This window comes from Vibrio paracholerae, from assembly GCF_037672085.1.
GTDB classification, from domain to species: Bacteria; Pseudomonadota; Gammaproteobacteria; order Enterobacterales; family Vibrionaceae; genus Vibrio; species Vibrio cholerae.
The window spans coordinates 761714-819384 of the sequence record NZ_JBBHLM010000002.1; the positions used below are offsets into that span (position 1 = coordinate 761714).

45 protein-coding genes and 17 tRNA genes (2 of these 62 running past the window's edge) are annotated in these 57671 nt (G+C 47.3%); 29 read left to right on the plus strand and 33 right to left on the minus strand.

Features of this window, described 5'->3' with window-relative positions; translation table 11 throughout:
- A protein-coding gene (gene purM, locus R4537_RS08800) for a phosphoribosylformylglycinamidine cyclo-ligase (RefSeq protein ID WP_000016423.1) crosses the window boundary here: on the minus strand, positions 1–525 show its 5' portion. 516 nt of this gene lie to the left of the window's left edge; only the first 525 of its 1041 coding nucleotides appear in the window; the start codon lies at positions 523–525; its stop codon lies beyond the left edge, outside the window.
- Between the two features lie 166 nt (positions 526–691).
- On the opposite strand from purM, the gene upp reads away from it, so the two are divergent.
- Positions 692–1318, plus strand: a complete 627-nt coding sequence (upp, locus tag R4537_RS08805; RefSeq protein WP_001887652.1) for a uracil phosphoribosyltransferase — start codon at positions 692–694, stop codon at positions 1316–1318.
- 347 nt (positions 1319–1665) lie between these two features.
- On the plus strand, positions 1666–3087 hold the full coding sequence (locus R4537_RS08810) for a sensor domain-containing diguanylate cyclase (protein ID WP_071179239.1): 1422 nt from the start codon (positions 1666–1668) through the stop codon (positions 3085–3087).
- Between the two features lie 95 nt (positions 3088–3182).
- Here the strand turns inward: R4537_RS08810 and rluF are convergent, their stop codons facing one another.
- The 3 genes from rluF to R4537_RS08825 form a co-directional block, all read right to left on the minus strand.
- Positions 3183–4169, minus strand: coding sequence for a 23S rRNA pseudouridine(2604) synthase RluF (gene rluF / locus R4537_RS08815; protein ID WP_071179141.1), 987 nt, complete (start codon positions 4167–4169; stop codon positions 3183–3185).
- A gap of 65 nt (positions 4170–4234) precedes the next feature.
- Positions 4235–4813, minus strand: coding sequence for a DNA endonuclease SmrA (smrA, locus tag R4537_RS08820; protein WP_071179140.1), 579 nt, complete (start codon positions 4811–4813; stop codon positions 4235–4237).
- A gap of 180 nt (positions 4814–4993) precedes the next feature.
- The gene (locus tag R4537_RS08825) at positions 4994–5134 is read right to left on the minus strand and encodes a DUF3149 domain-containing protein (protein WP_000348345.1); all 141 of its coding nucleotides are present in this window, start codon (positions 5132–5134) and stop codon (positions 4994–4996) included.
- 229 nt (positions 5135–5363) lie between these two features.
- Here R4537_RS08825 and R4537_RS08830 point away from each other — a divergent pair.
- Positions 5364–5440: transfer RNA gene (locus R4537_RS08830), tRNA-Pro, on the plus strand.
- A 68-nt stretch (positions 5441–5508) separates the two neighbouring features.
- Here R4537_RS08830 and R4537_RS08835 read toward each other — a convergent pair.
- The gene (locus R4537_RS08835) at positions 5509–6375 is read right to left on the minus strand and encodes a TraB/GumN family protein (protein ID WP_071179139.1); all 867 of its coding nucleotides are present in this window, start codon (positions 6373–6375) and stop codon (positions 5509–5511) included.
- A 446-nt stretch (positions 6376–6821) separates the two neighbouring features.
- Here R4537_RS08835 and R4537_RS08840 point away from each other — a divergent pair, with 446 nt between their 5' ends.
- A complete protein-coding gene (locus R4537_RS08840) occupies positions 6822–9473 on the plus strand; it encodes a beta-N-acetylhexosaminidase (protein WP_071179138.1) in 2652 nt (883 codons plus the stop codon).
- A 126-nt stretch (positions 9474–9599) separates the two neighbouring features.
- Here the strand turns inward: R4537_RS08840 and R4537_RS08845 are convergent, their stop codons facing one another.
- Together R4537_RS08845 and copA are read right to left on the minus strand one after the other, a co-directional pair.
- Complete coding sequence (locus tag R4537_RS08845) at positions 9600–10040, minus strand: DUF411 domain-containing protein (RefSeq protein WP_071179137.1); 441 nt, start codon at positions 10038–10040, stop codon at positions 9600–9602.
- Between the two features lie 8 nt (positions 10041–10048).
- On the minus strand, positions 10049–12769 hold the full coding sequence (copA, locus tag R4537_RS08850) for a copper-translocating P-type ATPase CopA (protein ID WP_071179136.1): 2721 nt from the start codon (positions 12767–12769) through the stop codon (positions 10049–10051).
- A 200-nt stretch (positions 12770–12969) separates the two neighbouring features.
- Between copA and gltX the strand changes: the two genes are divergently transcribed.
- Positions 12970–14394, plus strand: coding sequence for a glutamate--tRNA ligase (gltX, locus tag R4537_RS08855; RefSeq protein WP_042988545.1), 1425 nt, complete (start codon positions 12970–12972; stop codon positions 14392–14394).
- Between the two features lie 295 nt (positions 14395–14689).
- Positions 14690–15655: an OmpA family protein gene (locus tag R4537_RS08860; RefSeq protein ID WP_071179135.1), complete on the plus strand. Its 966-nt coding sequence runs from the start codon at positions 14690–14692 to the stop codon at positions 15653–15655.
- Between the two features lie 88 nt (positions 15656–15743).
- On the opposite strand, the gene R4537_RS08865 is transcribed toward R4537_RS08860, so the two are convergent.
- Entirely contained in the window at positions 15744–16250 is a 507-nt protein-coding gene (locus R4537_RS08865) for a hypothetical protein (protein WP_000045926.1), read from the minus strand.
- A gap of 602 nt (positions 16251–16852) precedes the next feature.
- Between R4537_RS08865 and R4537_RS08870 the strand changes: the two genes are divergently transcribed.
- From R4537_RS08870 to R4537_RS08880, 3 genes are all read left to right on the plus strand, one after another.
- Positions 16853–18916 carry a TonB-dependent siderophore receptor gene (locus R4537_RS08870; RefSeq protein ID WP_071179134.1) on the plus strand — a complete coding sequence of 688 codons (2064 nt, stop codon included), beginning with the start codon at positions 16853–16855 and terminating at the stop codon, positions 18914–18916.
- Between the two features lie 304 nt (positions 18917–19220).
- Positions 19221–20036 carry a siderophore-interacting protein gene (locus tag R4537_RS08875; RefSeq protein WP_071179133.1) on the plus strand — a complete coding sequence of 272 codons (816 nt, stop codon included), beginning with the start codon at positions 19221–19223 and terminating at the stop codon, positions 20034–20036.
- Positions 20037–20281: 245 nt separating this feature from the next.
- Positions 20282–27535: a non-ribosomal peptide synthetase gene (locus R4537_RS08880; protein WP_071179132.1), complete on the plus strand. Its 7254-nt coding sequence runs from the start codon at positions 20282–20284 to the stop codon at positions 27533–27535.
- Positions 27536–27664: 129 nt separating this feature from the next.
- On the opposite strand, the gene R4537_RS08885 is transcribed toward R4537_RS08880, so the two are convergent.
- The gene (locus tag R4537_RS08885; RefSeq protein WP_000739501.1) at positions 27665–28798 is read right to left on the minus strand and encodes a flagellar assembly protein FlgT; all 1134 of its coding nucleotides are present in this window, start codon (positions 28796–28798) and stop codon (positions 27665–27667) included.
- A 160-nt stretch (positions 28799–28958) separates the two neighbouring features.
- Here R4537_RS08885 and R4537_RS08890 point away from each other — a divergent pair, with 160 nt between their 5' ends.
- Together R4537_RS08890 and flgP are read left to right on the plus strand one after the other, a co-directional pair.
- Positions 28959–29594, plus strand: a complete 636-nt coding sequence (locus R4537_RS08890; RefSeq protein WP_000759071.1) for a FlgO family outer membrane protein — start codon at positions 28959–28961, stop codon at positions 29592–29594.
- Between the two features lie 10 nt (positions 29595–29604).
- The gene (flgP, locus tag R4537_RS08895) at positions 29605–30039 is read left to right on the plus strand and encodes a flagellar assembly lipoprotein FlgP (RefSeq protein WP_071179131.1); all 435 of its coding nucleotides are present in this window, start codon (positions 29605–29607) and stop codon (positions 30037–30039) included.
- A 109-nt stretch (positions 30040–30148) separates the two neighbouring features.
- Here the strand turns inward: flgP and R4537_RS08900 are convergent, their stop codons facing one another.
- From R4537_RS08900 to flgA, 3 genes are all read right to left on the minus strand, one after another.
- Positions 30149–30574, minus strand: a complete 426-nt coding sequence (locus tag R4537_RS08900; protein WP_000729363.1) for a flagella synthesis protein FlgN — start codon at positions 30572–30574, stop codon at positions 30149–30151.
- Between the two features lie 83 nt (positions 30575–30657).
- Positions 30658–30981 carry a flagellar biosynthesis anti-sigma factor FlgM gene (flgM, locus tag R4537_RS08905; protein WP_000907262.1) on the minus strand — a complete coding sequence of 108 codons (324 nt, stop codon included), beginning with the start codon at positions 30979–30981 and terminating at the stop codon, positions 30658–30660.
- Between the two features lie 130 nt (positions 30982–31111).
- Positions 31112–31879, minus strand: coding sequence for a flagellar basal body P-ring formation chaperone FlgA (gene flgA / locus R4537_RS08910; protein WP_080483493.1), 768 nt, complete (start codon positions 31877–31879; stop codon positions 31112–31114).
- 56 nt (positions 31880–31935) lie between these two features.
- On the opposite strand from flgA, the gene R4537_RS08915 reads away from it, so the two are divergent.
- The 15 genes from R4537_RS08915 (at position 31936) to flaC (ending at position 48025) form a co-directional block, all read left to right on the plus strand.
- Complete coding sequence (locus R4537_RS08915) at positions 31936–32862, plus strand: chemotaxis protein CheV (RefSeq protein WP_071179129.1); 927 nt, start codon at positions 31936–31938, stop codon at positions 32860–32862.
- Between the two features lie 10 nt (positions 32863–32872).
- Positions 32873–33700, plus strand: coding sequence for a protein-glutamate O-methyltransferase (locus R4537_RS08920; RefSeq protein ID WP_071179128.1), 828 nt, complete (start codon positions 32873–32875; stop codon positions 33698–33700).
- 288 nt (positions 33701–33988) lie between these two features.
- Positions 33989–34384, plus strand: a complete 396-nt coding sequence (gene flgB / locus R4537_RS08925; RefSeq protein ID WP_001007975.1) for a flagellar basal body rod protein FlgB — start codon at positions 33989–33991, stop codon at positions 34382–34384.
- 4 nt (positions 34385–34388) lie between these two features.
- The gene (gene flgC / locus R4537_RS08930) at positions 34389–34805 is read left to right on the plus strand and encodes a flagellar basal body rod protein FlgC (protein ID WP_071179127.1); all 417 of its coding nucleotides are present in this window, start codon (positions 34389–34391) and stop codon (positions 34803–34805) included.
- A 17-nt stretch (positions 34806–34822) separates the two neighbouring features.
- Positions 34823–35530 (plus strand): flagellar hook assembly protein FlgD, encoded by a 708-nt coding sequence (gene flgD, locus R4537_RS08935; RefSeq protein WP_071179126.1) that lies wholly within the window; start codon positions 34823–34825, stop codon positions 35528–35530.
- A 28-nt stretch (positions 35531–35558) separates the two neighbouring features.
- Entirely contained in the window at positions 35559–36863 is a 1305-nt protein-coding gene (gene flgE, locus R4537_RS08940; protein ID WP_071179125.1) for a flagellar hook protein FlgE, read from the plus strand.
- 182 nt (positions 36864–37045) lie between these two features.
- Complete coding sequence (locus R4537_RS08945; RefSeq protein ID WP_071179124.1) at positions 37046–37795, plus strand: flagellar basal body rod protein FlgF; 750 nt, start codon at positions 37046–37048, stop codon at positions 37793–37795.
- Positions 37796–37814: 19 nt separating this feature from the next.
- Entirely contained in the window at positions 37815–38603 is a 789-nt protein-coding gene (gene flgG, locus R4537_RS08950; RefSeq protein ID WP_001182095.1) for a flagellar basal-body rod protein FlgG, read from the plus strand.
- 23 nt (positions 38604–38626) lie between these two features.
- Positions 38627–39403 carry a flagellar basal body L-ring protein FlgH gene (flgH, locus tag R4537_RS08955; RefSeq protein WP_071179123.1) on the plus strand — a complete coding sequence of 259 codons (777 nt, stop codon included), beginning with the start codon at positions 38627–38629 and terminating at the stop codon, positions 39401–39403.
- Between the two features lie 90 nt (positions 39404–39493).
- Positions 39494–40579 carry a flagellar basal body P-ring protein FlgI gene (locus tag R4537_RS08960; protein ID WP_001225053.1) on the plus strand — a complete coding sequence of 362 codons (1086 nt, stop codon included), beginning with the start codon at positions 39494–39496 and terminating at the stop codon, positions 40577–40579.
- 10 nt (positions 40580–40589) lie between these two features.
- Positions 40590–41528 carry a flagellar assembly peptidoglycan hydrolase FlgJ gene (gene flgJ, locus R4537_RS08965; protein WP_071179122.1) on the plus strand — a complete coding sequence of 313 codons (939 nt, stop codon included), beginning with the start codon at positions 40590–40592 and terminating at the stop codon, positions 41526–41528.
- Between the two features lie 178 nt (positions 41529–41706).
- Positions 41707–43581 (plus strand): flagellar hook-associated protein FlgK, encoded by a 1875-nt coding sequence (flgK, locus tag R4537_RS08970; protein ID WP_071179121.1) that lies wholly within the window; start codon positions 41707–41709, stop codon positions 43579–43581.
- Positions 43582–43593: 12 nt separating this feature from the next.
- Positions 43594–44787, plus strand: a complete 1194-nt coding sequence (flgL, locus tag R4537_RS08975; RefSeq protein WP_071179120.1) for a flagellar hook-associated protein FlgL — start codon at positions 43594–43596, stop codon at positions 44785–44787.
- 407 nt (positions 44788–45194) lie between these two features.
- Positions 45195–46334 (plus strand): flagellin A, encoded by a 1140-nt coding sequence (gene flaA / locus R4537_RS08980; protein WP_000154824.1) that lies wholly within the window; start codon positions 45195–45197, stop codon positions 46332–46334.
- A gap of 557 nt (positions 46335–46891) precedes the next feature.
- Positions 46892–48025: a flagellin C gene (gene flaC, locus R4537_RS08985; RefSeq protein ID WP_000290377.1), complete on the plus strand. Its 1134-nt coding sequence runs from the start codon at positions 46892–46894 to the stop codon at positions 48023–48025.
- A gap of 253 nt (positions 48026–48278) precedes the next feature.
- On the opposite strand, the gene R4537_RS08990 is transcribed toward flaC, so the two are convergent.
- The 21 genes from R4537_RS08990 to lolB form a co-directional block, all read right to left on the minus strand.
- Positions 48279–48363 (minus strand) — tRNA-Leu (locus R4537_RS08990).
- A 41-nt stretch (positions 48364–48404) separates the two neighbouring features.
- Positions 48405–48479, minus strand: a tRNA-Gln gene (locus tag R4537_RS08995).
- 38 nt (positions 48480–48517) lie between these two features.
- Positions 48518–48602, minus strand: a tRNA-Leu gene (locus R4537_RS09000).
- A gap of 43 nt (positions 48603–48645) precedes the next feature.
- A tRNA-Gln gene (locus R4537_RS09005) sits at positions 48646–48720 on the minus strand.
- A gap of 17 nt (positions 48721–48737) precedes the next feature.
- Positions 48738–48823: transfer RNA gene (locus R4537_RS09010), tRNA-Leu, on the minus strand.
- 22 nt (positions 48824–48845) lie between these two features.
- A tRNA-Met gene (locus R4537_RS09015) sits at positions 48846–48922 on the minus strand.
- Between the two features lie 25 nt (positions 48923–48947).
- Positions 48948–49032, minus strand: a tRNA-Leu gene (locus R4537_RS09020).
- 41 nt (positions 49033–49073) lie between these two features.
- A tRNA-Gln gene (locus R4537_RS09025) sits at positions 49074–49148 on the minus strand.
- A gap of 26 nt (positions 49149–49174) precedes the next feature.
- Positions 49175–49259, minus strand: a tRNA-Leu gene (locus R4537_RS09030).
- Between the two features lie 41 nt (positions 49260–49300).
- Positions 49301–49375: transfer RNA gene (locus tag R4537_RS09035), tRNA-Gln, on the minus strand.
- Positions 49376–49392: 17 nt separating this feature from the next.
- A tRNA-Leu gene (locus R4537_RS09040) sits at positions 49393–49478 on the minus strand.
- 23 nt (positions 49479–49501) lie between these two features.
- Positions 49502–49578: transfer RNA gene (locus R4537_RS09045), tRNA-Met, on the minus strand.
- A 77-nt stretch (positions 49579–49655) separates the two neighbouring features.
- Positions 49656–49730: transfer RNA gene (locus R4537_RS09050), tRNA-Gln, on the minus strand.
- A 27-nt stretch (positions 49731–49757) separates the two neighbouring features.
- Positions 49758–49842 (minus strand) — tRNA-Leu (locus R4537_RS09055).
- Positions 49843–49866: 24 nt separating this feature from the next.
- Positions 49867–49952 (minus strand) — tRNA-Leu (locus tag R4537_RS09060).
- A gap of 28 nt (positions 49953–49980) precedes the next feature.
- Positions 49981–50057 (minus strand) — tRNA-Met (locus R4537_RS09065).
- A 277-nt stretch (positions 50058–50334) separates the two neighbouring features.
- Positions 50335–51426: a redox-regulated ATPase YchF gene (gene ychF / locus R4537_RS09070; protein WP_071178738.1), complete on the minus strand. Its 1092-nt coding sequence runs from the start codon at positions 51424–51426 to the stop codon at positions 50335–50337.
- Between the two features lie 10 nt (positions 51427–51436).
- Positions 51437–52027: an aminoacyl-tRNA hydrolase gene (gene pth / locus R4537_RS09075; RefSeq protein ID WP_000081943.1), complete on the minus strand. Its 591-nt coding sequence runs from the start codon at positions 52025–52027 to the stop codon at positions 51437–51439.
- A gap of 169 nt (positions 52028–52196) precedes the next feature.
- On the minus strand, positions 52197–53141 hold the full coding sequence (locus tag R4537_RS09080) for a ribose-phosphate pyrophosphokinase (RefSeq protein ID WP_001113134.1): 945 nt from the start codon (positions 53139–53141) through the stop codon (positions 52197–52199).
- A 30-nt stretch (positions 53142–53171) separates the two neighbouring features.
- Positions 53172–54044 carry a 4-(cytidine 5'-diphospho)-2-C-methyl-D-erythritol kinase gene (ispE, locus tag R4537_RS09085; protein WP_071178737.1) on the minus strand — a complete coding sequence of 291 codons (873 nt, stop codon included), beginning with the start codon at positions 54042–54044 and terminating at the stop codon, positions 53172–53174.
- Positions 54041–54658 carry a lipoprotein insertase outer membrane protein LolB gene (lolB, locus tag R4537_RS09090; RefSeq protein ID WP_071178736.1) on the minus strand — a complete coding sequence of 206 codons (618 nt, stop codon included), beginning with the start codon at positions 54656–54658 and terminating at the stop codon, positions 54041–54043. Before lolB ends, ispE begins: the two co-directional genes overlap by 4 nt.
- A 158-nt stretch (positions 54659–54816) precedes the next feature.
- Between lolB and hemA the strand changes: the two genes are divergently transcribed.
- The 3 genes in view from hemA to prmC are tightly spaced (at most 29 nt apart) and all read left to right on the plus strand, a layout consistent with a single transcriptional unit that may run on beyond the window.
- A complete protein-coding gene (gene hemA / locus R4537_RS09095; protein ID WP_000054219.1) occupies positions 54817–56076 on the plus strand; it encodes a glutamyl-tRNA reductase in 1260 nt (419 codons plus the stop codon).
- A 29-nt stretch (positions 56077–56105) separates the two neighbouring features.
- Positions 56106–57194, plus strand: a complete 1089-nt coding sequence (gene prfA / locus R4537_RS09100) for a peptide chain release factor 1 (protein WP_000647701.1) — start codon at positions 56106–56108, stop codon at positions 57192–57194.
- 3 nt (positions 57195–57197) lie between these two features.
- On the plus strand, positions 57198–57671 hold the 5' portion of the coding sequence (gene prmC, locus R4537_RS09105; protein WP_071178735.1) for a peptide chain release factor N(5)-glutamine methyltransferase. The gene runs 387 nt beyond the window's last position; only the first 474 of its 861 coding nucleotides appear in the window; the start codon lies at positions 57198–57200; the stop codon falls past the right edge of the window.

Consider the following 57671-nt stretch of genomic DNA (forward strand, 5'->3'; position numbering starts at 1 on the left):
CTTACTGCCGTCGATGATCTCTTCTTTTTCGACGACACCGACACAAAAACCTGCCACGTCGTAGTCTTCACCTTCGTACATGCCTGGCATTTCCGCGGTTTCGCCGCCAATCAGCGCGCAGCCCGCTTGCAAACAGCCATCGGCAATACCAGAAATCACTTCAGCAGCCGTATCCACATCCAGTTTGCCTGTCGCGTAATAATCGAGGAAAAACAGCGGCTCAGCGCCTTGAACAATCAGATCATTGACGCACATCGCCACCAGATCGATACCTATGGTGTCGTGTTTTTTCATATCCAGAGCGAGACGCAGTTTGGTACCTACGCCGTCAGTGCCAGAGACTAAAACAGGGTGCTTGTATTTGGTTGGCAGTTCACACAGTGCGCCAAAACCACCTAGGCCACCCATAACTTCAGGGCGACGGGTGCGCTTCACTGCGCCTTTAATTCGTTCAACGAGTGCATTACCTGCATCAATATCGACACCTGCATCTTTGTAGCTGAGAGATGGATTATTACCGCTCACGGGGAAGTTCCTCGGTCTAGTTGGATATGAAAACGGCGCTATTCTACAGGGCTTAAAACAAAAAGGAAAACGTTTGCGTAAGATTTTTATCCGGTTTTACAGTCGGAAATATCCACAAAATGAGTGTATAATCCGCAGGTTTAAATTAATGAAGCCGGAGTTGGACATGAAAATTGTTGAAGTTAAGCACCCTCTTGTAAAACACAAACTTGGCCTGATGCGTGAAGGCGATATCAGCACTAAGCGTTTTCGTGAGCTTGCAACTGAAGTGGCGAGTCTACTGACTTATGAAGCGACTTCTGACTTTGAAACCGAAAAAGTCACGATCGAAGGCTGGAATGGTCCTGTGCAAGTGGATCAAATTAAAGGTAAGAAAGTGACGGTTGTGCCTATCTTGCGTGCAGGTCTTGGCATGATGGATGGTGTACTTGAGCATATCCCAAGTGCGCGTATCAGCGTGGTCGGGATTTACCGTGATGAAGAAACTCTTGAACCAGTTCCTTACTTCAATAAGTTAGCCACTAATATTGAAGAGCGTATTGCCATGGTGGTTGACCCAATGCTGGCAACTGGCGGCTCGATGATTGCGACAATTGACTTGTTGAAAGAGAAAGGCTGTAACCAGATTAAAGTGCTGGTGTTGGTGGCTGCTCCGGAAGGGATTGCCGCTTTAGAAAAAGCGCACCCAGATGTTGAGCTTTACACGGCGGCGATTGATGAGAAGTTGAACGACAAAGGCTACATCGTACCGGGTCTTGGTGATGCCGGTGATAAGATTTTTGGTACTAAGTAATTTTGAATGAGGAAGCCACATGGCTTCCTCATTATCTTTCACCGTTCATAGCCCATACCCCACAGCCAACAGCGACACTCCCTGTCTATTTTTGCGATCTATTCCTACTTTTATTGCAATGGATTGCCAAAAAGTCGCGGATAAATGAATAGCCCTCACAGCACTGATGCATCTATCAGTTCTTTCTAACGCATCACCGAGAGTTAATGGCAACATAGCCAGTACTCGGTATGGTATATGGATTACTTTTCACTCATTACACCCGCTTATTAGAACAAAGGATGCGCTTCTGTTTTCCATTGATGGAGCAGAAGATTGAAGTAAGCAGTACTAGCAGGATGCTCATTATGACGCGAAAGAAATTTAGTTGGATTCTTGTCACCCTGATTATTTTGGGTTTTTTTGTGACGAGCTTAGTCAGCTATAAAGTGGCTCATGACACGCTTGAAGAGCAAATCAATAAAGATTCACTACCATTGACCAGCGATAATATTTATTCGGAAATTCAGCAGGATTTGATCCGGCCGATCTTCATCTCATCATTAATGGCTCAAGACACGTTTGTGCGCGAGTGGACTTTGGCGGGAGAGCAAGACCCAGAAAGGATCGTCCGTTATTTGCGTGAAATTCAGCGTCAATATCAAACGATCTCCAGTTTCTATATCTCGGATCGCACCGGCCATTACTACCATTATTCAGGCATACTTAAACAAGTGTCGGAATCGAATCCGAATGATGCTTGGTTTTATCGCGTTAAAAACTCCGCGCCAAATAAAAATTTTGAAGTCAATATCGACATAGATACCGCGAATAGTCAGCAAACTGTGGTGTTCGTGAATTACAAAGTGTTTGATTTTGAAAATCGTTTTCTCGGTGTGATTGGGGTTGGGCTGAGCTCTGATGCGGTTTCCGCGTTAGTCGAGAAATATCAAAAACGGTATAACCGCCACATCTATTTCATTAATGAATTGGGAGAGGTGACTTTACGCGGATCTCACCATCTCGGGTTTGATCAGATTCAGCAGCGTGAAGGGCTCAAAACCTTAGCCACTCAAATCCTGACCTCCCCGAGTGTGAGTGCCAGCTATTATGCAGACGGACAGAAAGTCTACCTCAATAGCCGTTGGGTCGATGAGTTTCAGTGGTACATCATTGTGGAGCAGAACGATGAGTTTAATCACGACATCTGGTTTAAAGCGACATTAGGCAATTTAGCCATCAGTGCTTTTGTGGCGTTGGGAGTGCTTGGTTTGGCGCAAATGAGTTTTCGAGGCTATCAAAAACGGCTGGAAGATATGGCGGTGCGCGATAAATTGACCGGAGCATACAACCGACAAGTTTTTGAAGAGCTCGTCGATGACGCTATTTCTTTGGCCAATAAAGAGAGTCACCCTTTAAGTCTGGCCGTGATCGATCTTGACCATTTCAAACAGGTGAATGACAACTACGGGCATCCTGCGGGGGATCTGGTTTTACAACGGGTGGTTGCACTGTGTCAGCGTCATATTGCTCAGGTAGGAACTTTATGTCGGTGGGGCGGTGAAGAATTTGTGGTTTTGCTGCCGCATATGACGCAGCAAGAAGCCTATCAGCGTATGGAGAGTATCCGCGTTGAGATTGCTATGCACGCTAGCCAACCACAAGTTACTGTCAGCATTGGTGTGGTGCAATACCAGCAGAATGAGAGTTTGCTACATCTATTCAATCGCGCGGATCAAGCTATGTATACCGCGAAAAGCGAAGGGCGTAATAAGGTCGTTGGTTTGTGATGGATAAGCAAAGTGGGGGAAGCCAAGACTTCCTCATTTTTGCATTAAAGCCCCCCAGCTAGGCTAGGGGGTTCAGCTTGGAGATAAAACGAAATTTATTTCGATTTTCTGAGGCTTAAAGTGCCACCGGTGCGCGGTGTTGGCTTTGAACCTGACGCGGTATTGGATGATAGGCTAGACGGACGACGCTGCGCTTTTTTCGAATTTGGCGCATGGCGAAACTCTTGTGCATTTTTACCATGGTAGGTTTTGGGGTTACGGCGCGCTTTGGATTCTTGATTGGCTTCACGGCTATCAAACAGCTTGGCATCGGTCGCACGTTTAATCGTGTCACCACTTTGCGCGACTCGTGAGGCTTCTTCTGTACCGCTGGAGTCTTCACACATAGCCAGAATCTCGCTCACTTCCGCTTCGCTTAAATAACGCCATTTACCGTTTGGAATGCCATCCAGCGTGATGTTCATGATCCGCACGCGGCGCAGTTTAAACACTTCATATCCCAAGGCTTCACACATGCGACGAATTTGGCGGTTCAGTCCTTGAGTCAGCACAATACGAAATGAATATTGCGTCTCTTGAGTCACTTTACAGGGCAGAGTTACCGTATCGAGGATGTTCACCCCAGAAGACATTTGACGGATAAATTCAGGCGTAATGGGTTTATCGACTCGAACCACGTACTCTTTTTCGTGGTTATTTCCCGCACGCAGGATCTTATTCACGATATCGCCATCATTGGTCAGAAAAATCAGGCCATCAGACGGTTTATCTAAACGACCTATTGGGAAAATACGTTTGTGGTGACCAATGAAATCAACGATATTTCCCGGAACATCACGTTCCGTCGTACAAGTAATGCCAGTGGGTTTGTTTAAAGCAATATAAATTGGACGCTCTTTGCTACGCAGAGGCTTACCGTCAATACAGACTTCATCTTGCTCGGTGACTTTGCTTCCCACTTCTGGCTGTAAGCCATTGAGGGTCACTCGCCCTTGCTCAATCAGTTTGTCGGCTTCACGGCGTGAGCAATAGCCCGTCTCACTGATGAATTTATTGAGGCGTTTTTCAGTCGGTTGGGACATACAATCTCCTAACGTTTCACAACGGATGGTGCACAAAATCCGCGCATTCTAACAGCTTTACCTACTTAGCCAAGCCGTTTCTGGTGACGCTCACGGTTTTCGGCTTTTTTCTCGGCACTCTTACGAAGTAAGGCATAAACCGCGCCGGTGCCGCCATGTAAGCGTTGAGCTGAGTGAGCACACTGCACTTCGCTGATTTGAGTCAGCCAATGGCTGACAAAACTTTTCATCAGCGCTGGTGGGTTAGAGCGCTCGCCACGGCCATGCACAATCAGTAGGGTGCGAATATCCATCGCCATACATTGGCGAATAAATTGGATCACTTCACTGCGTGCTTCTTTGAGTGTTTTTCGATGTAAGTCTAAGCGTGCTTGAATGGGGTACTTACCCAATCTGAGTTTGCGATATACGCCATCTTGAACGCCATCCCGCTTAAATTCGAGCATAGAATCAGGCTTAAGCATGGGGGCATGATCGATGGATAGCGCATCGGGGTCATGGTCTGCCAAGCTTACTGCCGCTTCTCGCTTAGCCAGTTGAGCTTCGGTGACTTGGTGGGCCTTTTTGAGTTCAACCGTATCATGGTTGATGGTTTTTACATCGCCCATCATTTGTTGAAACAGTGCTAAATCCTCTTGCGACATAACGGCACATCAAAGTTATTTCACATGGCGCTGATTATATACTTCTCATTTAGCAAGTTGCACGGAGTTGTGCGTGGAAGGGGAGTGATGTTGAGGATAAATGCACAATAAAAAACCGGAGCAGACACGCAGTCGGCTCCGGTGCATAGCGTTTTCTATCTTTCAATAGAGGCTAGCGATCTAGTGAGGAGATTTGTCCGTCATCACTTTGTAGATGAAGAAACCGCCATAGAACAGCATAAGACCAAAAGCGCCTAAGATGACTATCATTGAAGAGAGTCCAACTGCATTACCAAAAAGAAGATCGAGCCAGAAGTCCATGTTTCCTCCAAAGTGTTGAAGACGAGTTAACGTTAAATTCTGGCTATATTTGCAGCACTGATCTGGATCAATTGTGTTGCATAGGTTGCTTATATGTTTCTAATGTTGAGTTATGAGTCACATTTTTTACGTGCTTTGCTGCTGTTTTAACCGAACGAGAGAAACTCAATAGAAAGTCTGGCTTCAGGGCTTGCGCTTCAAGAAAGAACGAGTAACATACGCAGCGTTCCGGTGAATAGCGCAGTTTGGTAGCGCATCTGGTTTGGGACCAGAGGGTCGGGGGTTCGAATCCCTCTTCACCGACCATATTTAAGGCCTCAGCATTTATGCTGGGGCCTTTTTGCTTTGTTGCGTTGGCGTATCTGCTTGGTTATTTACAAAAATGAGCAGCTTGCCGTTTGGCTTTGGTTAAGTTTCTGGATGCTAAAGCCTTTTTGCTCAAGAATACTGAGCAAGCTCTGCTTGCCAATCAAATGCAAAGTGCCGACGACCACCAGATAAGGTTTGCCTTGTTGTGGTAAGAATTGAGGGTGAGTGAGCTTCTCTGCCCAATCCTGATTACGCTCGGTGAGCATTTGGGCTTCCAATTCAGCAGACATACCGGTGAGTGTGAGCATTTGTAGCAAATTCTTCTCATCTCCTTTTTTCCAGCTTTCAATCATGCACTCGGTGAGTTGGGTATTGTTTTCCCATTCATCGATCAAACTCACCAGTAATTCCTGCCCTGAGTTGGGTAAGTGCGCTAACAGATCCACTTGAAATTGTAAGGTTTCTAGACTGAGTATAGGCAGTTGATGCTGCTCAGCTTGTTGCATGAAATAAAGGTCGATGCCTCGATCGGCTTGATACCCCATCTCTAAAAATTGGCGCATTTGCAGGATAAGGCTGGCTGACCATGGGGGTAGTTGGCGGATCTGCTGGGCATCCAACCTCAGTTGCTGCGCAATCCCATCCAATACAAACAGTTGTTCATCGCTTAAAACCTGCTCACTGCTCACCGTCGTTGCAGGCAAAGTGATGTTGGATTGGTGACGGATATCCGTCTCCACGACTAAGCCTGCGCTTTGTTTTAGCTTTTGTGCGAGTTGGTCAGGCAATGGATAAAGCTGATCGCTGCCCACATGCAGAGAGCCTAAGAGGATGAGTTGTGTCGAACCTTTGGTTGCTGACCAGTACAAGGGTTCTGCGTGAAGAGGTTGGATAAATAGCCATAAAAGACAGCAAGCGAATCGTGTGAGCATGGAATGCGTGAACTCCTTTAGGTTCGGCAAAAACGTTACTTTAGCAGTGAATTAACGGATTTGACGGAGCTTGAATCATGATAAAGCTCACATCTTGTTGATTTGTTCGAGCCAACTCACGATTTGTTGCCGCAATCTTGTGTGATGTCGATCGGCTTTCTTTGCGTAACGCGGATTGCTAAGTGTGATCTGGATTGAAAGAAATCTCGTCAAAAATGAAGTGTCGATTTTAACGTTGTTTCTATATTTTTGAAATTTAAGACTTTTATCTTGATGTCAATTTGTAAAGTTTGAACATGATCACTTGGCTAAAGGATTAATTTTGCGCTTAGAAAAAAGTGCCGCTAAATATCCCTGAATTTTAGGTAAAGCCATTGGCTGATGTCGTTGTGAGATTGGGTGCAGGCAGAGCATCCCTCATCGTTAACTAATTTAGGGTCATTATTATGCTGAAGAAGAGTCTTATCTCGATCGCGGTATTCACTTCATTAAGTGGCTGCGCACTCAACACTACGTCACCACAAGAGGTGGTAGACACATTAGCGAATAACTTGGATGTGCAATACCAAGTGGTCAACAATCACGGCGCGGATACTGGTTTGGCTTGTCAAACTCTAGAAGCTGAGTGGGCTTCTTGTAACCAAGTGAATATGACCTTGGTTAACCGTGGTGAGGCGGTCAATTCAAAAGATTGGGCTATTTACTTCCACAGTATTCGCTTGATCCTCGATGTGGGTAATGACCAGTTCAAAATTACTCGCGTTACCGGCGACCTACATAAACTGGAACCTACCGATAAGTTTGATGGTTTTGCCGCAGGTGAAACGGTGACTTTGCCGCTGATTGGTGAATACTGGACGCTGTTTGAAACGGACTTTATGCCACGCGCTTTTGTCACCGCACCCGATGCCGAGCCAAAAGTCATTGCGGCTTTAAATACTGAGGATGTGGCAAGCTTTGTCAACGGACTTGAGGGTGAAAACCTTAAGCGCACTCCGAGTGACAACAATGTATTCGCTCAAGCGCTGTCTCGCTTTGAAAAGAACAGTGATGTTGCGCTGCAAGATGTGACACACGCACTCATCCCAACGCCATTGCAAGTGAAATCGCATAGCGGATCAGTCTCTATCGCGAAAGGTATCGCGCTGCCAAGCAAAGCGTTTGACGGTGAGCAAATGCAAGCGCTGAATGAGCGTGCACAACTGCTTGGTGTGAACTTAAAAGGCGTAATGCCAGCGCAAGTGGTTATCAACCCTAAATCATTTAAAGGTGATCTGGCCAAATCTGGCGCTTATCGTTTAGCGATTACGGATAAAGCCGTTAAAGTGACCGCGTTTGACCAAGCAGGCGCGTTCTATGCGATGCAATCGCTGCTGGGTTTAGTCGATATGGCCGATGCCACTCAACTGCCAAAGGTTGAAATCGTCGATGCTCCTCGTTTTGATTATCGCGGTGTGATGGTGGATGTGGCGCGTAACTTCCACTCGAAACAAGCGATTCTAGCGACCTTGGATCAAATGGCGGCTTACAAAATGAATAAGCTGCATCTCCATCTGACCGATGACGAAGGTTGGCGTATTGAAATTCCGGGCTTACCTGAGCTGACGGACATCGGCGCTCAACGCTGTTTTGACCCGAGTGAAACAGAATGTGTATTACCACAATTGGGTTCTGGTCCAAACGCCGATAACTTTGGCTCTGGTTATTTCACCAAGCAAGATTATTTAGAGATCCTGCAATACGCGAAAGCACGTCATATCGAAGTGATCCCTGAGATTGATATGCCAGCGCACGCTCGTGCGGCCGTGGTTTCAATGGAAGCGCGTTACCAACGTTTAATGCAAGAGGGCAATGAGGCGGCGGCCAATGAGTTCCGTTTGCTGGATCCGCAAGATACCTCTAACGTGACGACCGTGCAGTTCTATGACCGCATGAGCTTTATCAACCCATGCTTAGATTCGTCAAAGCGCTTTGTAGATAAAGTGATCTCTGAGATTGCGGCGATGCACCAAGCGGCGGGTATGCCTCTGACAACGTGGCACTTTGGTGGCGATGAAGCGAAAAACATCAAGTTGGGCGCAGGCTTCCAAGATGTGAATACCCAAGAGCCAGTAAGTTGGAAAGGCAACTTGGATCTGAGTAAGCAAGATAAGCCATTTGCGCGTTCGCCGCAGTGCCAAAACTTGATTGCAACAGGTGCGGTGAGTGATTTCGGCCATTTACCAAGCTACTTTGCTGAGCAAGTGTCTAAGTTGGTTGCCGAGAAAGGGATTCCTAACTTCCAAGCATGGCAAGATGGCTTGAAATACAGCGAAGGCGAAAAAGCGTTCGCAACCGAAAATACACGTGTGAACTTCTGGGATGTACTGTACTGGGGCGGCTCTGCTTCTGCGTACGAATGGGCTGAGAAAGGCTACGATGTGATCATCTCTAACCCTGACTACGTGTACATGGATATGCCTTACGAAGCTGACCCGAAAGAGCGTGGCTACTACTGGGCTACCCGTGCAACCGACACTCGTAAGATGTTTAGTTTTGCACCGGAAAACTTGCCACAAAACGCAGAAACCTCACTGGATCGTGATGGCAATGGCTTCAGTGGTAAAGGCGAAGTGAAAGGTAAGCGTTTCTATGGTCTGTCTGCGCAGCTTTGGTCTGAAACCGTACGTACTGATGAGCAGTATGAATACATGGTATTCCCTCGCGTACTCGCCGCTGCTGAGCGCGCATGGCATCGTGCGGAGTGGGAAAACGCCTATAAAGTTGGCGTCGAATATTCGCAAGAGACTCAGTTGGTTAACCATAAAGCGCTGAATGCAGATTGGAATCGCTTTGCTAACGTATTAGGTCAACGTGAGCTGGCTAAACTTGAGAAAGCAGGCATTGATTACCGCCTCCCAGTTCCGGGAGCCAAGATCGAGAACGGTCATTTGGCCATGAACGTTCAGTTCCCAGGTGTCACACTGCAATACTCACTGGATGGTCAAACTTGGTTGGATTATGACGCGAAGCAAGCACCGAAAGTGAGCGGAGAAGTTTGGATTCGCTCGGTGTCTGCCAGCGGTGAGCGCACTAGTCGAGTCACTTCGCTGAAATAATCGAGCACTCATTTCACTCAATGGATAACGAAAGCCTCCGCATGCGGAGGCTTTTTTGTCTGTAAGAATATTCGCTATAAATCACATGGTTAGTGCATCATGTTCTAGGTTGCGATAAGAATACCATCAGTTACCTTGATAAGAGCGGTATTCAAACACTTGTCCGTGCTCATTAAAGGCATACACCGCATAACTGTCTTTCTTATCGCCATATTCCATACCCGGTGAACCCATAGGCATTCCGGGAACCGCGAGCCCTTTGGCATTTTTCGGTGGGTTAGCCAGAAAGTCTTTGATGTCTTGCGCTGGAATATGGCCTTCAAATACATAACCGCCGATCTCTGCGGTATGGCAAGAAGCTAGCTTAGGTTTTACGCCAAGTTGCTGCTTAATGCTGTCCATGTTGTCATGCAGCACTTCTTTTACCGTAAAACCATTCTCTTCCATGTGTTTGGTCCATTCGGTGCAACAACCACAATAAGGAGATTTGTGATTCACTACCTGAGTAGCAAGCGCTTGTCCTGAAAATGTGGCCAATAGGGCGAGTATCATCATTGTGCGTTTCATGGTGTACCTCATTGAGAATGTTGATCGAAAGAAATTTTGCTCCAGCGCAGGCGATTGGCATTGCTGACCACGGTGATCGAGGAGAGCGCCATCGCCGCACCGGCGACAACTGGGCTGAGTAAAAATCCAAACGCTGGGTAAAGCACACCCGCTGCGATAGGAATGCCCAGCGTGTTGTAAATAAATGCGCCAAACAGGTTTTGCTTCATATTGCGCAGTGTGGCTTTTGACAGCTCAATCGCGCTCACCACACTGGTTGGTGATGAATTCAAAAGGGTCATCTGTGCGCTCTCAATGGCTACATCACTGCCACTGCCCATGGCAATACCAATGTCAGCTAGCGCTAAAGCTGGGGCATCATTAATTCCATCGCCAATCATGGCGACTTTACGGCCTTGTTGTTGCAAAGCTTGAATGTGCTGCGCTTTTTGGTCGGGCAGCACTTGCGCTATCACTTGCGAGATACCGAGCTCTTTGGCAATCGCATTGGCAACCGAAGCGTGATCGCCAGTCAGCATCACGGTATGAATTCCAAGCTCATTGAGCTTACGTACCGCTTGCGCTGAGGTGGGCTTGATCGGGTCGGCAATGGCTAACACGCCTTGCAACATGCCACGATAAGCTACCGCAACTGGCGTCCACGCTTGTGCTGCAAATTGTTCTAGAGTTGATTCAGCCATCGACAAATCAATGCCTTGTTCTTGCATAAAAGCGAGAGAGCCAACCCGCACGGTTTGATTCTGGTAATCGGCTGAGAGGCCACGTCCACGTTGGTTAGTGAATTGGCTGATCTCTACTGGACTAATATTGCGTTGTTTCGCGTAATCACAGATCGCTTTAGCCAGTGGGTGTTCTGATTGCTGCTCAAGGGCATAAGCTAGGGCAAGTAATTGGTTTTCATCACCCTGCAACACATGCAGTGATTGAATACTCGGTTTGCCTAAGGTCAGCGTCCCCGTTTTATCAAACACCACGGTATCTACCTGACTTGCGGTCTGCAGTACGTTGGCATCGCGAATTAAAATCCCCATCTCTGCCGCTTTGCCAATACCCACGGTAATCGAGAGCGGAGTGGCAAGCCCCAAAGCACAAGGGCAGGCGATGATTAATACAGTGGTCGCAACGACCAACATGTAACTGGCTTTAGGATCGGGGCCATACAGATACCAAAGTGCGGCAGACAAGATGGCAATGACAACAACAACGGGCACGAAAACAGAGGAAATCTGATCGGCTAAACGAGCCATCGCCGGTTTACTGCTTTGCGCTTGTCTTACCATCTGGATAATCCGAGCCAGCATGGTTTGCGCACCAATGCCAGTAGCGGTGATCACTAAGCTGCCATCTTGGTTCAATGTGCCCGCTGCGACTTTCGCGCCGGCTTCTTTGAGTACAGGAATGGGTTCGCCCGTGAGCATGGATTCATCCAGATAAGAGTGACCAGTACTGACTACTCCATCGACAGGGACTTGCTCTCCGGGTTTGATGCGCAGTGACATGCCCAGTTGAATATCAGCGACGGCGATGGATTGATCGCCTTGTTCAGTCACCAACGTTGCTTGCTGTGGTTGTAAGTTAAGCAAGGCTTGCAGTGAGCGATTAGTATTGCTTTTGGCTTTGGTTTCAATGTAATGACCCAATGAAATCAAACCAATGATCATGGCGGTCGCTTCAAAATAAACATGGCGCGCTGCATCCGGAAACGCTTGCGGCCAAGCTACTACGAGCATGGAGTAAAACCAAGCTGCGCCAGTGCCCAATGCGACTAGGGTGTCCATGGTCGCTCTGCCATGAGTCAGTGCTTGCCACGCATTCATAAAGAAGTGGCGGCCGGCGGTGAGCAGCAGTGCGAAACAGATGACGCCGATTCCACCCCAGACCATTTGATCACTGCTATTGCGGATCATCATATTGCCGCCAAACACGCCCCACAGCATTAAAGGCGCACCCAGAGCGATACCTAATAAGGCACTCTGTTTATGCTCTTTTTGTAAGGCTTCTAATTGCGCTTGTTGTTTGGCTTGCGGCTGCGCGGGGTCATCCAAGATCTCGGCTTGGTAGCCAGCACGTTGAATTGAGTTAAGCAGTGGTTGCGGATTGGTGAAATTGGCTTTCACCAAGGCACTTTGCTCTGCGAGGTTGACTTGTGCACTCTGCACTCCCTCAACAGAAAGCAGGGCTTTTTCCACCGATGCGACACAACTGGCGCAGGTCATCCCTTTAATAAGCAGAGAGAGCGTTTGGCTAGACGCTTCGGCGGGTTCTGTATTCGAGGAGTTTTCAGCATCAGGCGTATCGGTTTTCTTCTCATCAATAGAGGCTGCTGGCGCAAGTGTTGATTCTGCTTCTGCTTTTATAGCCTGATAGCCCACTTCCGCCACCAGCGCTTGCACTTGCTCAGTGGTTAAGGTTGTAACCAGCGAAAGCCACTCTTTACTGACTTGCAGTTTGGCAATCTCTGCCTGCGCGCTGAGGTGCGTGGTCAGTTTATTCACACAGCGACCATAGTTTAAACCTTGTAGCTGATAAGTTTGCTCAGTACCGCCTTGATAACCCAGCGATTCAATACTGGTGAGCACCTCAGTTAAGGTGGCATGGGTATGCAGTTCAATCGAGGTTGGCGTCAGCGTTTCGATCTCAACGGTGAGATCTTGATTGAGTTGGCGCTCCAATTTTTGCGCACAGCCCATGCAGTTCAGGCCACGCAGCGCTAAAGCAAAATGGTTCATGATCACTCCTCCTTGCGGAATGTCCACAAGGATAAACCTTAACCTTAAGGTAAGGTCAACCCTTACTTCTCGAACTCATTTTACCAAGAGTCAATTTGCCGAAAATCGTGCGTAGCATCGCGTTAACTCGGGTGTTAGAATACCGCCCAAAATTTCGCATGCTGAGCTCTCAGCAAAAGAATCTCACAAAGGTAATTCAAATGACGGTTAAAACTCGTTTTGCGCCTAGTCCGACTGGGTATCTGCACGTTGGTGGTGCGCGTACAGCACTCTATTCTTGGTTATATGCTAAAAGCCAAGGTGGTGAATTTGTTCTGCGTATTGAAGACACCGACCTAGAACGCTCTACTCAGGCGGCGGTGGATGCCATTATTGAAGGCATGACGTGGTTAGGTTTGGAATGGGATGAAGGCCCATACTACCAAACCAAACGTTTTGACCGTTACAACCAAGTGATTGATCAGTTGTTGGCAGAAGGCAAAGCCTACAAGTGCTATGCGCCGAAAGAGCTGCTGGATGAAATCCGTGCTGAGCAAGAAGCCAACAAAGAGATGCCTCGCTACGATGCGAACCATCCAAAAATCAAAGCGGTCAATGACGCGGCGAAAGAAGGCGAGCCTTGCTGTATCCGTTTCCGTAACCCGAAAGAGGGGAGCGTCGTTTTTGATGACCAAATCCGTGGCCGCATCGAAATCCGTAACGAGCAACTGGATGATCTGATCATCCGTCGTACTGATGGCACTCCGACCTATAACTTCTGTGTAGTGGTAGATGATGTCGATATGGGGATCAGCCATGTGATTCGTGGTGAAGACCACATCAACAACACGCCACGCCAAATCAACATTTACAAAGCCATGGGCGCGACCATCCCAACCTTTGCGCACTGTGCAATGATCTTGGGTGATGATGGTGCCAAGCTGTCTAAGCGCCATGGCGCGGTTTCTGTAATGCAATACCGTGATGATGGTTACCTGCCTGAAGCGCTGCTGAACTACTTAGTGCGTTTAGGTTGGGGACATGGCGACCAAGAGATCTTCTCTCGCGATGAAATGATCAACCTATTCAGCCTTAACGCAATTTCAAAATCAGCGTCAGCGTTTAACACTGACAAACTGCTGTGGTTGAACAACCACTACATCAAGACTTCAGAACCTGAGTATGTGGCGAAACACCTTGAGTGGCATTTCGAAAACCAAGGTATTAACAAAGCGACCGGTCCTGCTTTAGCAGAAGTGGTGAAGTTGGTGGGGGAGCGTTGCAATACCCTGGTTGAGCTCGCGCAGCAATCACGTTACTTCTACGAAGATTTTGCTGAGTTTGATGCTGATGCCGCGAAGAAACATCTACGTGGTGTGGCGAAAGAGCCATTGATGCTAGCTCTGAGCAAGATCGAAGCGCTGACAGAATGGAATACCGAAGCGCTGCATCACGTGATCGCACAAGTGTGTGAAGAGCTTGAGATCGGCATGGGTAAAATCGGTATGCCACTGCGTGTTGCCGTGACTGGCGGTGGTCAATCGCCTTCTGTGGATGCGGTGATGAACTTGATTGGTCAAGAACGTGTAATTGCACGTATCAAAATGGCACTAGAGTACATCGAAACTCGTGAAGCGAATACATAGTAGTTTGATTGCATAAAAAGCCAAAGCCGCAGAACAAACTGCGGCTTTTTTATTATCCTTTGAAGTCTTGTTCTAATTCTACCGTTTATAGTTAAGGGTATGTGTTTTAGTCTTTTCTCATTTTTAGCAAAGACGTGACAAAATAATAACCGAAAGGCTCTTTTTCTTTTTATTTCATCCGCTATAGTGATGCCGACAAAAAGGTGATCTGGCTCGAGTACGAGTTAACCTTTTTGAACGGTCGAGGATCAGCGTATAACTCTCGACAATAATCATAAAGAAAAAAGGAAATACCATGAAAAAGCTAGCGGCAATTATTTCAGCGACGTTACTTTTTGCTTCTTCTGCGGCAGTGGCAGAGGTGTATGTCGGAGGTAAGGTCGGTAAATCTTGGTTGGATGACGCGTGTCTAGCTGGTCAATCTTGTGAAGATGATGATCAGGTTGTAGGCGCGTTTCTGGGTTACCAAGCAAACAAATGGCTCTCTCTGGAAGCAGGCTATGACTACTTAGGTAAGTTTACTGCAGATGGACTGGCTAATGAGAAGGTACAAGCGGTAACGCTAGCACCAAAACTCAGCATTCCTCTGACCGAAGGCATTGCGCTGTACGGTAAAGTGGGTGGTGCTTATGTCGATTACGGCAGCAAGGACGACTACTCATATCTAGGTGCAGCAGGCCTAGAGTTCAACACTAACCACAATGTCACTATGCGTTTGGAATACCAAAACCTGACTGACATTAATAACGACATCGTACGTGCACGCGCAGAAACCGCTACACTCGGTATCGCTTATAAGTTTGGTGGTAGTGAAGAGCCAGCACCAGTGGTAGAACAGCGCCCAGCTGAACCTGCACCTGTTGCCGCACCAGTCGAGAAAGTGGCAGTCACCAAAACCTTTACTTTCCAACATCTGGATAGCAGCACATTTGCTACTGCAAGTGCTGAGCTAAAACCAGCAACGGTTCAGAAGCTGGATAAAATTGTGGGTTACCTAAATCAATATCCACAAGCAAAAGTAGAAGTAGTTGGTCACACAGACTCAACAGGTTCTGAAGCTTACAACCAAAAACTGTCTGAGCGTCGTGCTCAAGCAGTAGCGAAAGCACTAGAAGCTCAAGGTATTGATGCATCTCGTATTTCAGCTAAAGGTCTAGGCGAAAGCAGCCCAATCGCTTCTAACGCGACAGCAGAAGGTCGTGAGAAGAACCGTCGTGTTGAGCTAGTGATCCCTGAATTCCAGTACAAAATTACTGAATAATTCACGGTAATCATCAAGATTCAATTTACAAAGGCCCATTCGGGCCTTTGTTTTTTCTGGTGATAACAAAAGTTGAGTCGAAAAGGTTTTATTTCAGGTCGATACTGTTTAAGCGTCCCATAAACACCAAAATATCTAAGCAATCTTTATGCGCGGCTAATAGGGCTTTTTTGGTTTTCGTGTAGGCGGCCAGTTTTCCGTGTTTATTGATAGAGCAGACCACGCTGCGGAAGTGGCATTTACCTTGTTCATCGTATTCTCGCCAAGCCGCAATATAGCAAGCGTCTCTTGCCTTGGGGTTATCCAAGGTCGGCCTAGGTTTGTGGATGATTTTGGGTTCTAAGCTGTGTGGTAAGCGAGTCATCAAGTAAGGATCTTTTAGGATTCTGCGCCAAAATTTGCCCCACATGGCGGAGCCCAATTCGTTGCGTAGCAAAATCGCTTTCTTCAATCCTTTCTTTTCACCAAGCCGTACAAACCCAACTGAGCGATGTAAAACCTTATCGTCAGGGGTATGAATATGAATTTTATACGCGGTTTTCGCTTTAGATATAAAGCGGTGTCCGGTATTGGTCTCTAGGTTACTTTTCGACATGACGTGTTTTATAAATAAAACTGTTAATAGTAATAATAGAGGCTTTTGGCTAGCACGAGAAGAAATGTGCTGTAGGAATGACCAAAGATTGACATAGTAAGGTTTACTCTGACCTTGTATACCCTTCCGACTTGAAGCTGCAGCGGTGTTGGCTACGTTCGTTCACCCGTTTATCTATGTTCATGGGGATTCACTCTCTTGTTGCCTACCTGCAACTCCAAGTAGTTTGAGTATAGATTTACCTTTTCGCTTCTCTCTACTTCCCCCTGCAACGCTCTTTTTATCCAAGCAATGAATGTATCTATAAATGCAAATGAGAATGCTTTACATTTGATGTGTGAATTATTAAGATTCTCAATGATGTACGTTCTATGCAACTTAGTGTCTTGGTTAAACCGTGGCTCAGTGCATTGTTACTGTATGTTCGTCGGAATACTTGCAATCAAGCGCATGGTCTTGAGTCATGGTTTAGCAGTGCTGTTTTGTTTTGCCGCGTACTTTTTCGTTCTGGTATTTGTCATTGAAAAACGAAGGAAGCCTCTCAACTCCATACTGGCCTGAGCGCAGTGTAGTGGTTAATTTAGAGTTAAGGAGAAATTCAAATGGCAGCTTTATGCCCAGCGCGAGTCAATCTTGCAGAGAAAAAAAAGTTTAAATTGCACACTTTGTCAGCAGTGATGATGGGGCTTTTTACGGGCAGTTTGGCCTATGCGGAAACGCAAACTACAAGTAAACAAGAGCAAGAAATGCCCGTGTTGGTCGTGATTGGCGAAAAAACACAACGCAGCATTTATGAGACGAGCTCGAGTGTCGAAGTGTTTGATCAAGACACGATTGAGAGAACACCCGGTGCAACAGAGATTGATGATCTCCTACAACTGATCCCAAACCTTGTCGATTCTGGTCAAAGCAACAATATGCCCACGATTCGCGGTATCGATGGCTCAGGGCCTTCCGTTGGGGGCTTGGCCAGTTTTGCTGGCACTTCACCTCGCTTAAATATGTCGATTGACGGCCGTTCACTGACTTATTCTGAAATTGCTTTTGGCCCTCGTTCACTCTGGGATATGCAGCAAGTGGAGATCTATTTAGGGCCACAGAGCTACATTCAGGGGCGAAATACCTCGGCGGGCGCGATTGTGATGAAGTCTAACGATCCTACTCATCATTTTGAAAGTGCGGTAAAAGCAGGTATTGGCGAAAGCGATTATTCGCAAACCGCGGGTATGATTTCTGCACCTATTATTCAAGATGAGTTGGCATTTCGTTTGAGTTTTGATCAGCAGAAGCGCGATAGTTTTGTCGATCTTGCTGCTTTTGAACCCGCGGGCGATCCTAAAAAAATCGAGATGAATTCGGTGCGCGGTAAGCTGCTGTATGAACCTTCAGCGCTGGATGGTTTTAAAACCACGTTAACGCTCTCTCACATGGATTCTCGTGGGCCACAAACAGAAAACATTAATGTGGTGGGTAACGAAGCCTTCCGACCTGTTTATGAGACAGCCTCGTTTACGACGGCGTGGGATATTATCTGGCATCTCAACGACCTCTTCACTGTTGAAAACAATCTGGTGTATGCCGATTTCAGCTATGACCGTTATACCAATCCCAATAGCCGAGGGGATTTCAATACCGATGGTAAAGAATTTCATATCGAACCGTTATTACGCTATATCGCACTGGATGGTAGCGTGAATGCCCTAATCGGGGCGCGTTACTACCAATCTTCACAAGATGATATGTACATTGATGCGACCAGTGCATATCCGATGGATGGCCGCACTAAAGCCAAATCCGTTTTTGCGGAAGTCACTTATGCGTTAACGCCTTCTATCGATGTGAATTTGGCTGGGCGATTTGAAAGAGAGCAGGTTAAGCGAAACGTCTCGCACCCAAGATACAAGCTTGATTACGATGAAACATCCAGCGTATTTTTGCCTAAGCTCGATGTGGCATATACACCAGTGCAAGGGCAGACCTATGGGATTAAAGCGGCTAAAGGTTACAATGCGGGTGGGGCAGGTCTAGCCTTTAACGCGATGCAATTAACAGGTTTTAGACCCTACGAGTTTGAACAGGAATCAATTTGGAACTATGAGTTTTACACCCGTCACCGTTTCAGCCAGTCCGTCGAAGTGTTGACTAACCTTTTCTATAATGATTTCGACAGTATGCAGATGACGCAAACCACATCCAGTGGTGATGTGTTTATCGCTAACCTTGATGAAGCGAGCACTTATGGCGCTGAAATCGGATCACGTTGGTATGCGACTTCTTCACTCGAACTTTTTGCCAACCTAGGGCTTTTGAAAACCGAGTTCAAAGAAACCACCGGAAAGACTAAAGAGCTGCCTCGTGCACCGAAAATGTCAGCCAATGTTGGTCTGCTTTATGATTTTGGCCAAGGGTTTGAGTTCAGTAGTAATGCGGCTTATACCGGAAGCTATTTCTCGGAAAGTAGCAATTTAGAAAAATTTGCGATTGACTCATATTGGCTTGCCAATGCTCAGTTAGCCTATGTTTTTGAGCATGGACGAGCAACCTTGTACGCCACTAACTTATTGGATTCTGATAAAACAACGCTCTATCTCTCAACCAATAATACGCTTGACCAACTTAAACAGCAGCCTCGCATGATTGGTGCATCGGTGCAGTTGAATTTCTAAATGATATTTCAAATGGACTGAAACAAAACAACGCCTCTAAGTCAGCTGAGAGGCGTTTTTTTTATGTTCGTATTTGAGCCTTGAGCTGAGCTCTCGAGGTTAAACCATATTCTAAGAATCTAGGATCCTTTGGTTAAGTTGATCGACAGTTGTGTAAAGTTAGTTAATGATATACATTCTCATTTGAATTAATTGTTAGCAGGGCCGAACCAGTGTTTTTCAGCTGGGGCAGAACGTTGGGAGGATTGAGTGAATGACACTCCCAGCAAGGTTGGCTAAGGCATAAGATAAATTAGGTGAAAAAATGAGTAACGAAGTCGAGCGCGTTTATCCGAAATTACTGGATTTTGTGCGTAAAAAGTATGTATCAAAAAACCTACTTCGAGTGACACTGACCGGTGAGGATTTAATTGGATTCCCCGAAAATCAAAATGGGTCACACATTAAGGTTTTTTTCCCTAATCAGGCGAGTGGCATACTCCAGTTACCGATTCGTGAGGGTGATAAAGTCATTTGGCCAGAGCATAAACCGGTTCCGCGAGCGTATACCGTTAGACAATACCGAGCACAGAACAATGAGCTTGATATCGATTTTGTTGTGCATGGAGAGGGAACGCCGGGTGGTGGATGGGCGCTAAAAGCTCAAACTGGTTCACAACTCGGTTTGATAGGTCCCGGTGGGCCAGACCCTCTTATCGAGCCCGCGGATTGGCATATTATGGCTGGCGATCTCTCTGCTGTGCCTGCGATCAGTGCCATTTTAGAAAAAATGCCCAGTCAGGCCAAAGGCTATGTATTTCTTGAAGTGGATGATATCGAAGATAAGCATGATATCTCCCATCCAGAACAGATGGTGATTAAGTGGTTAGTGCGCGATCCTAATCAGGCGCAACCCGCTTTGGCGATGGCGATTAAACAACTGCCAGTACCGCAAGGCGCAGAGTCGCTTTCTGCTTTTGTGGCAGGAGAAAATGAGAGCGTTATTGCGTGTCGTAAAATTTTGCGAAATGAATATCGAATCGCAAGAGATAAGATTTACGCCATTCCTTATTGGAAGCGCGGTAAAAACGAAGAGGCGTACCACGAAGAGCGCCATGTGGTGATGGATGAAGAGTTTTAACCTCTGACTCAGCACGGACTTCATTCACCTTGCCTGTTAATGTGGTAAGCCCCATCAGGGGCTTACCAATCCCTATCTTTTCCCTTCCTACAAAGCTTCTGATGTGTTGGCTGCGTTCGTGACTTTTTCAATCTCGAGGCTGACCGATTTCGTTCTTTACATGTAATTGATAATGATTATTATTAACTAAATTTTACACATTAATGCGTTGCAAGACGATGTGTACCAAGTAAAGGGATGAATCTGTGGGTTTAAAGATGAAAGAAATGACAGCAATGCAAGCGGCTTATTGGCTAGGGCGTCAACACGACTGCTTGCTCGATGGTGTGGCCGCACATCTCTACGCCGAATTTGATGGTCAAGCATTAAATCGACAGGCGCTAACGCAAGCTGTACGTGCGCTGTACGCGAAACATCCCATGTTACGTTTAGCGATCACCAAGGATGGACAGCAGAAAATCTTGCCGCTCTCAACTTTCCATCAGCTTAAAGTGGATGACCTATCACAATGGGCGCCGGTTGAGGTGGAGTCTTTTGTACAGACCAAGCGCCAGCGAATGACCCATCAGATGCTCGATTTAACGCAGGGAAACCCGATTGAGATCAGCTTGACTCTGTTGCCTGAAGGCAAACACCGATTGCACATTGATGCGGATATGATTGCGTGTGATGCACAAAGTTTTCGGCTGTTGGTGGACGATCTCACCTCACTCTATTTAGAGGCCATAGAGCATCGATTAGAGATCATTGAGTCTGATGTGGTGACTTTTTTCCAATATCTTGATGCTCAGCAAGCCGATCGTGCTTTGGCAAAACGCAAAGAGGTGGATAAGAAATGGTGGCAAGAGCGTCTTGCGACGATTCCCGCCGAGCCAAGTTTGCCTTATCAACCCGTACCAACCGACGCCGTTAGCGCAAACAGCCAAAGGTTTGCACACTGGTTCACCCCAGAGGAGCGCAAAGGGTTGGCGGAGGTTGCGCGGCAACATCATCTCACACTGACCCAACTGACATTGGCACTCTTTTCACAAGTGATTGCCAATGCTTGCCAAGAGAGGCGATTTCGACTCAATGTACCTACATTCCATCGCGGCAATCGCTTTTTGGATATTGAACACACGATCGGCGATTTTTCCAATTTGCTGATTTTTAGCGCCGATGTGGGAACGACTCAAACCCTGTTGAGTCTGTGTCAGCAGACGGCTAACCAACTGCATCAATTACTTCGCCATGAAAGCTATTCAGGGGTTAGCGTGATGCGCGATTTATCGCGGCAACAGGGTGGCGTGCAGCGTTCTCCGATAGTCTTTACCTCAGGCATGGAAATTAGAGACGAGGAGCTCTTTTCTGATCGTGTCACTCAGCATTTAGGGCGTATGAATTGGGTGATTTCGCAGGGAGCGCAGGTGACTCTTGATGCGCAAATTGCTCCGGCTTATGAAGGGATTCTGCTCAATTGGGATGTGCGAATGGAAAACTTCGCTGATAAGGACATCACAGCACTTTTCTCGCATTACGTTGATTTGATCCGCTGTGTGGCGCTGCACCCTGAGATGATGCAGCAAAGCGTACAACAGATTGACGCGCAACTCGGTTACGCTCGCCGTGAGTCGATTCAGGAGATGCCACTGACCCCTTTACAACAAGCTTACTTGCTAGGTCGCTCAACCCAAATTGCCTTAGGCGGCGTCGCGATGCATGAGTTTCGTGAGTATCGAGGACGCATCGACACTCAGTCACTGCACAGCCGTCTGCTCTATTTAGTGGAGCATATCCCAGCCTTGAGAACTCGCATTGATCAAGAGAAATGGATTCAGTGGGTTTCTCCTTGCATAGCGTTAAATTGGCAAACCATCGATTTACAGCATCTTTCCCGCGAACAAGCCTTATTAGCGGTTGAGCCAGTTAGGCAGCAATATCAGCAGCGGATGCATGATTTAACGCGCTCGCCTTGGCAAATCTGTGTGGTACAACTGCCAACAGAAGATCAAGAGGAGTTCAGCTCCATCGTGTTGACCAGCTTTGATGCTTTGATCGTCGATGGTCGCACCCATGCACTCATTCTTGCTGCACTACTGGGAAGCGAAGAACCCGATATAGCTCAGGTGGTGCAAAATGCTCGTGATACTCAGTCCATCTCGCCGCAATTCGCCTCCAAAAAAGCGCAAGATGAAGCGTATTGGAAAAGCAAACTTCATCCTGATTGCCCGCCGCCAGCACTGCCTTGGAAACAAGCATTAGAGACGATCACTACGTCTCGTTATGCGCGCGAAAGCTTGCAAATACCCAAAGAGAGTGTTGGTAAGCTCAATCGATGCGGCATTGAAAAGGGTTTATTTCTCAATTCTTTGCTGACAGCAACCATCTTGGACGTGCTTTCCTATTGGACAACCGAAATCGGGATGCGAGTGGGTTTTCCGGTATTAATCCCAAGCAGTGATGCGATCGATGGCAATGAGTCATCCTTTGTGATCTTAGAGCATGAAAAATCCACCCAGAGTTTGCTGATCCAAGCGAGCAAGCTACAGCGTGAGATGCTGGAAGCCCTTGAGCATCTCGCTTTCTCTGGCGTCGAACTTAACCGTCTGTTGATGAATCAAGCGCCGCAAGCTCTGGTGCTACCGGTTGTGTTAACCAATGGTTTGTCTTGGAAAACCCTGAATCAAGATGACAGCGTGACTCTGTTCGATGGGGTAACGCAAACTCCGCAGGTGGCTTTAGATATTCGCTTAACTTACGACGAGCAGAAAAACCTTATCATCAGCTTTGATTATGCTTTAGCGGCTTTAGAGACTGAGCTTATCCGCGAGATGTTAAGTGCCTTACATCATCGCTTGAATCAGATCACTTCGTCAGCATCATTGGCCGCGCCGCTTGAGCCATGTATCGACCTTTCACACTACCGTTTCAATAGCGATGAGTCGGCCAGTCACGATTGCGATTTTCTTGCCAAGTTAGCGCAGCAATTATTTGCCCGTACAGAGGATAAAACCGCTGTGATCTGCGGCGAACAAACCCTCTCTTATGCTCAATTGGGTGAGCAGGTACAGCGCGTGATGTGGCAGCTCAAAGCGCGAGGGTTGACCACAGGAAATGTTCTCGCCATTTGCTTACCACGCAGTGTTGAACATGTTGTCATCAGTTTGGCTTCTGCGCTTTCGGGGATTATCTGGGTACCTATTGATGCTGCGTCTCCCAAAGAGCGTCTGGATTACCTTTTAGAAAATTGTCACGCCGATCTGGTGGTGATGGATAAGCCCTGTGAGCTTGATAATGTGATCGCTTTTGATGCCTTGATTGAGCCTGTCTTATTCGCCGATGGAGTACCTGACGTTACACCACTCGATCAATTAAGCCGATTAAGCCAAAGCCAACAAACGGCTTATTATCTTTATACCTCTGGTACTACGGGCAAACCTAAGTGCGTGGTGGTCAATAATCAGGCGACCTCGAATGTGATTGGTCAAACTGGCCAAGCGTGGCATCTCACCAGTGAGGATGTGGTGATGTCAGTGACGCCATTGCATCATGATATGTCGGTGTTTGATCTCTTTGCCACCTTGAGCTTCGGAGCGACGTTAGTTCTTCCCGCTGGGCATGAAGAAAAAGATGCGTTGCAATGGAATCGCTTAATTGAGCGGCATCAAGTGACGATTTGGGTCTCCGTCCCCGCTATTTTGGAGATGTTGCTCTCTTGCACTCAAGCAGGGCAACTACACTCACTTCGTCTGATTGCCCAAGGGGGGGATTACATCAAACCTGCCACCATCGCCCAATTACGCGCTGGTTCAAATCCACCGCGGTTGATCTCTTTGGGCGGTCCTACCGAGACGACGATTTGGAGCATCTGGCATGAGCTGACGGCGGATGATGTTAGCGTGATCCCATATGGTCGGCCGTTGGCGGGAAACCGTTATTTCATTATGGATGAGATACGACGCCATGTACCGCAAGGTGTGGTCGGCCGTATCTTCACCTCTGGAGTCAATTTAGCGCAAGGTTATCTTGAAGACGGCGAACTGAAACAAACCGATTTTGTCACCGTATTGGATGAGCATGGCCACCCTGTGCGCGCGTTTCGAACGGGCGATCAAGGCTACTACCGCGCGGACGGCAATATCATTTTTGCTAGCCGCATCAATGGTTATGTGAAAGTTCGTGGGGTACGAGTGTCACTGCCGGATATCGAAAAGCAGTTGCAAACTCATCCGGCGTTCGCGAGCGTGGTGGTGGTCGATTATACCGATGTCAATGGCGATACCGCTTTAGCCGCATTATTTAGCGTTAAACCTCAGCAATCAGCATCGAGTCAGGCGTTACGAGAGTTTGCCAAACAATCGCTACCCTCTTCACATATTCCGAGTCGGTTTATTGCTTTAGAGGCTTTACCGCTTTCTGCGAATGGCAAAGTGGATCGCAAACAGTGCCAAGCGCAGGTTCAGCGACAATCGATCTCTGTTGAACCAGTAGGTCAACCGAATCAAAGTCAACCTCTCTCACCACCTACCTTGTCATCGGCTTCCTTGAGTGAGTTTGAACAGCGAGTCTGGCGACAGCATCAACGCCATGGTGACGGACGAAATCAATATGCGACCGCTTATCGATTGAGCGGAAAAGTGAATATTGCGCGCTTAATCACAGCGCTCAGTCAGTTGCCCAATCATTTTCCTGTGTTAAACCGACGCTATGTGCTTGATGAGGCATCCGGCTTAACCTTGTACTCGGCGAAGCCAACACCGCTTGAGATCCATTTTGAACATGTTGAGTCAATGGATGAGGCGTTTGAACATCTTGTGCGATGGCAAAATCAGCCGATGGATTTAGCCAAGCAAGCCGCACTAAGTTTTTGCTTGTTGAGTTTGGGGAGCGAAGAGCGAGTGCTTGGGGTGATAACCCACCAAATTATCAGCGAGCAGTGGGATTGGCGGCGCGTATTTGAGTGCGTAACCAATGGGTATAACCAAATCGCCTGTGACATCGATCCTGTGATGGAGGGGGAGGAGCTTTCCCTCGGCTTTACCCCTGTGATGCCGCAAACGCCATTATCGCAAGTGTTGTTGCCTTGGTTACAGCCTGCGAGCCACGCTACATGGATTGAGCAGAGCTTGCCAAGCGCAAATAGCGCCATCAATACGTTTTGCAGTCGTAAATATCGGATTGCGCTACACAGTAGCGTACTGGCGGAGCATGGTTTAGCGCAGCCGGATAAACAGGAAGTGCTTGCCCTGATCGCCGCGTTATTTGCGCGCTACCTTGCCGCAAGTGCGAAACTTGGCCAATTTGAGCTTTACGTTCCGCATGATGTGGAGCGCAAAACGCGCGAGTTGAATGGTTCTATGATTGAAACCCAGTTGGTGCATATCGCCCTTAAAGGCTTTGAGCGTCCGCTTTCGCAACTGAGCCAAGAGATCTTGGACGCTATGCGCCAGCCGTTAACGGGGGGAGTCGCTAGCGAAACTCACGCCTCTGCCGCAGCCTTGGTGACTTGGTTAGTGGATCCTTCAGTGCATCTGCAATTGGAGGGCTTGCGCTGCGAAAAATTACTTTTTGCAGCCATGCACCCCAAATTTGAAGTCGCGTTGGGGGTTGGGCTTAATTGCCAAGGCGCTCTAGTACTTGAGTTGGCGTTAGATGCCACGGTTTCCCCTCATGTTGGAGCCTACCTGCTTGAGCAATTTGTCGCTGCGATAGGTGGGCGAACAATGCCTTCTTCGACAACCTCATCTTCTCATGTCTCAGCCACTGAGTTAACGTCAAACAATCCGCCAGCCTCAAACAATGTGCATGCGGCGCTGGCAGAATCTGAGCTTGAATTGAGCGCTGTAAATTCCTCTTCGGTTGAAGAGTGCATTTTGGCTGAGTTTCGCTCGGCGCTTGGTGCTTCCGAGATGACGGCAGAGGATGATTTCTTTGATTTTGGTGGACATTCCCTGATTGCAACGCGAGTCATTGGTCGCTTGTTGAGCGAGCAAGGTATTGAACTGCACATCAATGATATGTTTAGTTTCCCTAATGCCAAGCAACTGGCGCAGCAAGCCGTACTTCACCGTAAACCCACCAGCACATCATTCGCAGTGAGTGAGGTGGTCGAGTCGTCCAAAGCGCCTTTGTCGTTAGCACAAGCCTCTTTATGGAAGGCGATGAGCAAATACGCCAAGTTTGGTTTGACCCACATCTTCAATCTTCCGTTTGCGCTTAAATTTTTAGATGAGGTCGATGAGCAAGCATTTGGTGAGGCTTTTCACTGGCTTTTACTGCGTCATGCTGGGTTACGAACCCACTTTGGCCTAGAAGATGGGCAGCCTTACCAGCAAGTGATCACCGCCAGCAATATTGAACATTACCAGTGGTTCTGGACGTCTAGAGATAACGCCGCCCAATCCGTGGCCAGACTACTGGCGCAAGAGGCCGAGCACACCTTTGACCTGAGCCAAGAATTGCCACTTCGGCTCAATTTCGTACGTGATGAACAGACGGGGACGCAATATCTTTCACTTCTATTCCACCATATTGTGTTGGACGAGTGGTCGATCAATATTTTGATGGATGAATTAGCACAGGCGTATCAACACAGTGTGCAAGGTACTCGTCCACAGTGGCAAACGGAACCCTTACCTTTCCATGAGTTTGCTCGCAAGCAGCGTTCTTCGGCATTCAATCAAGCGCATCTTAACTATTGGTTAACCAAGTTTGCGGATGTGCCTTGGGCGCAGCCCCTTTTTGCAGCGGATCATCCGTTGAGTAACGGCACTGAGGTCGGTTTTAGTGAAGGTGGCTGGGTAGAAATGAAAGTACCTAAATCGACCATGGCATCACTGTATCAGTTGGCTAAAGCACGCCATGCTTCGTTGTTTAACGTGATGTATGCGGCGATTTCTGCGTCGGTACATTGTCTCGGCGCACCAGAAAAGCTGCTGGTTGGCACACCTGCTTCCGGTCGGCTGGATGCCGAGTTTTTCGACACAGTCGGTTATTTCACCACCATGGGCGTTCAGTTGGTGGATTTCACGAAAGTACAAACCGTGTGGCAACTCATCGAGCAAGTGAGAAACAGCATTAACCAGTCGATGCCATACACAGATATTCCGATCGATCTGATTGAAGAAGGGCTCAAAGGTGTTGAGCATGAGACGGAAGGTCACATGTTTGAGGTCTTTATTCAATTGCATGCAAAAAATAAGCTGCACGGAGAGCTACCGTTGACAGAAGGGCATGCGATCCGCTTCCAACAAGTCGATCCTGATAAAAGTGAATCCGGCTTAGGTTTACAGTTTGAAATTTTAGAAGAGAGGGTCGAGCAAGAGCAGACGTTGAGAGTCATGATGAGTTATATGTCGAAACACTATAGCCCAGCTCAAGTCGCTCTGTTGACCAAGGTGACCAGTGGCATGTTTGAGCGGTTTGCCGATTGTATTGCACAAGATATTGCACTGCCGACGCTGAAAAAGCAGGTGAGGCAGCTTGAAGATGAAGCTTGTCGCTCTCCGTCCATGGGGTAGTGTTTTTGTGTCGTGACTCGATATTGTAGTGGTAGGGAATAGGAGGCGAAGGGCGATATTTGATCCCCCTTTATGACAAGCCCTGAAGTGCCAGTCGTGGCAGTTCAGGGCTTGAACTTGATGATGGAGCTACATCTGCTTGTGCATCACATCGCCGATTTGAATACTGTAGGCGAGCTCAGGTTGATCCACGGTTAATTCTGCTTCGTGTTCATATACACGAGACACGGTAAGCGTAATCTCACTTTGGGTGACTTTGTTACGCGGCAACCCTTGTTGGTCGATAAAGGCTCCGGTGTGCCAGAGGCTGAGTTTGTCACCTTGTCTAACACCATGAATACGACCGAGATCCATGGTGGCTGTGGTTCCAAATTTCGCCACAATTTGCGGCAAAGTTATCTTACAAGAAATTTCCGATTCAAGATCGAGCATAATGTTGCGGCTCACCCGCAGCATCATTTCACCATAAGTCGATGCCCAAAAACGCGCACTACGCGTATCAATTTGGCTGGTTTTAGGAAACGGCCAGCGCGCAACTTCGCGGTAAGTGCGTGTCATTACTTCATTGCCTGTTTTGCCATCAAATACACTGATTTCCATTGCAAACTGGCGATTGATGATGTCATCTTGCAGTGTTTTTTGTTCTATGGTGGCGGTTAAATCGGTGATCATGCCGCCCATGATGTACTGCGCTCCAGCATCTTGCGCGATCATCTTGATCCGCTCCGGCGCTTTGGGGTCAATATCGTATTGGGTTGTGCCAACCGAGACAAAGCTGCGAGATTCTTGCTCTAATCGACGATTAACCACTTGCGCAAAATCATCGCCTACCTGATAGATCTGTCCCATTACCGCTTGCTGAGGCGAGGCAAGATCAATATTGCCGATTAACATGGTTTTTTTGTACTGCTCAACGTGGCAAGCCGTTGCCGATGGATAAATATCGATGCGGGTGCGCACGTACATCACATTATTAATCGCTTTACGCTCTGTAATCTGGATGTAGCGTACCTCATGGTTAGCAAATAGGTACTCTCGACGATCGGATTCCAATAGCGGCATCAAATTGCTAATGCTGCCAATATCTGCCCCGGCAAAATTTACCGCCTTATACAGAGCATCTTCTAAGGCGTGTAAGCGTGCGACCTCTTGGGAAGAAACAATAGCGGCAGAGCCTGTCACTTCATACCAAGCTGCGTGAGCCGATGGAAGATAAATCATCATCCAAAGTGCTGTAATTATAGATAAAATATTTTTTTTCATCGTAAAGTCCCAAGTGGGTATAAATTTTGCTTTTCAAATCCTAACTGATGTAGGCACTGCAATTCTGAATTAATAACCGTTTGAGAAAAGCAAGGAGCGTTCCAGTTTAATCGAGTGAGAAGCTGAAATGCGCGCCATAGTATATCTGGAGATGAAGAGAATGAAAAAATGGCTTTCCTTAGTACCCGTCGTTTTACTGACTTCGTGTGCATACGCCCCAGTTTATAACGGTAAAGGGCCATACAATGGCTCACAGTTTATGTTGATGGAGAGTCCTCGTCATACATTGGATTTCTTTGTTGAAAGTCTGACAGAAGATTTAATGCTATCGAACACGAGTATTAGTGCACGTACCCCGATTGCAGTAACCTCATTTGTGGATTTACAAAATATGGATGCCACAAATTGGTTGGGCAATACCGTCTCTGAAGGTTTTATCCACCAATTTCAAAGACGTGGATTTAAAGTGGTGGATTTTAAAACCACAGGTTCAATCCAAGTGACGCAGCAGGGGGATTTTGCCTTTAGCCGCGACTGGAAAAACCTTTCTTCAGAACAAGAAGTCCAGTATGTACTGACAGGGACTATGCTGCGTCAAGAAGGTGGCGTGATTGTTAATGCACGAGTAGTCGGTATGCATTCACGTATCGTAGTGGCAAGCGCTCAAGGCTTCTTGCCTGCGGATCGTATTGGTCGAGATCTAGATACATTAAATATCATGCGTACGCAAGATGGTGTATTAATACGAACCGATCCTGCTTTGACTCAACCTCATACGGTTATTCTACGCCCATAGGAGAGTGACAATGAAATCCATCTTATTATTGATGATTGCTGTCTTTAGCATTGTTGGGTGTCAACCACTGCAAAGCATGCGCCCTGATGATTGGTTAACGGCGGTTGGCTATGCCAATATCAGCGAGCAGAGAGGGCGTGATGAGGCCGAGAAGCAAGTGCGTGCGATGCGAGCCTCCAAAATTGATGCTTATCGCGAGCTTGCTGAGCAAGTGTATGGTATGCGCATCAGTGGTCGTGCTGAGTTACAAGATCAACGTCTTGGTATAGAACTGACGGCAGGTGCGGTCGATGGTGTGATTCGCGGTGCTGAAGTGGTCCGCAGTTATAAGGTTGGGGACAGCTATGTCACTGAACTGAGACTTGATATTCGCAAAATGGACAAGATGCGTGATTACGGAGAAGTACAACAAGTCCCCGAAAAACGGCAAATGACCTTATTCTAGCGCTCATCTCTTCATCCCCCAAAACGTCAAAAGCGGCAATCACTGCCGCTTTTTTGCTTGTTAAGTCTTACTCAGTTGTTTGCGCGTTTCGTTTTAAGGGACTCTCGCATCATGCTTTGATATTGGTGCCCAAAGTTGAAATAGTATGGGTTTTTCCCGTCGCGCTGTAAGTCATACCAATCTTGCCATGACTTTGTTGCATCAAGTTATTGAGTTTATTAAAGCTCAATTGCGCGCGGGCCAAGGCATCGCCATTAATCTGGTTGGCTTGCTGACAGTCCATGATGATACTGCGGATTTGACTCACTAACTCATTGAGATAAGCATCTTCAGTCAGGCTCGCGACATGGGGATGTTTCGCAATGCGTTGGTCAGTTTGCTGTAATTGATTGACTAAGGTGAGTTTCTGTTTAGCAATGGATTCGATATCGACAGAGATTCGGCTAGTGATCGCAACTTTCTCCGCTTCAAGTACGCTCACGAGTTCTTGCGCATTTTTCAGTTGAAACTCAACCAAGTCTTTTAATGCTGCCATCGCCAAATCGCCTATACATTACTGTTGGAGCATCACTCTTGTTATATAACATACTCAGTGACGCGCGCAGGGGACACGTTAGTTTAGAAGCCGCCCAGTTCTTTTTCGAATTTGATCATGTTATCGGCCAGTTTTTCAGGGTCAACCACGTAAGAGCCGTTAGCAATCGCTTCTTTGATTGCGGCGACTTTAGCGCTATCAAAACTGGGTCTTGAAGCCATTTCACTATGCATTTCGCCGATAGCTTTACTTTGTGAGCTCAGCGATACCGCATCCTGTCCACGTGCCGAAGAGCGTGATACCGCCCCGGATTGAGTGGAAGAGTTGCTGGCATCAGAGGAACGCACATTGCTGCGACTGGTCGTGTTTAACGACTGTCCTGCGCGTATGTTATCAATACCTGCCATAAATGAGCCTTTTCAATAAACTTTAACGTGTACTGTCAATATCGACCATGTAGGTCGAAACTTTAGCGACTTTTTTAACCAAATAGAAAATCATTTGGCACCAGTTTTTCTGATAAGCAAGGTAGAGCTATCAAAACGCGACGATGACCTCACCGACACCACTGACTTGCGCATCAATTATACGGTTAGATTTGTCATTTTTCACTTTTATCTGCTCGCCAAGAACGCCATCGGACATTGCAGTCCCTTTGGTTGTGATCGACATACCAGATTTTCCCGCACGGATAACAACACTTTCATTTCGACACACGATGCACACATCGTTCTGTTCAATCACATCACCCACACGAATATTTTTTTTGATTTTTGCACCAATCACGTTTTCAGGAGTGGAAAAACCTTGCCGCCGGAAACGCAGCAGATCTACCATACTTAACGTAACATCTTGTGCGGAAATCATTTGTCCCCGACTTAATGGGGTTACCGCTGTGATGAGTGGGATAGTAATTGTCAGACGAACTGGTACATAAACACGCCAGTTATCCGGTTTGCACTCCACCAATACGGTGATGTTGGCCGCAGATCCATTACTGGATGATGAATTGGTTGTGAGAGGTTCCGGACAATCGGTCGCGAATAGACGCTCGTCGATCTTTGCCGCATTAACCACTAACTCACCACCAACAGGCATATCCACCGTGCTCAGCACATGATTTTCGGCGGCTTCTTTGATCATTGAAAGCTGTTCCGGCGTGGCTGCATTGGCCGCTAGACTAAAGAAAAATAATAAAAAGCCGATAAAGCTATAAAATATTTCACAGAAAGCTCTACACTTAGTTATGAAATGCGAATGGAGATCGATCTTCGGATGCATTTTTCGTTTCTCTGGTTTCTTCATAGCCTGTAGTAGACTATCACTTTTTTTGGATAAAAGTTTGAGATGGAGATGAGCTTATGACGGGTATTCTTGATTCTGTGAATCAGCGTACGCAACTCGTCGGTCAAAACCGATTAGAACTATTAACTTTCCGTCTTAACGGCCGTCAACGATACGGTATTAACGTTTTCAAAGTTAAAGAAGTCCTGCAATGTCCTAAATTGACCTCAATGCCTAATTTGCACCGCTTAGTAAAAGGGGTTGCCCATATTCGTGGCCAAACGGTCTCTGTGATTGACATGAGCCTTGCCGTTGGTGGTCGTCCGACGACCGACGTGGATAAAAGTTTCGTGGTCATTACGGAATTTAACCGTACTATTCAAGCATTTCTGGTGAGCTCAGTTGAGCGTATCATCAACATGCGTTGGGAAGCGATATTGCCACCTCCGAATGGGACTGGGAAAAGTAACTATTTGACGGCTGTGACCAATATCGATAATGAATTGGTTGAGATCATCGACGTTGAAAAGATCTTGGCTGAAATCACGCCAGTTAACGAAGTTATGGACAGCTCAATCGGTGAACAAATTGCCCAAGTTGAGCAGGGAAAAGAGTTCGTTCGTCGCGTTTTGATTGCGGACGACTCCAGCGTGGCACGCAAACAGGTGCAACGTGCGATTGAGTCTCTAGGGTTTGAAGTTATCGCAACACAAGATGGTAAAGTTGCATACGATAAGCTAGTTGAGATGTTGAACGATGGGCCAATTAGTAACCAGATTTCTTTGGTTATCTCCGATATTGAAATGCCAGAGATGGATGGCTATACATTGACTGCGGAAATCCGTCGTCATAACGAGCTCAAAGATCTTTATGTTATTTTGCACTCTTCATTGAGTGGCGTGTTCAACCAAGCCATGGTTGAGAGAGTTGGGGCAAATGCGTTTATTGCGAAATTTAACCCTGATGAGCTTGGTAATGCGGTGAAAGCTGCGCTAGTTAAATAAAGAGAATTGAATGACTGCTATAACGATTAGCGACCAAGAGTATCGCGACTTTTGCCGATTTCTGGAATCTCAGTGCGGAATTGTACTGGGTGACAGCAAGCAGTATTTGGTGCGAAGTCGTCTAAGTCCACTCGTCACCAAATTCAAGTTAAGCTCGTTGTCTGACTTGTTGCGGGATGTCGTGACCGGACGAAATCGCGATTTGCGCGTAGCAGCGGTTGACGCCATGACAACCAATGAAACCTTGTGGTTTCGAGATTCCTACCCATTTACGGTTTTAGCTGACAAATTATTGCCAGAAATGGCGGCAAATAAACGACCGATAAAAATCTGGTCTGCGGCCAGTTCATCAGGCCAAGAGCCGTACTCTATGGCGATGACGATTTTAGAAGTTCAACAAAAACGTCCGGGAATGTTGCCTAGCTTGTCAATTACTGCCACGGATATTTCAGCCAGTATGTTAGATATGTGTCGAGCAGGAATCTATGACAACTTAGCTCTAGGCCGTGGTTTGTCTCCTGAGCGTCGTCGAGTGTTTTTCGAAGATGCTGGGGATGGACGGATGAAGGTGAAGGATAACGTAAAACGTTTAGTGAACTTCCGTCCGCAAAACTTAATGGAAAGTTACTCCTTGCTGGGTAAGTTTGACATCATTTTTTGCCGTAACGTACTTATCTATTTCTCGCCAGATATGAAATCTAAGGTGCTTAATCAGATGGCGGCGAGTTTGAACCCCGGCGGCTATTTGCTGTTAGGCGCATCAGAATCCCTGACTGGGCTTACTGATAAGTTCGAAATGGTGCGTTGTAACCCTGGTATCATCTATAAACTTAAATAAAGCATGCAATCCATCTCATTTTGCCCGGTTTCTACCGGGCTTTTTATTTTCAGCTTATCTCTCCTTCCAGCGTTAAGCTGCATCGGTATTGGCAACATGGTTCACCTACCTATAACTCCAAGTTGTTTTGATATAACGTGCTTGAATGAGTGTTTTCATAGGACCTGTTTGGCGTGGAGTTTGCTAAATCTTATTCACCTTGCTGCCAATGACGTCTATTTTGAAAGTTGGTATGCTAATTGCAAATAATTTCAGCAGTAACGGTCAGTTCTTATCGAAGAGGTAAACATGGCTATTTCTTTTGACAAAGCCCTAGGTATTCACCAACACACGGTGGGTGTACGTGAGCGCAACTCCGAGGTGATAGCCACCAATATTGCGCAGGCCAATACGCCGGGATTTAAGGCAAAAGGAATGGACTTCCAGAAGGCACTACAAGCGGCAAATTCGGGGGCAAGCGTTAGTCTTAGTCGTACCGACAGTCGGCATATTCCTGCCTCTTCGACGGTCAGTGGGGAAATTCTTTACCGCGTACCGACACAACCAGATACTGGTGATGGCAATACAGTAGATGTTGACTTGGAGCGTAACCTGTTTATGCAAAACCAAATCCGTCACCAAGCCTCACTGGATTTTCTAGGTGGTAAATTTAAGAACTTAACCAAGTCACTTAAAGGGGAGTAGATAGATGAGCTTATTCAGCGTATTTAATGTCACAGGTTCTGCGATGAGCGCCGAGTCGGTTCGTCTCAATACGACCTCAAGTAATCTTGCAAATGCCGATAGTATTAGTAGTTCAGCAAAAGATACTTACAAAGCTCGTCACGCAGTATTTGGCGCAGAGTTGAGTAAAGCGCGTTTCAACCGCGATCCCAATGTGCCAGTGAAGGTTTTGGGGATTATAGAAAGTGATAAACCGCTGGTCGCTGAATTTAATCCAGAACATCCACTTGCCAATGATGAAGGCTATATCTACAAGCCCAACGTCAATGTGATGGAAGAGATGGCCAATATGATTTCTGCCTCTCGTTCTTATCAAACTAACGTGCAGGTGGCTGATGCCAGTAAACAGATGCTGCTGCGTACGCTGCAGATGGGTCAATAAGGATAAGGAGTTAACGTATGGCCGGAGTCAATAATGTTGGTCAAAGCGGCTTGTCCTATATTGATCAGCTTAAAGCTCTTCAAGAGCAGAAAAAACCGGATGAAACCACAGGGCAAAAATCCCTGAAACAAGAAGACTTTCTTTCTTTGCTGACCAAGCAGTTAGCACAGCAAGATCCGTTCAAACCCGTGAGTAACGATCAGATGATTGCGCAGATGGCTTCATTTGCGACCGTTGATGGCATTGGCAAGATGAACACTCAGTTTGAGAGTCTCAACTCATCAATCACCTCTAACCAAGCGCTACAAGCGTCATCACTGGTAGGGCGTGACGTGCTAGTGCCGGGTGCGGCAGGAATGAAAAAGCCAGATGGCGGTATGGCGGCAATGGTGAAACTGCCGCAGTCGATCGATAACTTGTTCATCCGTATTGAGAATGAAGCTGGTCAATTGGTACGAACCTTTGACGTCGGTGCCAAATCTTCTGGTGATAACCGCGTTGAATGGGATGGAAAAGATCAGAATGGTAATCCGTTGCCGGGTGGCAAATACAAAGTGAAAGCGTCTGGCTTGCTGGATGGAGAGAGTAAAGAGTTTGAGGTCTCCACTTATGCGAACGTGAATAGCGTTTTGTTAGGCAAAGGCGATGGTAACGTACTACTCAATCTGGCTGGTTTTGATGCACCAGTTCGACTTGCTGAAGTACTTGAAGTAGGCAAAGCGTGATAGCGCTAGCTAGATAGGAGAATTACTTATGTCATACATCTCTCTTAGTGGTTTATCCGCCGCGCAGATGGATTTAAATACCACCAGTAACAACATTGCGAACGCCAATACCTTTGGTTTTAAAGAGTCGCGTGCCGAATTTGGTGATGTATATTCCACCTCGTTGTTTACCAACGCAAAAACCACTCCAGGTCAAGGTGTTCAAGCGGCCAAAGTGGCACAGCAGTTCCACGAAGGTTCTAGTATCTACACTAATAACCCATTGGATTTGCGTATCGCGGGTACGGGCTTCTTTGCTGTCGCGAAAGATCGCTTAGTTCCACAGCAAAATGAGCTGACTCGTAACGGTGCATTCCACTTGGACAAAAATAGCTTTATGGTCACAGCGAATGATGAGTTCCTGCTTGGCTATGAAGTCAATCCTGATTCGGGGGATGTATTATCTTACGAGCCAAAACCAATTAATATTCCTCCTCAATTCGGTAAGCCGAAACAGACTGCGAATATTGAATTAGGTGCTAACTTACCAGCGAATGGTGATCTGAAAGACCCTGCACTGTTTGATATTACAGACCCTGAAACTTATAACCGTACGACCTCATCGACTATTTATGACTCTATGGGTCAACCTTATAAGTTGACGACGTATTACTTGAAAGACATGAATCAAGCCAATACATGGCAGACCTATTACACCGTCACTGACAAAACTGGTGAAAAGCCGATTAACGTTGTTGGTGGTGATGCGACAAGCCCAGCAGGCCATGTGGGACATACCATGCGTTTTAACAATGATGGTACGTTGGCGAGCTTAAACAATGGTCAACCGATTGTGACTGAGCCACTGGGTAGCGGTGCCAATCCAGTCGATCTGAACGGTGCTGATGCGAACCAAGCTTTGTCGTTTCGTTTAGATTCTGCGACTCAGTTTGCTGCCCCTTTTGAGTTAACCAAGTTCGATCAAGATGGTGCGACCACTGGTTTCCTGACCAAGATCGACTTTGATGAAAATGGTAGCGTACTGGCCACTTACTCGAATGGCATTAACACCACACTTGGCCGTGTCGCGCTGGTGCGTGTTGCTAACGAGCAAGGACTGGATAAAAAAGGTGGTACTCAGTGGGATGCTACTCAGTTCTCTGGCGCGAAAATTTGGGGTGAGTCAAATAAAGGGTCATTTGGTTCAATCAGTAATGGCACATTAGAGCAGTCGAACATCGATATGACGCAAGAGCTGGTAGATTTGATTTCTGCTCAGCGTAACTTCCAAGCTAACTCACGTGCTCTTGAAGTACACAACGGTCTGCAACAAAACATTCTGCAGATTCGCTAATTCTCTTCAACCCCATTAAGCGGCGGCAATGTGGCTTAATGGGGTTGCCTCTTTGCCCCCTTGCCGCGGCAAATACGCTTGTCTCCTGCAAATTTCTCATCTATCAGATTGTTCTATAAGGAATAGTTAAGTTGGCATGCTGCTTGCTTTAACTGCTCTAACTAACGATTTGGGAGCAGATTATGGACCGCGCATTGTTTCTTGCCATGAGTGGCGCAAAACAAAACATGCAAGCGATGCAGCTACGGGCAAACAACTTAGCTAACGTCAGCACGACGGGATTTCGTGCCGATTTAGCGCAAGCTCGTTCAATGCAAGCTTATGGTGAAGGTCTCCCAACTCGTGTCTTCAGTATGACTGAGCGTCCTGGGCATAACTTTGCCCAAGGCAGTGTGATCACGACAGGTCGTGATCTCGATATCACTATTCAAGGCGATGGCTGGATTTCTGTGCTAGATAAAACTGGCAAAGAGGGGCTGACTCGTAACGGCAACTTACGTATCGATGAAACGGGGCTGCTGCTTAACGGCAATGGACATCCAGTTTTAGGCGAAACGGGTGCTCCGATTACTTTGCCTGTGCCGCTAAACAAAGTTGAAATTGGTGGTGATGGCACTATCTCTGTTCGTCCACAAGGTGCGCCTGCCGATGCGATGGAAGTGATAGATAGAATCAAGTTAGTTCGCCTCAATGACCAGTCACTGTTTAAAGACGTCAATGGTTTATTTCGGGCGACGGATCCCAACACTCAGTTTGAGGTCGACGCTAACGTAAAAATTCTCACAGGTGCCCTTGAAGGGAGCAACGTGAATGCGATTGGTGAAATGACCAGCCTTATCGATTTGCAACGTCAGTTTGAAATGCAAGTCAAGATGATGAGTACGGCGGAAGAGATGGATAAAGCTTCCGATTCACTGCTTCGCAGTAGCTAATTTAAGGTAGGAGTTAGGTATGCAACCAGCACTATGGGTCAGTAAGACCGGCTTAGATGCCCAACAAACTAACATTGCAACGATTTCCAACAACCTTGCTAACGCCTCAACCATTGGCTTTAAAAAAGGGCGTGCAGTGTTTGAAGATCTGTTTTACCAAAATATTAACCAGCCGGGTGCGCAATCCTCGCAAAATACTCGTTTGCCGAGTGGTTTGATGTTGGGCGCTGGCTCTAAGGTCGTGGCAACCCAAAAGGTACACACGCACGGTAACGTACAAACGACTTCCAACAGCTTGGACATGATGATTGAAGGTGACGGATTTTTCCAAATTCTAATGCCGGATGGCAACATTGCTTATAGCCGTAATGGTCAGTTCACGTTGGATGACGAAGGCGCGATTGTAACCTCCGGTTCAGGCTATCGTTTGCAGCCAGAGATAATCATTCCGGAAGACGCTATTTCTATTACGATTGGTAATGATGGTGAAGTGTCGGTTCGTGTCCGTGGCCAGCAGGATAACCAAGTACTAGGTCAGATCACGACGGTTGATTTCATTAACCCAGGTGGTTTAGAACCGATTGGACAAAACCTTTACTTACCAACCGGAGCCAGTGGCGAGCCACAAGAAGGGGTTCCCGGTTTGGATGGTTTGGGTGATGTGCGCCAATCTATGCTCGAAACCTCGAACGTGAATGTCACGGAAGAGTTGGTCAACATGATTGAAGCGCAGCGTGTGTATGAGATGAACTCTAAAGTCATCTCTGCCGTCGATAAGATGATGAGCTTCGTCAACCAACAACTGTAATTGCTAACTAAGAGATGGCCGTTATGAAACGTCTACTTGCTTCCAGCTTATTGATTTTGCTCTCAGGTTGTAGCTTGATGCAGCCACCGATTGAGTCCGCTGAAACCATTCAAGGTACTACGACGGTGGATGCGGTTGAGGGGGATAAATCTGAGAGTAACTCTGGTTTGACCGATGCTCTGCGCAATCGTACCGACCCCGTTGCGGGCGATCCTGCATGGGCACCGATTCATCCGAAAAGTAAGCCTGAACATTACGCCGCCGAAACGGGCTCGCTGTTTAATTTGGCGAGCAGCAGTAGCATGTATGACGATTCTAAACCGCGTGGTGTGGGCGATATCATTACCGTGACTCTCAATGAAAGTACCAAAGCGGCCAAAAGTGCTGATGCGGATCTGAATAAGAAAAATGATGCTTCGATGGATCCATTGGCGGTCGGCGGCAAAGATTTGACCATCGGGGATTATAATTTCTCTTACGCGCTGAAAAATGCCAATAAGTTTTCAGGGAGTGCGGCAGCTAACCAAAGTAACAGCATGTCAGGCTCGATTACGGTTGAAGTGATTGAAGTCCTAGCCAACGGTAACTTAGTGATCCGTGGTGAAAAATGGCTCACTTTGAACACGGGAGATGAGTACATTCGTTTGAGTGGTACCATTCGTCCGGATGATATCGACTTCGATAATACGATTGCTTCTAACCGTATTTCCAATGCGCGAATTCAATATTCTGGCACTGGAACCAACCAAGATATGCAAGAACCCGGATTCTTGGCACGATTTTTTAATGTCTCTTTATAAGTCGAGCCGCTGGGTTAGTTTATTGACAGCATAGTGAACGGTGAGGCCTTTTGGCCTCATCGTTGTTTTAGAGAGTAAGGTACATCTGCCATGAGAAAATTCACGATTTTATTGATGTTGCTGCTGGCTTCCAGCGCGCAAGCCGCACGGATCAAAGATGTCGCGCAGGTTGCAGGCGTTCGTAACAACCAATTAGTCGGATACGGCTTGGTCACCGGTTTGCCGGGGACAGGCGAGTCGACACCTTTTACTGATCAAAGCTTTAACGCCATGCTGCAAAGCTTCGGCATTCAATTGCCTCCTGGCACCAAGCCAAAAACCAAAAACGTTGCCGCCGTGATCGTCACCGCTGATCTGCCCGCCTTTTCTAAGCAAGGTCAAACCATAGATATCACGGTTTCTTCGATTGGATCGGCAAAAAGTTTACGTGGCGGCACTTTGATGCAAACCTTCCTAAAAGGTTTGGATGGACAAGTTTACGCAGTGGCACAAGGTAACTTAGTGGTAAGTGGGTTTAGTGCAACCGGTGCCGATGGGTCGAAAATTGTTGGTAACAACCCAACAGTTGGGATGATCTCCAGTGGCGCGATTGTTGAGCGTGAAGTCCCTAACCCATTTGGCCGTGGCGATTATATCACCTTCAACCTGTTTGAATCTGACTTCACGACGGCACAGCGTTTAGCCGATGCTGTGAATCAGTTCTTGGGGCCACAAATGGCTTCAGCGGTGGATTCGGCTTCAATCAAAGTACGTGCACCGCGCGATCTTAGTCAGCGTGTTGCCTTCCTCTCCGCGATTGAGAACCTTGAGTTCAATCCTGCAGACAGCGCGGCGAAAATTATTGTTAACTCACGTACCGGCACCATAGTGGTAGGGCAGAATGTTCGTCTTAAACCTGCAGCAGTGACTCATGGTGGTATGACTGTGGCGATCAAAGAAAACTTGAATGTTAGTCAACCTAATGCATTGGGTGGCGGTCAGACCGTTGTAGTACCAAATACCGAAATAGAAATCACAGAAAAGCAGGGCAAAATGTTTAAGTTAGAGCCTGGGGTCACTTTGGATGATCTGGTTCGTGCAGTTAACGAAGTGGGAGCTGCCCCTTCCGACTTAATGGCGATTTTGCAAGCGTTGAAACAAGCGGGTGCAATTGAAGGCCAACTGATCATTATTTAAGGAGTCAGCCATGATTAATAATCCCAATGATATTGGCTTTATCCACGATATCGCCGGCCTCGACAAGTTACGCCAAAAGGCATTGAATGGTGATCAAAATGCTGAGCAGTCAGCGTTAACCGCGGCAGCTCGCCAATTTGAATCAATCTTCACCTCCATGATGCTCAAATCCATGCGTGATGCGAATAGTGATTTTAAATCAGATCTTATGAGTAGCCAGAATGAAGATCTTTATCGCCAGATGCTGGATGAGCAGATGGCGAGTGAGTTCAGCTCATCAGGTTCGCTTGGCTTGGCTGATATGATAGTCGCTCAGCTCTCGACCGGACAAACGGCGAGCGAGCAAAAAGGGGAGGATGGCTTCCAAGAAGCAATGCGCCGTGTGGAACATGCACGCAAAACCGCCAGTGAGCGCAGCAAAGAAGACTTGGTGGCTGCGGTGTATCCGTTGCGTAAAACACAAGCGGTTCAATCGACACAGTTTGATTCTCGCCATTCGTTTGTCACCAAACTCAAACCTTATGCAGATAAAGCGGCACGTATGCTCGGGGTCGATTCTTCGTTGTTGATTGCGCAAGCGGCACTGGAAACAGGTTGGGGGCAAAAAATGGTCAAAAATGCCCGTGGCAACAGCAATAACCTCTTTAATATCAAAGCCGATCGCAGCTGGCAGGGTGATAAAGTCGCGACCCAAACCTTGGAATATCACAACAATGTTCCGGTTATCGAAAAAGCCGCATTCCGATCTTATGCCAGCATTGATGATAGCTTTAACGATTATGTCCGTTTCTTGGAAAACAACCCGCGTTACACCAATGCGTTGGATCATGGGGGGAGCAGTAAACGCTTTATCCACGGTATCCACCGCGCTGGGTACGCGACAGACCCTCAATATGCCGACAAGGTACTGCGTGTAAAAGCGCAAATCGATCAAATGAACCTACTATAAATCGTCCGCCGGAATATTTCCGGCGGCACTCTTTCACGCCCACTATATTTCCAGCTTGCCAATCCTAACTTGCTATTTTTATTAGAGTAAATTGAACCAATCCAATTTGGCATGCATATTGCTAATACTGTTTAGATTCAGTGATTTTTACTGATTAATATCGGTTTTCGGGGGCAGTATGGCGTCTGATCTTCTGAATGTGGGTACGCAAAGCGTACTGACGGCTCAGAGACAACTCAATACCACAGGTCATAACATTTCCAATGTTAATACAGAGGGTTACAGTCGTCAGTCTGTGATCCAAGGGACCAATATGCCTCGCCAATACGGCGGTGAAACTTACGGTATGGGTGTGCATGTGGAAAATGTTCGCCGCTCGTGGGATCAGTTTGCCGTTAAAGAGCTGAATATTGCCTCTACCAATTACGCCTTTAAGCGAGATACCGAAGAAAACCTCGATATGCTATCTAAGCTACTGTCCTCTGTAGCTTCGAAGAAAATTCCTGAAAACCTCAATGAGTGGTTTGATTCAGTAAAAAGTTTGGCTGATTCGCCCAATGACTTGGGTGCCCGTAAAGTGGCACTCGAAAAAGCTAAGCTCATTTCACAAAACCTGAATGACTTCCATGAGACAGTTCGCTTACAAAAAGACATTACCAATAAAGGCTTATCCCTAGGCGTTGAACGCATCAACCAACTGGCGTTGGAAATTCGTGATCTGCAGCGTTTGATGATGCGTGTACCAGGGCCGCATAACGATTTGATGGATAAGCATGAAAAGCTGGTGTCCGAACTGTCGCAATACACCAAAGTTACGGTAACGCAAAGAAAACACGGTGAAGGTTTTAACATCCATATCGGCAACGGCCACACTTTGGTTTCCGGTACTGAAGCAAGCCAGTTGAAAGTGATTGATGGTTTTCCTGATACTCAGCAACACCGTTTAGCCATGGTGGAAGGCAAGGCGCTCAAAGCCATCTCCGCACGTGATATTGGCGGTAAGCTGGAAGCCATTTTAGATATGCGTGATGAGCACATTCCTTACTTGATGGATGAAGTCGGTCGCCTTGCACTCTCCTTTTCTCATGAAGTGAATACCTTACAATCACAAGGTTTAGACCTGCGTGGTAATGTGGGTAGCGCTCTGTTTACCGATGTTAATTTGGATGTCATTGCCCGCTCTCGTGTGGTGACCAACAGTAATTCTAAAGCCGATATGGCGGTGTTTATTGAAGATGTCAGCCAGTTAAAGGGTGGCGAATACTCCATGCAGTACAACGGCAATGAATTTGTGGTGACATTGCCGTCAGGCCAGCAGACCGTATTGCCGGTGGTAAAAGGCAATGTGTATGTCGATGGCTTACGCGTAGAAGTGCGTAACCCACCACAGGTCGGGGAACGCATTTTGGTGCGCCCAACTCGTAACGGTGCGGCAGCCATTCGTTTAGCAACAGAAGATGCGACAAAAATTGCCGCACAGAGTTTTGAAGCATCGACCACGTTTGCTCAAGGCAAAGCGAAATTCAAAATTTTGCAAGCTGGGGATATTCGAGAGTTTGAAGTGATTGTTTCGCCGACCGGCGATCAATTTGCAGTAACGGATACCAAAGGCAATATTTTACTCCAGCCTCAACCTTATCCGCCGACAGGACCTGTAACCGTATTGGGCACTACTTTTGAGATAACGGAAGGCGCTTTGCCTAATGACAAGTTCACAGCAAACCTTGTCCCTTCAGAAGGGGATAACGGCAACTTGCGTAAAATGATCAACATTCAAACTGCAAAACGGATGAATGATAACGAGTCCACCATCATCGATCTTTACCACAACCTCAACACGGATGTGGGGCTAAAAATGGCCACCATGACGCGTTTGACCGATGTGGCAAGACTGGAGAAAGAGGCTGCACAATCACGCATCGCTTCGATTTCTGGTGTGAACCTTGATGAAGAGGCCGCCAATATGATGAAATTTCAGCAAGCTTATATGGCCTCCTCACGCATCATTCAGGCCTCGAACGACACTTTCAACACCATTTTGGCGTTGCGATAGGGAGATGGGTAAATGTTAAACCGAATCTCTAGTTTCCATAACTACCAAGCGGTTCAGAATGACATCCGTCGTCAGGAATCGAAAGTGTTTAATAACCAAGCGCAATTGGCGTCTGGTAAGAAGCTGTTGTCAGCGAGTGATAACCCACTGGCGACGCACTACATCCAAAACGTTGGGCAACAAGAAGAGCAGTTGCGCCAGTACTTAGATGCGATTGTTTTAGTACGTAACCGCCTTGAGCATCAAGAAGTCATCATCGCCAATACCGAAGAATTTTCAGACTCTGCAAAGCGTACGGTGATGGAGATGATCAACGGCTCATTGTCACCAGAAGATCGGTTAGCTCGGGCGCGCGTATTGCAAGAAATGGCCAATAACTTCATCAATCTCGCTAACGTACAAGATGAATCCGGTAACTATATTTTTGCTGGAACCAAACCCAAAAATCAGCCCTTCTTTCGTGATAACCAAGGCAATGTAACCTACGCGGGGGATGATTATCAGCGCAAAATGAAGATCTCCAACAGCTTGGAAATTCCATTTAATAATCCAGGCAGCAAAGTGTTTATGGATATCCCGAATCCTTTTGGCAGCTATGAGCCCAACTATGCGCTGCAAGAGGGCTCCGAGCTGCTCTTAGAGCGTGCAGTTAACCTCAATCCTGATGATACCGCATCCTATCGCGTAACATTTGTTGATATGCCAGAAGGAAAAAATGGCTATCAGTTAGAGCGTAACGGCAGTGTAGTGCAAGCGGGGGAGTTTGACTCGAAAACCGGCATCCAGTTTGAAGAGCTGAACATTCAGGTCAAAGGGCAGATCAGTAAAGGAGATGCGATTGAGCTGACGCCTCGCACCACTTTTAGCGTGTTTGATACTTTCCGTGATGCGATTCGCTACGCAGAAGGGTCGGTATCGGATGCGTCGAATACAGCCAAGTTGCATCAGTTAGTTGAAGATTTTCATACCGCCTTTATCCATCTCAACAAAACTAGAACGGATATTGGTGCGCGTTTGAGTACGCTCGATATTCAGCAAGAGCAGCACGAAGATTTTAAAATCAGCTTGGCAAAATCCAAAAGCACCTTTGAGGATTTGGATTACGCCCATGCAGTGATTGAATTTAATCAAAACTCACGTGCCCTTGAAGCATCGCAGAAAGCATTTGGTAAAACCAAAGATCTCACCCTTTTTAACTACATCTAACCTTCAATGCCTTATGTGCTTAAGCCATATGAGCGAAGTGAGTTGAGTAAAAAGTGGCGCGGAAGTTGCTAGTACAATACAGAGCCTTGGTGAAAAGTTGTACAGGGTAACCAAAGCGGCAAGTCAGCGGCAAAATGGATTGCCGCTCACTGAAATCGGCAACTCTGAGTGGCTGATTGAATTAGATAGACAATGTAACTCATTGAAAATAAGCGATGTATATCAGTGGGTGTCAAAGAAGATAAAGTTGGCACACTAATTGAATGAAGTACATCAGAGTTGTTGTAACCGGTTTTTAAATCCGCCTTTGGGCCGATTTGGCAAGTTATTCACGGTCAGTGCTTCCAAAAGAGACCAAAGCTGACCGCTTCGCAAATGAGCTTGCGAACTCGATAGGAGAGCAAACTATGACCATTAACGTAAATACCAACGTGTCGGCGATGACCGCACAACGTTATCTGACCAAGGCGACGGGAGATCTTAACACCTCCATGGAACGTCTCTCATCAGGTAATCGCATTAACAGTGCAAAAGATGACGCGGCAGGCCTGCAGATTTCAAACCGTTTAACGGCGCAATCTCGTGGTTTGGATGTGGCAATGCGTAACGCCAACGATGGTATTTCGATTGCTCAAACCGCAGAAGGTGCGATGAATGAATCCACCAGCATTTTGCAGCGTATGCGTGACCTCGCCTTACAATCGGCGAACGGTACCAACTCGGCGTCAGAGCGTCAGGCTCTGAATGAAGAGTCGGTGGCACTGCAAGATGAACTGAACCGTATCGCTGAAACCACGTCATTTGGTGGTCGTAAGCTACTCAATGGTTCGTTTGGTGAAGCTTCGTTCCAAATCGGTTCTAGCTCGGGTGAAGCGATCATTATGGGACTGACCAGTGTACGTGCTGATGATTTCCGCATGGGTGGCCAATCCTTTATTGCCGAACAACCCAAGACTAAAGAGTGGGGGGTTCCACCTACCGCTCGTGACCTGAAGTTTGAGTTCACCAAGAAAGATGGTGAGGCAGTCGTGCTCGATATCATGGCCAAAAATGGTGATGACATTGAAGAGCTGGCCACTTACATCAACGGTCAAACGGATCTGTTCAAAGCTTCGGTTGACCAAGAAGGCAAACTGCAGATTTTTGTTGCTGAACCCAATATTGAAGGCAATTTCAATATCTCCGGTGGTTTGGCAACCGAACTTGGCCTCAATGGTGGTCCAGGTGTGAAAACCACAGTTCAAGACATTGATATCACCAGTGTCGGTGGTTCACAGAACGCAGTGGGTATCATCGATGCCGCATTAAAATACGTCGATTCGCAACGAGCTGACCTCGGTGCGAAACAGAACCGACTCAGTCACAGCATCAGTAACCTGTCGAATATTCAGGAGAACGTGGAAGCGTCGAAAAGTCGGATTAAAGATACGGATTTTGCGAAGGAAACTACGCAACTTACCAAATCTCAGATTCTGCAACAGGCGGGGACTTCAATTCTTGCCCAAGCGAAACAGTTGCCAAACTCTGCAATCTCGTTATTGCAGTAGTTCCCGGTACCTTCATTAATGAGCTCAGACGTGGGTATGTAATGAAGGGACTTTGGCAAAGTATGGTTATGCAATGTTAGGCGAGCTCTCTCACTCAAAATTGCTCATCTAGCCCAAAACATAATCATGCGCCCCTAATGGTTAGCCAAAATGTGTTCATTTCTCTTGATCTCCACATTGGCGATGGCTACCACCAAATAGCCCCGGTTCTCTCAAAGGAAAAGGGGCTTTTCTTTTTTCTGCGTTTTACCCCCACCTTTATCTTTTCTACTTTTTCCTATCATCCGCTGAGGAACGGTTCCCGAAGCGTGAGTAGATGCCCTCGGCCATCATGGGGAAAACTTGAGCCTATCAGCCTGATATTTATGTGATTTGTGTAATATCTCTCAAGATGCATAGATTTCAGAGGTGTTAGGGTAAAAAAACATCTTTTTGTTAAAGGATTTATTCAACGAGTCGCTAATAGAGGTAACTTTGAGAGAACTGCTTGGTTTTCCGAGACGTCGGAGACCGTTTGGGAGTTCCGCTACGTCGGAAAATCAATAGGAGATACCACTATGGCGGTGAATGTAAACACCAACGTGTCAGCAATGACAGCACAACGGTACTTGACGAGTGCAACCAATGCACAGCAATTGTCAATGGAACGTCTATCATCAGGATACAAAATTAACAGCGCAAAAGACGATGCGGCAGGCCTGCAGATCTCTAACCGTTTGAACGTGCAAAGTCGAGGTCTAGATGTTGCCGTTCGTAACGCCAACGATGGTATTTCGATGGCGCAAACCGCGGAAGGGGCAATGAATGAGACCACCAACATCTTACAACGTATGCGGGATCTCTCCTTGCAATCAGCAAACGGTTCTAACTCGAAGTCCGAACGCGTTGCGATTCAAGAAGAAATTACCGCGTTGAATGATGAGCTCAACCGTATTGCAGAAACCACCTCTTTCGGTGGTAACAAGCTGCTCAATGGTACATTCGCAACCAAGTCATTCCAGATTGGTGCGGATAACGGTGAAGCGGTAATGCTTAACATCAAAGATATGCGCAGCGATAACGCTTTGATGGGAGGTAAAACCTATCAAGCGGCTAACGGTAAAGACAAAAACTGGGGCGTGGAAGCGGGTAAAACCGATCTGACCATCACTCTGAAAGACAAACGCGAAGGCGATGTCACCATTTCAATCAATGCGAAAGAAGGGGATGACATCGAAGAGCTAGCAACTTACATCAACGGTCAAACCGACATGATCAAAGCCTCGGTTGATGAAGAAGGTAAGTTACAGCTATTCACCGATAACAACCGAATCGATGGTGCTGCGACTTTTGGTGGCGCACTTGCGGGTGAGTTAGGTATCGGAGCTGCACAAGATGTAACGGTTCATACTCTGGATGTCACCACAGTTGGTGGTGCACAAGAGAGTGTGGCGATTGTCGACGCTGCCTTGAAATATGTGGATAGCCATCGTGCTGAACTCGGTGCATTCCAAAACCGATTCAACCACGCTATCAATAACTTAGATAACATTAACGAAAACGTAAATGCGTCTAAGAGCCGGATCAAAGATACGGACTTTGCCAAAGAAACGACTGCACTGACCAAGGCGCAGATCCTTTCTCAGGCATCAAGTTCTGTTCTCGCACAAGCCAAGCAGGCACCCAACTCAGCACTGGCTCTTCTAGGCTAGTTCGAGTTGATAGGAAAAAACCCAGCTGCAGCTGGGTTTTTTATTGCCCGCTATTTGGGGAGACCTAAGGATAAACGTAAAAACAGAAAAGAGTGAGCATCAGCCTTCATCATGTTAGAGATGACATAAGAATATGAGTTAAGAGAATATCGGTGTCCTGTCAGAAGGATCTTCGTGGTAGTAGGAAAGTAGCGTAAGCTTATGAATAAAGCCCAGATAAAACAAAACCTAGCCGAAGCTAGGTTTGTTTATATGGTGCGGAAGAAGAGACTTGAACTCTTACGCCTCGCGGCGCCAGAACCTAAATCTGGTGCGTCTACCAATTTCGCCACTTCCGCAAATTGTGTTGATAATTTGATTACTCAAATTATCGATGTAATGGCAGGTCTGCTAGGATTCGAACCTAGGTATGACGGGATCAAAACCCGTTGCCTTACCGCTTGGCGACAGACCTGCAGTGTTCTGCACGACGATCGTCGTTGCTCTCAATAATGGTGCGGAAGAAGAGACTTGAACTCTTACGCCTCGCGGCGCCAGAACCTAAATCTGGTGCGTCTACCAATTTCGCCACTTCCGCACAAATTTTGCTGATAACCTGATTGCTCACGTCATCGAAATAATGGCAGGTCTACCTGGATTCGAACCAGGGAATGGCGGCATCAAAAGCCGCTGCCTTACCGCTTGGCGATAGACCTACAAAACTTGATACATTTGGTGCGGAAGGAGGGACTTGAACCCTCACGTCCGAAGGACACTAACACCTGAAGCTAGCGCGTCTACCAATTCCGCCACCACCGCGTTAAATGCATCAAATTGTAATTGGTGGCTACGACGGGATTCGAACCTGTGACCCCATCATTATGAGTGATGTGCTCTAACCAACTGAGCTACGTAGCCACTCTAAATCTTTTCAGATTTAATATGGTGCGGAAGAAGAGACTTGAACTCTTACGCCTCGCGGCGCCAGAACCTAAATCTGGTGCGTCTACCAATTTCGCCACTTCCGCAAACTTTTTTGATGATTTGAATGCTCAACTCATCGATATAATGGCAGGTCTACATGGATTCGAACCATGGGATGACGGGATCAAAACCCGTTGCCTTACCGCTTGGCTATAGACCTGCAGTGATGATTTACATCACCAAATATGGTGCGGAAGAAGAGACTTGAACTCTTACGCCTCGCGGCGCCAGAACCTAAATCTGGTGCGTCTACCAATTTCGCCACTTCCGCAAATTTTGCTGACAACTTGATTGCTCAAATCATCGAAATAATGGCAGGTCTGCTAGGATTCGAACCTAGGTATGACGGGATCAAAACCCGTTGCCTTACCGCTTGGCGACAGACCTACAGAATTCGATACATTTGGTGCGGAAGGAGGGACTTGAACCCTCACGTCCGAAGGACACTAACACCTGAAGCTAGCGCGTCTACCAATTCCGCCACCACCGCGTTAAATGCATCAAATTGTAATATGGTGGCTACGACGGGATTTGAACCTGTGACCCCATCATTATGAGTGATGTGCTCTAACCAACTGAGCTACGTAGCCATCTTTTCGAGCGAGAGATTATAATACAATCTCGCTCCGACTTCCAATGGTTTTTGCTCCGTTGAAAGTTTGAAAAATGGCAGGTCTGCTAGGATTCGAACCTAGGTATGACGGGATCAAAACCCGTTGCCTTACCGCTTGGCGACAGACCTGCTGTGATGATTAATATCATCAAAATATGGTGCGGAAGAAGAGACTTGAACTCTTACACCTTGCGGCGCCAGAACCTAAATCTGGTGCGTCTACCAATTTCGCCACTTCCGCAAATTTATTACAACTCGATGCATTTGGTGCGGAAGGAGGGACTTGAACCCTCACGTCCGAAGGACACTAACACCTGAAGCTAGCGCGTCTACCAATTCCGCCACCACCGCGTGTCAAAAGCATCAAATTGTCAAAATTTGGTGGCTACGACGGGATTCGAACCTGTGACCCCATCATTATGAGTGATGTGCTCTAACCAACTGAGCTACGTAGCCAAATTTTATTTTCTTAACGAGAAGGCGATGCCTTATCGCTGAGAACGGAGCGCATTATGCGGATATGGGTTAGGAGCGTCAACAGTTTTTTTGAATAAATTCTTTGAAACCAACCGTTCGGGTTTTTTTTAAACAAAGAGGCGTGTTTATGATCAAAAACCATCACCAAAACAACAAATTCATTACGCTTGGAGAGTCATAAAGATCATTTTTTAGAGGCTTATAAATGGCAAAAGCCAACACTTTGGTTGGCTTTTGGTTCTCAGTAAAGCGAGATTTAAACGTTGAAGCGGAAGTGGATTACATCGCCATCTTTTACGATGTACTCTTTACCTTCCAAGCGCCATTTACCGGCATCTTTGGCACCTGACTCACCATTGAATTGGATGTAGTCATGGTAACCGATCACTTCAGCACGAATAAAACCACGCTCGAAGTCAGTGTGGATCTTACCCGCGGCTTGTGGTGCGGTCGCACCGACAGGAATGGTCCATGCGCGCACTTCTTTCACGCCTGCGGTGAAGTAAGTTTGTAGATTCAGAAGGTCATAACCTGAGCGAATCACGCGGTTGAGGCCTGGCTCTTCAATACCGAGGTCGGCTAAGAACTCATCGCGTTCTTCTTCTTCAAGTTCAGACAGTTCCGCCTCGATCGCTGCACAAACCGCTACCACAGAAGCATTTTCTTTGGCTGCGAACTCAACCACCGCATCCAGATATGGGTTGTTTTCAAAACCATTTTCATTGACGTTCGCAATGTACATGGTGGGTTTTAGCGTCAGCAGGTTTAAATAACCGACGGCCAGTAACTCTTCTTTGGTTAGGTTGACTGAACGAGCTGATTGGCCTTCGCTCAGAACAGGTTGCAGCTTTTCAAGTACCGCGAGTTCAAATTTGGCTTCTTTATCGCCACCTTTAGCGCGTTTGCTTTGACGCAGAATCGCGCGCTCGCAGCTGTCTAAGTCAGCCAGCGCTAATTCAAGGTTGATGATTTCGATGTCTTCCAGCGGTGACACTTTACCCGCCACGTGGATGATGTTTTCGTTTTCAAAGCAGCGTACTACGTGACCAATTGCATCGGTTTCACGGATGTTAGCGAGGAATTTGTTACCTAGACCTTCTCCTTTTGATGCGCCCGCCACTAGACCTGCAATGTCCACAAACTCCATCGTCGTTGGCAGAATGCGTTCAGGTTTGACAATCGCGGCTAAGGCATCCAGACGCGGATCTGGCACAGGCACAACGCCTGTATTTGGTTCGATAGTACAAAACGGGAAGTTAGCTGCTTCGATGCCCGCTTTGGTCAGCGCATTAAAAAGAGTTGATTTACCTACGTTTGGCAAACCGACGATGCCACATTTAAAACCCATGACTGTAACCTTATTCAGCTTTGAAAGTGTGTAAACGATTTTGTGCTTTGGTGAGGCCATCCTTGAGCAGGATCTCAAGGCAGCGAACAGATTCGTCCACTGCGGCGTCAAGGCACTCTTGCTCTTTAGCAGGTGCTTTGCCGAGCACATAACCGGCTACTTTATCTTTGTGTCCCGGATGACCGATGCCAAGCCGTAGACGATAGAATTCTTTGTTGTTGCCTAATTTGCTTATGGTGTCTTTGAGCCCATTATGCCCGCCATGTCCGCCACCTTGCTTAAATTTTGCCACACCGGGTGGTAAGTCTAGCTCATCGTGGGCAACCATGATCTCTTCTGGCTTGATCTGATAGAAATTGGCCAGTGCAGCAATCGCTTTGCCGGAGAGATTCATAAAAGTGGTGGGGATTAACACGCGTAACTCTTGGCTGTTAATCAACAAACGTCCGGTCAGACCAAAAAACTTCGGCTCATTTTTGAGCGTGACGTTATGGATACGGGCTAACTCTTCGACAACCCAAGCACCTGCATTATGGCGTGTTTTCGCGTATTCCGGCCCAGGATTGGCCAGTCCGACAAGGAGTTTGATTGGTTGACTCAAGGCGAATATCTCTTCGGAAACTCAAAAGCGCGGTATGATAGCACACATCCGCCGCGAGGTGCGAGTCACACAAAAGGCAATAAAAAAGCGCTTCATCGGAGATGAAACGCTTTCGTATCATCGATTCCCGAGCTTACCTGACAGGCAGATAGACTGGGTTACTCAATGATTAGTTAAACATCGCAGAGATTGACTCTTCGTTGCTGATACGACGAATCGCTTCAGCCAGCATGCTTGATAGAGTCAATTGAGTCACTTTTCCTGTCGCCGCCATCTCTTTTGATAGGGTGATAGAGTCAGTCACAATCACTTGATCCAACACAGAGTTTTTGATGTTTTTCGCTGCATTGCCTGAGAATACCGCGTGAGTGGCGTAAGCAAATACGCGTTTCGCACCACGCTCTTTCAGCGCTTCCGCGGCTTTACACAGTGTGCCACCGGTGTCGATCATGTCATCGACAATCACACAGTCACGGCCTTCAACATCACCGATCAGGTTCATGACTTCTGAAACGTTCGCGCGTGGACGACGCTTATCTACGATCGCGATATCGATGTCACCCAGTGCTTTCGCGGTTGCGCGAGCACGCACCACACCACCAAGGTCTGGCGATACGACAACAGGATCTTCCAAGTTACGTGCTTTCATATCTTCCAGCAGAACAGGAGTACCGAAAATGTTGTCTACTGGAACATCGAAGAAGCCTTGGATCTGCTCTGCGTGGAGGTCGATAGTTAGAACGCGGTCAACACCAACGTTAGAAAGGAAGTCTGCAACAACTTTTGCAGTGATAGGTACACGAGCCGAACGCACACGGCGGTCTTGGCGGGCATAGCCGAAGTAAGGGATAACTGCCGTAATACGGCCTGCAGAAGCACGGCGCATTGCGTCAATCATTACCACCAGTTCCATCAGGTTGTCATTGGTTGGGGCACAGGTGGATTGAATGATAAATACATCGCTACCACGCACATTTTCGTTGATTTGTACTGCTACTTCACCATCAGAGAAACGAGAAACAGTAGCATCACCAAGGGAAATGTACAGGCGATCTGCAATACGTTGGGCTAGTTCGGGTATTGCGTTACCAGCAAATAGCTTCATATCAGGCACGGTGGAAACCTCAGGGTTGCGTCCAGTTTTTTAGTAAGGTCGGATTTTAGCTGATTGGTAGTCAGCCAACGTCTTTCTGAGCGGTGAAACATTGCGCCCTTGGGCGACAAACGCTAAGACGTTGTCAGATAACTGAGCAAAGACGGCCTGTGCATCTTTCCTGCTCGAAAACTCAGCAAAAACGCAAGATCCCGTCCCGGTCAATCTTGACGGCGCGTATTGTAGCAGCCATGAAAGTTGCTTATCAACCTCGGGGTACAGTGATCGGACAATTTTTTCGCAATCGTTTTCGTAGGGGGTGGCAAGAAGGCTTGCCAGATCACGCTTTGGCGTGTTCCTCACCAGTTGTGGGTGAGTGAAAATATCTTTTGTTGCGATGCTGACCGCAGGGCGAACCACGAGATACCATTTTTCCTCAGGCTCTACTGCGGACAATTCTTCGCCAACCCCTTCAGCAAAGGCCGCAAAACCACGAGTAAAGACAGGGACATCCGCTCCGAGTGCCAGCCCAATCTCAGCCAATTGATCATCGCTAAATCCAGTCTGCCATAAGTAATTGAGTGCGACTAAGGTGGTGGCCGCATTGGATGATCCGCCACCAATTCCGCCGCCCATAGGCAACACCTTGTGCAGTTTAATGTCTGCGCCGAGTGGTGATTGCGCCGCATTTTTGAGCGCTATCGCGGCTTTGTAAATCAGGTTATCTTCTAACGCGACATCGGCCAGAGCCGGTGAGAGGGTGATGTTGCCGCTGCTGTTGGCGGTAATGGTCAATTCATCACCTTGATCGAGAAACTGAAATAAGGTCTGTAGATCGTGATAGCCGTTAGCTCGACGACCTGTGATGTAAAGGAACAGGTTGAGTTTGGCCGGTGAAGGCCACACGGTTGTGCCGTGGATCATGGGAGCAGCGTCCATTGTGATATCACCAGTTGAATTGAGGTTTTATTTTGCTGGAGTTTAAGCTTATCAGGCAGTGGAATAGGCTGATGTTGCCATTCAATCGCTTTATAGCGTTGATACTCGACCTGCCACTCAGCCGTAGAGGCGAGTTTGGTGAGAGTAGCAAGGGTGTTTTGTTCATTCAGCTCGTAATGAGTTGCTTGGGTCGGCAAGCCTAAAATCCAATCTTCAAGCTGTTCAACGGGAATATCTAACCCTGTTAAATTGCGGATCAGGCTTTGAGCATCTTGGTCGCGGTAGATTTGGTCATCATAAGTTTCGACCCGCGCACCTTGTTCATCGACCTGTAAGTTCAGCACGGTTTGACCAAGAAAATTGCTTAAACGCAGTGAGAGTTTTTTTGGGCTTTTTTGCCATTGAAAGTTGAACGATTGTCGCTGATCGGGCGCGATATAGCCGAGTTTTCCGGTTAATTGATAATGTTGAATTTGTTCTAGAGTGATTTGGTGTGATTGCCATTGAACATTGACGGGTTGTAGCGGCGCGGTGGCACAACCTGCCAAAAGCAACAGACTCGCCAATCCTGGCAATAGGCGACGTACGAGAGCATTCATAGTGCGTTTTTTATCCAAAGCGAGAGCGAAAACGGGCTAACTATATCATTGATCTCACGAACTCAGGAAAACAAATCCGGTCTGCCCTTTCAATCAAAGAGGGCATCAAGTAAAATTCGGCCTCTAGTCCACCACATATATCTGAGAACCCTCTATAGATGTCTTTGCTTGCCATTGGAATCAATCACAATACGGCGTCGGTAGAATTGCGGGAAAAAGTGGCGTTCGGTCCAGAGAAACTCTCTTTGGCGCTGAATCAGCTCTCCACCAGTTCACACGTTAAAGGAGGCGTGATCCTCTCAACGTGTAACCGCACCGAAATTTATTGTGATGTGAGATCGGCAAGTAAAAACAAAGTCATCGAATGGTTGTCCCAGTTTCACCAAGTCAGCTTGGATGAGTTAAAACCCAGTCTGTATGTCCATGAAGAACAAGCTGCCATTCGTCATTTGATGCGTGTCGCCTGCGGTTTGGACTCCTTAGTATTGGGCGAACCGCAGATATTAGGACAAGTTAAGCAAGCTTACGCAGAGGCGAGAGAGAATCACGCCGTCAATCCGGCGACGGAAAAGCTGTTTCAAAAGGCTTTTTCGGTCGCGAAACGGGTAAGAACAGAAACCGAGATCGGCGGCAGCGCGGTTTCGGTCGCTTATGCCGCTTGCACTTTAGCAAAACACATTTTTGAATCGCTGGCCGACGCTACGGTACTGTTGGTCGGGGCTGGTGAAACCATTGAACTGGTAGCAAAACATTTGGCCGGACACCACTGTAAACGGATGATAGTGGCGAACCGCACGCGAGAGCGAGCTTTGAGCTTAGCGCAGCAGTTTGGCGCCGACGTCATCGCATTAAATGAGATCCCAGATTATTTAGCGCAAGCGGATATTGTGATCAGCTCGACCGCTAGCCCTTTGCCCATAATAGGTAAAGGCATGGTTGAAAGCGCGCTAAAGGCTCGTCGCCATCAGCCTATGCTGTTGGTGGATATTGCCGTACCACGCGATATTGAGCCGCAGGTCGGTAAGCTTAACGATGCTTATCTCTATTCGGTCGATGACTTGCAGTCGATTGTCGATAGCAATATCGAGCAGCGCAAAGTGGAAGCGATTCAGGCTGAAGCGATTGTCAGTGAAGAGAGCGCCACCTTCATGAGTTGGATGCGTTCACTGCAAGCGGTGGACAGTATTCGTGATTATCGTAAGCAAGCCAATGAAGCGCGTGAAGAGCTGCTCAATAAAAGTTTGCAAGCATTGGCAGCGGGTGGCGATCCTGAAAAGCTGCTCATCGAATTAAGCAACAAACTGACCAACAAACTAATTCACACCCCAACCCGAGCGCTACAAACCGCGGCGGAACAAGGGGAACCGGCTAAACTGGCCGTGATCAGACAAAGTTTAGGTCTTGACGATCTGAACTAAATCTCAACTTAGAGTTTAAAGAAGCAACTATGAAAGCGTCGATTTTAAGCAAGCTTGAATCCCTTGTTGAGCGCTACGAAGAGGTTCAGCACCTCCTTGGCGACCCAACAGTTATCGGTGATCAAAATAAATTCCGTGCTCTGTCCAAAGAGTATTCGCAACTGGAAGAGATCACTCAGTGTTTCCAAGCTTACCAACAAGCGAAGGAGGATCTGGTTGCTGCCGAAGAGATGGCACAAGAAGACGATGCAGAAATGCGTGAAATGGCACAGGACGAGATCAAAGCGGCGAAAGCGGCAATTGAGCGCCTGACCGATGAACTGCAAATTCTGTTGCTGCCAAAAGATCCAAACGATGATCGCAACTGCTTCTTAGAAATTCGCGCGGGTGCAGGTGGTGACGAAGCGGGTATTTTTGCTGGCGATTTGTTCCGTATGTACAGCCGTTTTGCGGAGAAAAAAGGCTGGCGTATCGAAGTGATGTCATCGAGTGAAGCGGAACACGGCGGCTACAAAGAGATGATCGCGAAAGTGAACGGTGACGGTGCTTACGGTACGCTGAAGTTTGAATCTGGCGGCCACCGAGTACAACGTGTTCCGGCGACGGAAGCGCAAGGGCGTATCCACACGTCCGCTTGTACTGTTGCGGTGATGCCTGAAATTCCAGAAGCGGAAATTCCAGAAATCAAAGCCAGCGATCTGAAAATTGATACGTTCCGCTCCTCGGGCGCGGGTGGTCAGCACGTTAACACCACCGATTCGGCTATCCGTATCACTCACTTACCGACTGGTATTGTGGTCGAGTGTCAGGATGAGCGTTCGCAACATAAGAACAAAGCCAAAGCGATGTCAGTATTGGCTGCGCGTATTGCTCAAGCTGAAGAGTCAAAACGCGCTGCGGAAATTTCCGATACACGCCGCAACCTTCTGGGTTCTGGCGATCGTAGTGACCGCATTCGCACTTACAACTACCCGCAAGGTCGAGTGTCCGATCACCGTATCAACTTGACGGTATATCGCCTGACCGAAGTGATGGAAGGGGATATGCAATCCTTGATTGACCCTGTAATTCACGAGCATCAAGCGGATCAATTGGCGGCACTGGCGGATCAAAACTAATCCATGTCAGTCACCATTGAAGCGGCATTAAAAGCGGCAACCGAGCAACTGCAGCAAAGCGGCAGTGATTCGCCAGCCCTAGATGCCGCAGTACTCCTTTGCCATGTACTGGCTAAGCCTCGTTCTTACTTGTTGACTTGGCCTGATAAAACCCTGGAGAAGCCTACTTTGGCTTCTCTCGATGTGCTTCTTGCTCGCCGCAGGGCGGGAGAGCCGATGGCCTACATTCTCGGTGAGCGCGAATTTTGGTCGCTGCCGTTGAAAGTCTCTCCTTCGACACTTATTCCACGTCCGGATACGGAACGTTTGGTTGAATTAGCGCTGGATAAAGCGGCGTTGATTGACGGCGAACTGCTGGATCTTGGCACCGGAACTGGGGCGATTGCGTTAGCTTTGGCTTCGGAATTGCCAACACGGCAAGTCACGGGGATTGATTTACGTCCGGAGGCGGCAGAGCTAGCAAGAGAAAACGCGACT

What these genes read in the sequence shown, in the direction of transcription:
- flgD (WP_071179126.1), top strand. Translation starts at nt 34,823, where the DNA reads ATGGCCGGAGTCAATAATGTTGGTCAAAGCGGCTTGTCCTATATTGAT.
- ispE (WP_071178737.1), bottom strand. Translation starts at nt 54,044, where the DNA reads ATGATCCACGGCACAACCGTGTGGCCTTCACCGGCCAAACTCAACCTG.
- upp (WP_001887652.1), top strand. Translation starts at nt 692, where the DNA reads ATGAAAATTGTTGAAGTTAAGCACCCTCTTGTAAAACACAAACTTGGC.
- gltX (WP_042988545.1), top strand. Translation starts at nt 12,970, where the DNA reads ATGACGGTTAAAACTCGTTTTGCGCCTAGTCCGACTGGGTATCTGCAC.
- flgA (WP_080483493.1), bottom strand. Translation starts at nt 31,879, where the DNA reads ATGAAGAAACCAGAGAAACGAAAAATGCATCCGAAGATCGATCTCCAT.
- flgH (WP_071179123.1), top strand. Translation starts at nt 38,627, where the DNA reads ATGAAACGTCTACTTGCTTCCAGCTTATTGATTTTGCTCTCAGGTTGT.
- flgK (WP_071179121.1), top strand. Translation starts at nt 41,707, where the DNA reads ATGGCGTCTGATCTTCTGAATGTGGGTACGCAAAGCGTACTGACGGCT.
- rluF (WP_071179141.1), bottom strand. Translation starts at nt 4,169, where the DNA reads ATGTCCCAACCGACTGAAAAACGCCTCAATAAATTCATCAGTGAGACG.
- lolB (WP_071178736.1), bottom strand. Translation starts at nt 54,658, where the DNA reads ATGAATGCTCTCGTACGTCGCCTATTGCCAGGATTGGCGAGTCTGTTG.
- smrA (WP_071179140.1), bottom strand. Translation starts at nt 4,813, where the DNA reads ATGTCGCAAGAGGATTTAGCACTGTTTCAACAAATGATGGGCGATGTA.
- flgB (WP_001007975.1), top strand. Translation starts at nt 33,989, where the DNA reads ATGGCTATTTCTTTTGACAAAGCCCTAGGTATTCACCAACACACGGTG.
- R4537_RS08865 (WP_000045926.1), bottom strand. Translation starts at nt 16,250, where the DNA reads ATGTCGAAAAGTAACCTAGAGACCAATACCGGACACCGCTTTATATCT.
- flaA (WP_000154824.1), top strand. Translation starts at nt 45,195, where the DNA reads ATGACCATTAACGTAAATACCAACGTGTCGGCGATGACCGCACAACGT.
- R4537_RS08885 (WP_000739501.1), bottom strand. Translation starts at nt 28,798, where the DNA reads ATGAAAAAAAATATTTTATCTATAATTACAGCACTTTGGATGATGATT.
- R4537_RS08870 (WP_071179134.1), top strand. Translation starts at nt 16,853, where the DNA reads ATGGCAGCTTTATGCCCAGCGCGAGTCAATCTTGCAGAGAAAAAAAAG.
- flaC (WP_000290377.1), top strand. Translation starts at nt 46,892, where the DNA reads ATGGCGGTGAATGTAAACACCAACGTGTCAGCAATGACAGCACAACGG.
- R4537_RS08960 (WP_001225053.1), top strand. Translation starts at nt 39,494, where the DNA reads ATGAGAAAATTCACGATTTTATTGATGTTGCTGCTGGCTTCCAGCGCG.
- flgM (WP_000907262.1), bottom strand. Translation starts at nt 30,981, where the DNA reads ATGGCAGGTATTGATAACATACGCGCAGGACAGTCGTTAAACACGACC.
- R4537_RS08920 (WP_071179128.1), top strand. Translation starts at nt 32,873, where the DNA reads ATGACTGCTATAACGATTAGCGACCAAGAGTATCGCGACTTTTGCCGA.
- flgP (WP_071179131.1), top strand. Translation starts at nt 29,605, where the DNA reads ATGAAATCCATCTTATTATTGATGATTGCTGTCTTTAGCATTGTTGGG.
- flgG (WP_001182095.1), top strand. Translation starts at nt 37,815, where the DNA reads ATGCAACCAGCACTATGGGTCAGTAAGACCGGCTTAGATGCCCAACAA.
- R4537_RS08835 (WP_071179139.1), bottom strand. Translation starts at nt 6,375, where the DNA reads ATGCTCACACGATTCGCTTGCTGTCTTTTATGGCTATTTATCCAACCT.
- flgE (WP_071179125.1), top strand. Translation starts at nt 35,559, where the DNA reads ATGTCATACATCTCTCTTAGTGGTTTATCCGCCGCGCAGATGGATTTA.
- hemA (WP_000054219.1), top strand. Translation starts at nt 54,817, where the DNA reads ATGTCTTTGCTTGCCATTGGAATCAATCACAATACGGCGTCGGTAGAA.
- R4537_RS08945 (WP_071179124.1), top strand. Translation starts at nt 37,046, where the DNA reads ATGGACCGCGCATTGTTTCTTGCCATGAGTGGCGCAAAACAAAACATG.
- flgJ (WP_071179122.1), top strand. Translation starts at nt 40,590, where the DNA reads ATGATTAATAATCCCAATGATATTGGCTTTATCCACGATATCGCCGGC.
- R4537_RS08810 (WP_071179239.1), top strand. Translation starts at nt 1,666, where the DNA reads ATGACGCGAAAGAAATTTAGTTGGATTCTTGTCACCCTGATTATTTTG.
- flgL (WP_071179120.1), top strand. Translation starts at nt 43,594, where the DNA reads ATGTTAAACCGAATCTCTAGTTTCCATAACTACCAAGCGGTTCAGAAT.
- copA (WP_071179136.1), bottom strand. Translation starts at nt 12,769, where the DNA reads ATGAACCATTTTGCTTTAGCGCTGCGTGGCCTGAACTGCATGGGCTGT.
- R4537_RS08915 (WP_071179129.1), top strand. Translation starts at nt 31,936, where the DNA reads ATGACGGGTATTCTTGATTCTGTGAATCAGCGTACGCAACTCGTCGGT.
- R4537_RS08840 (WP_071179138.1), top strand. Translation starts at nt 6,822, where the DNA reads ATGCTGAAGAAGAGTCTTATCTCGATCGCGGTATTCACTTCATTAAGT.
- prfA (WP_000647701.1), top strand. Translation starts at nt 56,106, where the DNA reads ATGAAAGCGTCGATTTTAAGCAAGCTTGAATCCCTTGTTGAGCGCTAC.
- R4537_RS08860 (WP_071179135.1), top strand. Translation starts at nt 14,690, where the DNA reads ATGAAAAAGCTAGCGGCAATTATTTCAGCGACGTTACTTTTTGCTTCT.
- R4537_RS08845 (WP_071179137.1), bottom strand. Translation starts at nt 10,040, where the DNA reads ATGAAACGCACAATGATGATACTCGCCCTATTGGCCACATTTTCAGGA.
- R4537_RS08875 (WP_071179133.1), top strand. Translation starts at nt 19,221, where the DNA reads ATGAGTAACGAAGTCGAGCGCGTTTATCCGAAATTACTGGATTTTGTG.
- flgC (WP_071179127.1), top strand. Translation starts at nt 34,389, where the DNA reads ATGAGCTTATTCAGCGTATTTAATGTCACAGGTTCTGCGATGAGCGCC.
- R4537_RS08825 (WP_000348345.1), bottom strand. Translation starts at nt 5,134, where the DNA reads ATGGACTTCTGGCTCGATCTTCTTTTTGGTAATGCAGTTGGACTCTCT.
- R4537_RS08890 (WP_000759071.1), top strand. Translation starts at nt 28,959, where the DNA reads ATGAAAAAATGGCTTTCCTTAGTACCCGTCGTTTTACTGACTTCGTGT.
- ychF (WP_071178738.1), bottom strand. Translation starts at nt 51,426, where the DNA reads ATGGGTTTTAAATGTGGCATCGTCGGTTTGCCAAACGTAGGTAAATCA.
- R4537_RS08900 (WP_000729363.1), bottom strand. Translation starts at nt 30,574, where the DNA reads ATGGCAGCATTAAAAGACTTGGTTGAGTTTCAACTGAAAAATGCGCAA.